At 69.8% G+C, this 57,671-nt stretch carries 44 protein-coding genes and 1 pseudogene (2 of these 45 running past the window's edge); 26 read left to right on the plus strand and 19 right to left on the minus strand.

The genetic code is table 11. The features are described from left to right. A protein-coding gene (locus ACFWDI_RS03275; protein WP_385301015.1) for an NAD(P)/FAD-dependent oxidoreductase crosses the window boundary here: on the plus strand, nt 1–986 show its 3' portion. The gene continues 340 nt to the left of window position 1, outside the view; 986 of the gene's 1,326 nt are visible here — the last part of the coding sequence; its start codon lies beyond the left edge, outside the window; it ends in the stop codon at nt 984–986. 1 nt (nt 987) lies between these two features. Further along, on the plus strand, nt 988–1,887 hold the full coding sequence (gene ligD, locus ACFWDI_RS03280; protein ID WP_385301016.1) for a non-homologous end-joining DNA ligase: 900 nt from the start codon (nt 988–990) through the stop codon (nt 1,885–1,887). Between the two features lie 105 nt (nt 1,888–1,992). Here ligD and ACFWDI_RS03285 read toward each other — a convergent pair whose 3' ends face one another. Then, complete coding sequence (locus tag ACFWDI_RS03285) at nt 1,993–2,163, minus strand: hydrophobic protein (protein ID WP_362685195.1); 171 nt, start codon at nt 2,161–2,163, stop codon at nt 1,993–1,995. 251 nt (nt 2,164–2,414) lie between these two features. On the opposite strand from ACFWDI_RS03285, the gene ACFWDI_RS03290 reads away from it, so the two are divergent. Together ACFWDI_RS03290 and ACFWDI_RS03295 are read left to right on the plus strand one after the other, a co-directional pair. Beyond that, nucleotides 2,415–3,206 carry a SigB/SigF/SigG family RNA polymerase sigma factor gene (locus ACFWDI_RS03290; RefSeq protein ID WP_385301228.1) on the plus strand — a complete coding sequence of 264 codons (792 nt, stop codon included), beginning with the start codon at nt 2,415–2,417 and terminating at the stop codon, nt 3,204–3,206. Between the two features lie 53 nt (nt 3,207–3,259). Continuing rightward, a complete protein-coding gene (locus tag ACFWDI_RS03295) occupies nt 3,260–3,754 on the plus strand; it encodes a DUF6328 family protein (RefSeq protein ID WP_385301018.1) in 495 nt (164 codons plus the stop codon). 88 nt (nt 3,755–3,842) lie between these two features. Here the strand turns inward: ACFWDI_RS03295 and ACFWDI_RS03300 are convergent. Next, nucleotides 3,843–4,091, minus strand: a pseudogene (locus tag ACFWDI_RS03300) (cation diffusion facilitator family transporter); the annotation flags it as partial. A gap of 140 nt (nt 4,092–4,231) precedes the next feature. Between ACFWDI_RS03300 and ACFWDI_RS03305 the strand changes: the two are divergent. Continuing rightward, on the plus strand, nt 4,232–4,852 hold the full coding sequence (locus tag ACFWDI_RS03305) for an LAETG motif-containing sortase-dependent surface protein (RefSeq protein ID WP_385301019.1): 621 nt from the start codon (nt 4,232–4,234) through the stop codon (nt 4,850–4,852). Nucleotides 4,853–4,934: 82 nt separating this feature from the next. Here ACFWDI_RS03305 and ACFWDI_RS03310 read toward each other — a convergent pair whose 3' ends face one another. From ACFWDI_RS03310 to ACFWDI_RS03340, 7 genes are all read right to left on the minus strand, one after another. Beyond that, nucleotides 4,935–5,831, minus strand: a complete 897-nt coding sequence (locus ACFWDI_RS03310) for a TauD/TfdA dioxygenase family protein (RefSeq protein WP_385301020.1) — start codon at nt 5,829–5,831, stop codon at nt 4,935–4,937. A 38-nt stretch (nt 5,832–5,869) separates the two neighbouring features. Next, on the minus strand, nt 5,870–7,204 hold the full coding sequence (locus ACFWDI_RS03315; protein WP_385301021.1) for an LLM class flavin-dependent oxidoreductase: 1,335 nt from the start codon (nt 7,202–7,204) through the stop codon (nt 5,870–5,872). Nucleotides 7,205–7,214: 10 nt separating this feature from the next. After that, complete coding sequence (locus ACFWDI_RS03320; RefSeq protein ID WP_385301022.1) at nt 7,215–8,105, minus strand: ABC transporter permease; 891 nt, start codon at nt 8,103–8,105, stop codon at nt 7,215–7,217. Next, nucleotides 8,102–8,911 carry an ABC transporter ATP-binding protein gene (locus ACFWDI_RS03325; RefSeq protein ID WP_385301023.1) on the minus strand — a complete coding sequence of 270 codons (810 nt, stop codon included), beginning with the start codon at nt 8,909–8,911 and terminating at the stop codon, nt 8,102–8,104. Before ACFWDI_RS03325 ends, ACFWDI_RS03320 begins: the two co-directional genes overlap by 4 nt. Before the next feature lie 4 nt (nt 8,912–8,915). Further along, nucleotides 8,916–9,932: an ABC transporter substrate-binding protein gene (locus ACFWDI_RS03330; protein WP_385301024.1), complete on the minus strand. Its 1,017-nt coding sequence runs from the start codon at nt 9,930–9,932 to the stop codon at nt 8,916–8,918. 11 nt (nt 9,933–9,943) lie between these two features. Continuing rightward, entirely contained in the window at nt 9,944–10,537 is a 594-nt protein-coding gene (ssuE, locus tag ACFWDI_RS03335) for an NADPH-dependent FMN reductase (protein WP_385301025.1), read from the minus strand. 214 nt (nt 10,538–10,751) lie between these two features. Beyond that, nucleotides 10,752–10,835 carry a putative leader peptide gene (locus ACFWDI_RS03340; RefSeq protein WP_351446407.1) on the minus strand — a complete coding sequence of 28 codons (84 nt, stop codon included), beginning with the start codon at nt 10,833–10,835 and terminating at the stop codon, nt 10,752–10,754. A gap of 363 nt (nt 10,836–11,198) precedes the next feature. Between ACFWDI_RS03340 and ACFWDI_RS03345 the strand changes: the two genes are divergently transcribed. From ACFWDI_RS03345 to ACFWDI_RS03355, 3 genes are all read left to right on the plus strand, one after another. Beyond that, a complete protein-coding gene (locus ACFWDI_RS03345) occupies nt 11,199–14,654 on the plus strand; it encodes a phosphodiester glycosidase family protein (protein ID WP_385301229.1) in 3,456 nt (1,151 codons plus the stop codon). 441 nt (nt 14,655–15,095) lie between these two features. Further along, nucleotides 15,096–17,222: a SpoIIE family protein phosphatase gene (locus ACFWDI_RS03350; protein ID WP_385301027.1), complete on the plus strand. Its 2,127-nt coding sequence runs from the start codon at nt 15,096–15,098 to the stop codon at nt 17,220–17,222. Nucleotides 17,223–17,330: 108 nt separating this feature from the next. After that, nucleotides 17,331–18,155 carry a hypothetical protein gene (locus tag ACFWDI_RS03355; RefSeq protein WP_385301029.1) on the plus strand — a complete coding sequence of 275 codons (825 nt, stop codon included), beginning with the start codon at nt 17,331–17,333 and terminating at the stop codon, nt 18,153–18,155. A gap of 2 nt (nt 18,156–18,157) precedes the next feature. On the opposite strand, the gene ACFWDI_RS03360 is transcribed toward ACFWDI_RS03355, so the two are convergent. Beyond that, on the minus strand, nt 18,158–19,255 hold the full coding sequence (locus ACFWDI_RS03360) for an enoyl-CoA hydratase/isomerase family protein (protein WP_385301030.1): 1,098 nt from the start codon (nt 19,253–19,255) through the stop codon (nt 18,158–18,160). A 206-nt stretch (nt 19,256–19,461) separates the two neighbouring features. On the opposite strand from ACFWDI_RS03360, the gene ACFWDI_RS03365 reads away from it, so the two are divergent. Further along, nucleotides 19,462–20,643 (plus strand): serine hydrolase domain-containing protein, encoded by a 1,182-nt coding sequence (locus tag ACFWDI_RS03365; RefSeq protein WP_385301031.1) that lies wholly within the window; start codon nt 19,462–19,464, stop codon nt 20,641–20,643. Nucleotides 20,644–20,740: 97 nt separating this feature from the next. After that, nucleotides 20,741–21,931 carry an acyl-CoA dehydrogenase family protein gene (locus ACFWDI_RS03370; protein WP_385301033.1) on the plus strand — a complete coding sequence of 397 codons (1,191 nt, stop codon included), beginning with the start codon at nt 20,741–20,743 and terminating at the stop codon, nt 21,929–21,931. Between the two features lie 327 nt (nt 21,932–22,258). Here ACFWDI_RS03370 and ACFWDI_RS03375 read toward each other — a convergent pair whose 3' ends face one another. After that, nucleotides 22,259–23,704, minus strand: a complete 1,446-nt coding sequence (locus ACFWDI_RS03375) for a glyceraldehyde-3-phosphate dehydrogenase (RefSeq protein WP_385301034.1) — start codon at nt 23,702–23,704, stop codon at nt 22,259–22,261. A gap of 175 nt (nt 23,705–23,879) precedes the next feature. Further along, nucleotides 23,880–25,709 (minus strand): glycoside hydrolase family 15 protein, encoded by a 1,830-nt coding sequence (locus tag ACFWDI_RS03380; protein ID WP_385301035.1) that lies wholly within the window; start codon nt 25,707–25,709, stop codon nt 23,880–23,882. Between the two features lie 348 nt (nt 25,710–26,057). Here ACFWDI_RS03380 and ACFWDI_RS03385 point away from each other — a divergent pair, with 348 nt between their 5' ends. From ACFWDI_RS03385 to ACFWDI_RS03395, 3 genes are read left to right on the plus strand one after another with little or no spacing between them, the layout of a single operon-like run. Further along, nucleotides 26,058–27,002 carry an oxygenase MpaB family protein gene (locus ACFWDI_RS03385; protein WP_385301037.1) on the plus strand — a complete coding sequence of 315 codons (945 nt, stop codon included), beginning with the start codon at nt 26,058–26,060 and terminating at the stop codon, nt 27,000–27,002. Continuing rightward, nucleotides 26,984–29,236, plus strand: coding sequence for a tetratricopeptide repeat protein (locus ACFWDI_RS03390; protein WP_385301038.1), 2,253 nt, complete (start codon nt 26,984–26,986; stop codon nt 29,234–29,236). The genes ACFWDI_RS03385 and ACFWDI_RS03390 overlap by 19 nt, the downstream gene beginning before the upstream one ends. A 33-nt stretch (nt 29,237–29,269) precedes the next feature. Continuing rightward, nucleotides 29,270–30,802, plus strand: a complete 1,533-nt coding sequence (locus ACFWDI_RS03395; RefSeq protein WP_385301039.1) for a phytoene desaturase family protein — start codon at nt 29,270–29,272, stop codon at nt 30,800–30,802. Between the two features lie 18 nt (nt 30,803–30,820). On the opposite strand, the gene ACFWDI_RS03400 is transcribed toward ACFWDI_RS03395, so the two are convergent. Continuing rightward, nucleotides 30,821–32,656 (minus strand): serine hydrolase, encoded by a 1,836-nt coding sequence (locus tag ACFWDI_RS03400; RefSeq protein WP_385301041.1) that lies wholly within the window; start codon nt 32,654–32,656, stop codon nt 30,821–30,823. 151 nt (nt 32,657–32,807) lie between these two features. Between ACFWDI_RS03400 and ACFWDI_RS03405 the strand changes: the two genes are divergently transcribed. Both ACFWDI_RS03405 and ACFWDI_RS03410 read left to right on the plus strand, forming a co-directional pair. After that, nucleotides 32,808–33,917, plus strand: a complete 1,110-nt coding sequence (locus ACFWDI_RS03405; protein WP_385301042.1) for an NAD(P)H-dependent flavin oxidoreductase — start codon at nt 32,808–32,810, stop codon at nt 33,915–33,917. Further along, nucleotides 33,914–35,500, plus strand: coding sequence for an acyl-CoA synthetase (locus ACFWDI_RS03410; RefSeq protein ID WP_385301043.1), 1,587 nt, complete (start codon nt 33,914–33,916; stop codon nt 35,498–35,500). The genes ACFWDI_RS03405 and ACFWDI_RS03410 overlap by 4 nt, the downstream gene beginning before the upstream one ends. Nucleotides 35,501–35,638: 138 nt before the next feature. Here ACFWDI_RS03410 and ACFWDI_RS03415 read toward each other — a convergent pair whose 3' ends face one another. Further along, on the minus strand, nt 35,639–38,077 hold the full coding sequence (locus tag ACFWDI_RS03415; protein WP_385301044.1) for a penicillin acylase family protein: 2,439 nt from the start codon (nt 38,075–38,077) through the stop codon (nt 35,639–35,641). Nucleotides 38,078–38,161: 84 nt separating this feature from the next. Between ACFWDI_RS03415 and ACFWDI_RS03420 the strand changes: the two genes are divergently transcribed. After that, the gene (locus ACFWDI_RS03420; protein ID WP_385301045.1) at nt 38,162–39,664 is read left to right on the plus strand and encodes an acyl-CoA synthetase; all 1,503 of its coding nucleotides are present in this window, start codon (nt 38,162–38,164) and stop codon (nt 39,662–39,664) included. On the opposite strand, the gene paaK is transcribed toward ACFWDI_RS03420, so the two are convergent. After that, entirely contained in the window at nt 39,651–40,937 is a 1,287-nt protein-coding gene (gene paaK / locus ACFWDI_RS03425; protein ID WP_385301046.1) for a phenylacetate--CoA ligase PaaK, read from the minus strand. The genes ACFWDI_RS03420 and paaK overlap by 14 nt on opposite strands. A gap of 325 nt (nt 40,938–41,262) precedes the next feature. On the opposite strand from paaK, the gene ACFWDI_RS03430 reads away from it, so the two are divergent. Next, nucleotides 41,263–41,796 (plus strand): VOC family protein, encoded by a 534-nt coding sequence (locus ACFWDI_RS03430; RefSeq protein WP_385301047.1) that lies wholly within the window; start codon nt 41,263–41,265, stop codon nt 41,794–41,796. A 718-nt stretch (nt 41,797–42,514) separates the two neighbouring features. Beyond that, nucleotides 42,515–43,114: a chorismate mutase gene (locus ACFWDI_RS03435; RefSeq protein ID WP_385301048.1), complete on the plus strand. Its 600-nt coding sequence runs from the start codon at nt 42,515–42,517 to the stop codon at nt 43,112–43,114. Nucleotides 43,115–43,166: 52 nt separating this feature from the next. Here ACFWDI_RS03435 and ACFWDI_RS03440 read toward each other — a convergent pair whose 3' ends face one another. Further along, nucleotides 43,167–44,789 (minus strand): acyl-CoA synthetase, encoded by a 1,623-nt coding sequence (locus ACFWDI_RS03440; protein WP_385301049.1) that lies wholly within the window; start codon nt 44,787–44,789, stop codon nt 43,167–43,169. A 178-nt stretch (nt 44,790–44,967) separates the two neighbouring features. Between ACFWDI_RS03440 and ACFWDI_RS03445 the strand changes: the two genes are divergently transcribed. The 5 genes from ACFWDI_RS03445 to ACFWDI_RS03465 all read left to right on the plus strand — a co-directional run bounded on the left by ACFWDI_RS03445 (nt 44,968) and on the right by ACFWDI_RS03465 (nt 49,358). After that, nucleotides 44,968–45,792: a crotonase/enoyl-CoA hydratase family protein gene (locus tag ACFWDI_RS03445; protein ID WP_385301050.1), complete on the plus strand. Its 825-nt coding sequence runs from the start codon at nt 44,968–44,970 to the stop codon at nt 45,790–45,792. Between the two features lie 16 nt (nt 45,793–45,808). Continuing rightward, on the plus strand, nt 45,809–46,762 hold the full coding sequence (locus ACFWDI_RS03450; RefSeq protein WP_385301052.1) for a Zn-ribbon domain-containing OB-fold protein: 954 nt from the start codon (nt 45,809–45,811) through the stop codon (nt 46,760–46,762). Next, complete coding sequence (locus tag ACFWDI_RS03455; RefSeq protein WP_385301053.1) at nt 46,762–47,814, plus strand: thiolase domain-containing protein; 1,053 nt, start codon at nt 46,762–46,764, stop codon at nt 47,812–47,814. The genes ACFWDI_RS03450 and ACFWDI_RS03455 overlap by 1 nt, the downstream gene beginning before the upstream one ends. Continuing rightward, a complete protein-coding gene (locus ACFWDI_RS03460) occupies nt 47,811–48,992 on the plus strand; it encodes a thiolase domain-containing protein (RefSeq protein ID WP_385301054.1) in 1,182 nt (393 codons plus the stop codon). Before ACFWDI_RS03455 ends, ACFWDI_RS03460 begins: the two co-directional genes overlap by 4 nt. A gap of 135 nt (nt 48,993–49,127) precedes the next feature. After that, nucleotides 49,128–49,358, plus strand: coding sequence for a DUF397 domain-containing protein (locus ACFWDI_RS03465; RefSeq protein WP_385301230.1), 231 nt, complete (start codon nt 49,128–49,130; stop codon nt 49,356–49,358). A gap of 3 nt (nt 49,359–49,361) precedes the next feature. Here ACFWDI_RS03465 and ACFWDI_RS03470 read toward each other — a convergent pair whose 3' ends face one another. Continuing rightward, nucleotides 49,362–49,934 carry a hypothetical protein gene (locus ACFWDI_RS03470; RefSeq protein ID WP_385301055.1) on the minus strand — a complete coding sequence of 191 codons (573 nt, stop codon included), beginning with the start codon at nt 49,932–49,934 and terminating at the stop codon, nt 49,362–49,364. 276 nt (nt 49,935–50,210) lie between these two features. On the opposite strand from ACFWDI_RS03470, the gene ACFWDI_RS03475 reads away from it, so the two are divergent. The 3 genes from ACFWDI_RS03475 to ACFWDI_RS03485 all read left to right on the plus strand — a co-directional run bounded on the left by ACFWDI_RS03475 (nt 50,211) and on the right by ACFWDI_RS03485 (nt 54,185). Next, nucleotides 50,211–50,555, plus strand: coding sequence for a hypothetical protein (locus ACFWDI_RS03475; protein WP_385301056.1), 345 nt, complete (start codon nt 50,211–50,213; stop codon nt 50,553–50,555). Between the two features lie 146 nt (nt 50,556–50,701). Continuing rightward, entirely contained in the window at nt 50,702–53,617 is a 2,916-nt protein-coding gene (locus ACFWDI_RS03480; RefSeq protein WP_385301057.1) for an ATP-binding protein, read from the plus strand. Between the two features lie 67 nt (nt 53,618–53,684). Next, on the plus strand, nt 53,685–54,185 hold the full coding sequence (locus tag ACFWDI_RS03485) for a hypothetical protein (protein ID WP_327321566.1): 501 nt from the start codon (nt 53,685–53,687) through the stop codon (nt 54,183–54,185). A gap of 141 nt (nt 54,186–54,326) precedes the next feature. Here ACFWDI_RS03485 and ACFWDI_RS03490 read toward each other — a convergent pair whose 3' ends face one another. Both ACFWDI_RS03490 and ACFWDI_RS03495 read right to left on the minus strand, forming a co-directional pair. After that, the gene (locus tag ACFWDI_RS03490; RefSeq protein WP_385301058.1) at nt 54,327–56,549 is read right to left on the minus strand and encodes a germacradienol/geosmin synthase; all 2,223 of its coding nucleotides are present in this window, start codon (nt 56,547–56,549) and stop codon (nt 54,327–54,329) included. A 171-nt stretch (nt 56,550–56,720) separates the two neighbouring features. Next, a protein-coding gene (locus ACFWDI_RS03495; RefSeq protein ID WP_385301060.1) for an N-acetylmuramoyl-L-alanine amidase crosses the window boundary here: on the minus strand, nt 56,721–57,671 show its 3' end. It continues 975 nt past the right edge of the window; the window shows 951 of its 1,926 coding nt (coding positions 976–1,926); the start codon falls outside the window, past its right edge — the gene reads right to left on this strand; its stop codon occupies nt 56,721–56,723.

Here is a 57,671-nt window from a genome sequence, read left to right on the forward strand (position 1 = left end):
AGCTGCTTCCCGTGCCCGGGATCGCCGACCACGCGCACGGCTTCCGCGGTCTGCCGGAGGCGCTGTACCTGCGCGACCACATCACCCGACAGATCGAGATGGCCGCCGGTGCCGCGACCGCCGAGGAGAGCGCCTCCCGCCGCACCTTCGTGGTCGTCGGCGCCGGCTACACCGGCACCGAAGTCGCCGCCCAGGGAAAACTGTTCACGGACGCACTGACACGTAGGCAGCGCGCCGGGAAACACCACGGCCGGGCGCGCTGGCTGCTGCTGGACGTCGCGGACCGGGTGCTGCCCGGGCTGGACCGCAGGTTGTCCTCGACGGCCGACCGGGTACTGCGCCGTCGCGGCGTCGACGTGCGCACCGGGACCTCCGTCAAGGAGGCCACCCAGGCAGGAGTCCTGCTGGACGACGGGGAGTTCATCGACACGAGGACGCTGGTCTGGTGCGTGGGCGTACGTCCCGACCCGCTGGTTTCCGAGGTCGGGCTGCCCCTCGAGCACGGCCGTCTCGTCGTCGACTCCCGGCTGAACGTACCCGGTTGTCCCGAGGTCTTCGCCTGCGGTGACGCGGCGGCAGTACCCGATCCGACCCGGCCCGGGGAGTACACGCCGATGACGGCCCAGCACGCGTCCCGGCAGGGAAAGCTGGCCGGACTCAATATCGCCGCCACTCTCGGCCACGGCGAGCAGCGCAGCTATGAACACCACGATCTGGGCTTCGCCGTGGACCTCGGCGGGATACAGGCCGCCGCGAATCCGCTGGGCGTCCCGCTGTCGGGACCGCTCGCGGGCGCCGTCACCCGCGGCTACCACCTGGCCGCCATGCCGGGGAACCGGGTACGCGTCACCGCCGACTGGCTGCTGGACGCAGTGCTGCCGCGCCAGAGCGTCCAGCTGGGCCTCGTCCGCTCCCCGCAGGTTCCTCTGGACAGTGCCTCGCCGGAAGTCCCCCGGCTCGGGGGACCCCCTCACAAGGAGCAGTGAGATGTCATACAAGGTGCGGGCAGGCCGGCGCACCGTTGAGATCCACCGGCCCGACAAGGTCCTCTTTCCCGACGACGGACTCACCAAGGCAGACCTCGTCGACTACTACCGCCGCATCGCGCCGTTCATGCTGCCGCATCTGCGCGGCAGGCCGTTGATGCTGGAACGGCATCCGGACGGCATCGGCGGCCCCGGCTTCCTGCAGAAACAGACCCCGGACAACTATCCGGACTGGGTGCGCAGGGCCGAGGTGGCCAAGGCGGACGGCACTGTGACCCACACGGTGTGCGACAACACCGCGACCCTGATCCATCTGGTCGATCAGGCGTGCATCACCTTCCACCGTTGGCTGTCGCGCGCGAACCGGCCGGAGCAGCCCGACCGGCTGGTCTTCGACCTCGATCCGGCGGAGGACGACTTCGAACCCGTACGGCGGGCGGCGGAGCAGCTCGGTGAGCTGCTCGACCAACTCCAGCTGCCGTCCGTCCTGCTGACCACCGGCTCCAAGGGCCTGCACGTCATCGTGCAGCTGGCGCGCGGGGCGGGCTTCGACGAGGCGCGTGAATTCGCCAGGGAGGTCGCGCAGACGCTCGCCGACCGCGACCCGGACCGACTGACCACCGAGGTACGCAAACAGGCGAGAGGCGGTCGCCTCTATCTGGACGTCCAGCGCAACGGATATGGGCAGACGGCCGTGGCGCCGTTCTCCGTGCGGCCAAAGCCGGGCGCGCCGGTGGCCACCCCCGTCAGCTGGGATCAGCTGAAGGACCCCGAACTCACCGCCCGCCGTTGGACGGTGACCGATGCGCTCGACCAGGCGCGTACCAAGCCATGGGCCGGCGTGATCGGTGGCGGTCGAGCGATCGGCCCGGCCCGCCGACGTCTCGCCGCCCTGCGCTGACGGTGCCGAGGCGATTCACCGAGGCGATTCACCGGGCATGTCGGGGGCACCGCCGAAAATGATGAACGGCGGCCCGAGGGCCGCCGTTCATCATTCGCTTCTCGCCTACCACCTGTACCAACGGGACCTTGTGCCCGTGGGTGTCGTGCTTCGCATCACAAATCCCAGAAGCCAAACGACCAGGACGATGATGGCAATCCACCAGAGCGCCTTCACGGCGAAACCAACACCGAAGAGAAGGAGTGCGAGCAGCAGAACGAGCAGGATGGGAAACATGGTCTGCACCTCCACCTGGCGGGTTCCCATTACCCGTCCGCCTACACGTCGGTTTCAGGCGGTCCGCGATTGGCGCTGATTTATCTGCCCGTGTTTCATCGCCAAGGCTCAGGGCAGGCGCGTTTCGTGCTTCGGACCGGAGGCACGTCCGTGGGAGTGGCACGGCGCGCCCTGGTGTGGCTGCGTGTGTATCCGTAATTCCCGCGGTGGCAATCATCCGTTCCGTACCGCTGAGGGAGTGGCAGCGCATCATGCGCACACACGCGAGCAGGAAGCATCCGCACGACGACGCCCCCGACACCGCAGCCGACTTCGACCGACTGGCGCACCTGCCCGAGGGGGCCCAACGCGAGGCCGTACGCCAGCAGCTGGTCAATGCCTGGCTGCCCATGGCGGAGCGGATCGCCGGCCGGTTCAGGAACCGCGGGGAGTCCCTCGAAGACCTGTGCCAGGTGGCGGCCCTGGGCCTGGTCAAGGCCGTCGACCGGTACGACCCCGAGCGCGGTACCGCGTTCGCCGGCTTCGCCGTCCCCACCATCACCGGTGAGGTCAAACGGCACTTCCGTGACCACATGTGGACCCTCCATGTGCCACGTCGGGTCCAGGACCTGCGCAATCGGGTCCGTGCGGCCCAGCGCGAGCTCCTCCAGACCGTCTCGGGCCGGGCGCCGACCCTTGCGGAGATCGCCACGCAGGCCGGGCTGACGCCGGAGGAGGCGAAGGCCGGGCTGGAGGCCGTCGACTCCTTCAGCGCCCTGTCCCTGGACGCCGAACTCCCGGGCGGCGAGGGCGGATACACACTGTGCGACGGCCTGGGCGGCCAGGATCCCGCCCTCGATGTCGTCATCGACCGGGAGGCAGTCAAGCCCCGGCTGCGGCGCTTACCGGCGCGGGAACGGAAAATCCTCTACATGCGGTTCTTCCGCGACATGACACAGCGCAGCATTGCCGAGGACCTCGGCATCTCCCAGATGCATGTGTCACGCCTGATCAGCAACTCCTGCGAGCGACTTCGCCGCGAGATCATGCAGGACGCCGCATAAGGAGTGCGGTATAAGAGGAAAGCGCCACACGGACATGAGGGAGGCGCCCGGTGATGGAGCAAGGCGGAAACGGTCGTGAGCGCGGTCGGGACGAGACACCGGAGGAACGGGCGGACCGGCTGTGGGTTGAACTGCTTCAGGAATTGCGAGTTGCCCAGACAGGTGTGCAAGTCCTGTTCGGATTCCTGCTCACGGTGGCGTTCCAGGCCCGTTTTGCCGGCCTGTCCGACACGGACCGGAATATCTATACGGTCACCATTCTGCTGGGGGCGGCGACGACCGGAGCTCTCATCGGTCCCGTGTCCATCCACCGGCTCCTCACCGGCCGGCGGCTCAAACCGGAGACAGTCCAATGGGCCTCCCGCCTCACGCTTGTCGGACTGTTTCTGCTGCTGTGCACGATGGCGTCGTCGCTGCTGCTGATCCTGCGACTGGTCGTGGACGACTCGCTCGCCCTGTTGTTGGTGGCCGCAATGGTCGTCTGGTTCGTCATCTGCTGGGTCGTCCTGCCGCTCTGGGCCCGCGCCACGAACCCGCCCAGGGAGTGACGGCGACGCATCAGTCCGCCGGCGCCTCCGTGATGTCCGGAAAGACATGATCGGCCTGCGGCCAGGCCGTTGAGATCAGCCGCGGAGTGCGCTCCTTGCCGTAACCGAACGGATGCCGGGCATCCGGCGGGCGACGGCTGCGGCGCGCCGCGAGAAGAAGGAACACCTCGTTCATGCTGTCGGCGACCGAGTGCGCGGCCTCGGACAGCAGCGCGGGAGACCCCACGGCGATTCCGGCGACGGCCTTCGCCACCGCGATCACCGGATTCGCGGCGAGCGCGACCAGGACAGTGACGCGGGCCTTTGCGTCGGAATTGTTGCGGCTCATTTCGGTCACCGTGTGCCCATGGCCATGAACGCCGGTAGGAGTGACGCGAGTCAGTCGTGGGGGAGGTGGGGTGGGTGCCGACCCCTGTGAGCGTGGCGGTACTCTGCGCCCACCGCCAGATGGGTGGCGTGGCAACCGTGGAGGAATTTGTGACAACAATAAACAGATCGTGGCGGCGCGCAGGCGCCTTCGCAGCGGTCGCGACGGCCGGCGTGTTCGGCGTCGGCCTGGCGGCCGGAACCGCTCAGGCGCACACCCCGGAGTGGAAGGTGACCTGCACCGACGTCAGCGTCCACCTCACCGCCTACAGCTCCAAGGACGACAACACCGTGACCGTCACGGTGGACGGCAAGGACCTGCTGCCCACCGAGACGTTCAGGGGGAGCTTCGACAAGAAGCTCGAGCTCCCCAAGCATGACAAGGAGCTCTCCGTTCGCCTCGTGGTGAAGGCGGGCGACAACGACAAGTTCTCGCGCGACCTGACCGAGACGGCGCCGGTGTGCGAGAACAACACCCCCAGTCCGACCCCGTCGGAGACCCCGAGTTCCACTCCCTCGCCGAGCGAGACGCCGAGCGACACGCCGAGCACGGCCACCAGCTCCGCTGAGGTGCCCCCGGCTTCGACCAAGCCGAGCTCCCCCTCGGGCGACCTGGCCGAGACGGGCTCCTCCAGCTCCACACCGCTGATCGGCGGCGCGGCCGCTCTGGTCATCGTCGCGGGCGGCGGCATCATGTGGGCCGCGCGGAAGCGTCGTAGCGCGCAGCACTGACGCCGGCACGGAAGACGCGAGGCGGGTGGGCCGTCGGGGACGGCCCACCCGCCTTGTCGCGTTCTGCGGCTTTGTCCCGTAATCAGGCCGCGGCAGGCGTGTAGTGAGCCGCCTCGTCTCCCTCGACGACCCGGCTGAGCCCGCCGTCGACACCGACCGGGACATCGCCCGCGACCGTCACCCGGTGCAGCAGCCGAGGCAGGTCGCCGTAGTCGTCGGGCGCGTAGTGCTGGGTGCTGCGGTTGTCGAAGAGGACCAGATCCCCCGGGGCCCAGGTCCACCGGACGACATTCTCCGGGCGGGTCACGTACGACTGCAGGATCCGCAGGATGTCGCGTGACTCGGACGGCGAAAGGCCCACCAGACTCTGTGCGAAGCCGCCGATGAACAGGCCGCGCTCGCCCGACTCCGGGTGGACGCGGACCACCGGGTGCTCGGTGCGATACCTCGTGGAGACGAACTGCCTGCGGTGCTCGGCCGCCTTCTCCGACTTCGGCTCGGCGTAGTCGTACGCGTTGGTGTGGACGGCCCACAGCCGGTCCGCCAGCTCGCGCAGCGCGTCCGGCAGATCCTGGTAGGCGGTGACGGAGTTCGCGATCAGGGTGTTGCCACCGTACGGCGGGACCACCAGGCTGCGCAGCGTGGACGCCTTCGGCGGCGTGCGCAGGAACGTGACGTCCGTGTGCCACTGGTTCGCGCGGATGCCCTCGTCACCGTCCACCGGGAGGATGTGCGGCTGGCCCTCCACGGAAGGCACTGTGGGGTGCGCGGTCGTGAGCTCGCCGAAGAGCGAGGCGAAGCGTATCTGCGCGGCGTCGTCGAGCTGTTGGCCGCGGAAGAAGAGCGCCTTGTGCTCCACGAGCGCCGCGCTGATCTCGGTGACGATGGCGGGGTCGAGGTCGGTGGAGATGTCGACGCCGAGGATCTCGGCGCCGATGCGGCCGCCGATCCGGCGGATGTCGAAACCGGTGCTGGTCATGCGGGTACTGCCTTTCTCCGGGCGGTGAGTGAACGGGGTCAGTGGGTGAGTGCGGGCCGGCCTGCGGGCCGCTCCAGGCCGTAGTGGTCGCGCAGGGTGCGACCGCTGTACTCCGTACGGAACAGGCCGCGCGCCTGCAGCAGCGGCACCACCTGGTCGACGAAGTCCTCCAGTCCGCCGGGCAGATACGGCGGCATGATGTTGAATCCGTCCGCCGCGCCCTCGGTGAACCACTGCTCGAGCTGGTCCGCGATCTGCTCGGGCGTACCGGCGAAGACCCGGTGGCCGCGGCCGCCGCCGAGCCGGGCGATCAGCTGCCGGATGGTGAGCTGCTCGCGCCGGGCGAGATCCGCCACCAGCGTGAAGCGGGACTTGTTGCCGTTGATGTCCTGCTCCTCGGGGAGCTCGGGCAGCGGACCGTCGAGGGGCAGACCGCTCAGATCCGTGCCGAGCATCCCGGAGAGCTGCTGCAGCCCGTACTCCGGGACCTGCAGGCCCGTCAGTTCGTCCTCCAGCGCCAGGGCCTCGGCCTCGGTCGCGCCGATGATGGGGCAGATCCCCGGGAGGATCTTCAACTGGTCGGGCGTACGGCCGTACTTCGCGAGCCGCGACTTGAGGTCCTTGTAGAAGGTCTGGGCGTCGGCGAGGGTCTGCTGGGCGGTGAACACCGCCTCCGCGTACCGGGCGGCGAACTCTTTGCCGTCCTCCGAGGAGCCGGCCTGCACCAGCAGTGGATGGCCCTGCGGCGAACGCTGTACGTTGAGCGGCCCGTCGACGCGGAAATGCTTGCCGCGGTGCTCGATCGGCCGTACCGCGCCGTCCTCCGTGTAGACCCCGCGCTCGCGGTCGATGACCGTCGCGTCGTCGCGCCAGCTGTCCCACAGCTTCTTGGTCACGTCGAGGAACTCGGCGGCGCGCTCGTAGCGCAGAGCGTGCTCCAGATGCTCCTCGCGACCGAAGTTCCTGGCCTCGGCCTCATTCCCGGAGGTGACGATGTTCCAGCCGGCGCGCCCGCCGCTGAGGTGGTCGAGCGAGGCGAACTTCCGTGCCACGTGGAAGGGCTCGTTGAACGTGGTGGAGACGGTGGCGACAAGACCGATGTGCTCGGTGGCAACGGCCAGTGCGGACAGCAGTGTGAGCGGCTCGAAACCGCCGACCGCGTTGTAGCGGGCATTGCCCCACAGGGCGACGCCGTCCGCGAGGAACAGCGAGTCGAGTCTGCCGCGCTCGGCGGTACGGGCCAGCTCCTGGAAGTACGAGAGATCAGTGATCCGGTCGGGCTGGGTGCGCGGATGGCGCCAGGCGGCGTCGTGGTGGCCGGCGTTCATGAGGAACGCGTTGAGATGGAACTGGCGTGGGGTGTCGGCGGACATGGGTGGATCCTCAGTTTCCGGTCGGGGTGCGCCAGGACGTGAAGCGACGTTCAAGAGCCACGAGGAGCTGGTTGAAGGCCACGCCGATGGCGGAGATGGTGATGATCCCGGCGTACATCTCGGGGATCGCGAAGTTGAACTGTGAGGCGTTGACGAGATAGCCGAGCCCGGCCTTGGCGCCCACCATCTCGGCGGCGACGAGGACCAGGATGGCGACCGCGCCGGCCAGCCGGATGCCGGTGAAGACGGTCGGCACGGAGGCGGGCAGGATCACCTTCTGGAAGATCCTCGGAGCGGGCAGGTCCATCGACCTGGCCAGCCTGAGCAGGGTCGGATCGACGCTGCTCACGGCACTGATGGTGTTCAGCAGGATCGGCCAGGTGCAGGCGTACAGCACGATGGAGATCTTCGAGGTCTCACCGATGCCCAGCAGCAGGACGAAGACCGGCAGCAGGGCGAGCGCGGCGGTGTTGCGGAAGACCTCGAGGAGCGGCCCGAGGAGATTCGCGAGCGGCCGGTACCAGCCGATCAGCAGGCCGAGCGGTACGGCGACGACGACCGCGAGACCGAAGCCGGTGAACGAGCGCTGGAGGCTGGCCTGAGTGTGTTCGGCGAGCTGGCCGTCCAGGAGCAGCTGCCACCAGGCGACGGCGACCTCCGAGAACGGCGGCAGGAACGTCCGGTCGACGAGTCCGAGCCGGGGCGCCGCCTCCCACACCGCGAGCAGCACGGCGATGGCGACGCTCCGGGTGACCACAGTCAGCAGGATCCGGCCGGTGCGGCGGACCGGGGCGGGCAGTGCGCGGGTACGGACTGGTGGGGCGAGTGCGGGGTCGATGCGCTGCGCCGCGCCGTTCACCTCGACGGCTGTCGCGAGCGCCTTCTCGGTGGCGATGCTCATAGCGTTACGGCCTCCCTCTCCTCTTGCTGGGCCCGGCTGACCTCGTCGCGCAGCAGGTTCCAGATCTGATGGCGGTGGTGCGCGAACTCGGGGCTGGAGCGCGGATCGGTGTCGGCGCCGCGGTCGCCGAGGCCGATCGGGACCACCTCCTTGATCCGGCCGGGACGGGAGGTGAGGACGGCGACCCGCTGTCCGAGATGGACCGCCTCGTCGATGCCGTGCGTGATGAAGACGATCGTCTTGCCGGTGCGCTGCCAGATACGCAGCAGCTCGTCCTGGAGGGACTCGCGGGTCTGCGCGTCGAGCGCGGCGAACGGCTCGTCCATGAGCAGCACATCGGGGTCGTAGGCAAGGCTCCTGGCGATCGCCACGCGCTGACGCATGCCACCGGAGAGCTCGTGCGGATGCCGGTCCTCGAAGCCGCTGAGACCGACGAGCGCCAGATACTCCCTGGCACGCTCGGCCCGCTCGCGGCGGGGCACCCGGGTGGCTTCCAGGCCGAACTCCACATTGCCCTGCGCGGTGCGCCAGGGCAGCAGGGCGTACTGCTGGAAGACGATGCCCCGGTCCAGACCCGGTCCGGTGACGGGCTCGCCGTCCAGCAGGATCTGACCGCTGGTGGGTTCGGAGAGTCCGCCGAGGAGGTCGAGCAGGGTGGATTTACCGCAGCCGCTCGGGCCGACGACGACCACGAACTCACCGGCGGCGATATCGAGATCGATCCCGTCCAGCGCGGTGACGTGCTGCTGTTTTCCGCGTACGGGGAAGGTCTTGCCCACCCCTCGAAAGCTGATCTTGGCGGTCACGGGATCAACTCGCCTTCTTCGCACGGTTGTTGAACTCGTTGGTGTAGAGGTCGGAGACGCTGACCCGGCCGGACTTGAGGTCGCCGCGCTCGGTGAGCCAGTCGGCCCAGACCGACAGCTCCTTCTCCTCGATCCGGCCGCCCGGCGCCGAGACGCCGTAGGAACGCCAGTACTTGAGCGCGGCGGTGCTTTCGTTGCGCTTGCGCTTGGCGACGATCTCGGTCATGCGTGCGACGACCTCGTCGCGCTGCGTGGTGCGGGCCCAGTCCAGGGCCTTGCCCACTCCGGTGACAAAGGTCCGCGCGGTCTCCGGGTTCTGCTTGATGAAGCGCTCGGTCAGGACATACGTACCGGCGCTGAAAGCCCCGCGCAGGTCGTAGTCGCTGAAGAGCTTGCGTACGCCTCCGTTCTCCAGCGCCTTGTCGCGCAGAATGCCGCCGAGTACGGCCACATCGATCTGGCGCTGGCGCAGGGACTGTTCGGTGTTGACGGGGGGGATGACGATCCGCTCGACCTGCTCGGCCTCGGCCCGGCTCAGCCCGTTCTTCTTGAGGTAGATGTCGAGCATCGCCTCGTGGTGGGCGCCGAGGGTGTTCATGCCGACCTTCTTGCCGATGAGGTCGCGGGCTGTACGTATGGCGCTCTTCTCGGTCACGTAGAAGCCGCTGTACGCGTACTTGTCGGAGCCGTAGTAGCTGACGACGGCCTTGATGGGGGCCTTGCGGGCGGCGAGCTTGACCACGGCTCCGTTGAAGGCGCCGCCGAAGTCGGTCTGGCCGGACGCGGCGGACTGGATGTCCTGCGGACCGCTGATGGTGTTACCCACCCACTCGAGCTTCAGGTCCTCCAAGTAGCCGAGGGAAGCGGCGAGTTCGGGCGGGCTGACCTGGCCGACCGAACCCTGGTAGCGGAGCGTGGTGGTGTTCCGCGTGCCGCTGCCGACCGCCGTGCCGCAGCCGGCCGCCGCCAGCGCGGAGATGCCGGTGAGGACGAGGAAGTTACGTCTGGTTGTGGTGTGCACGTCGGATTCCTTCAGTGGCTGCGGGAGGCGGAGGTCGCCGCACCGGGGGCTGGGGACTGGGCGGGGGAGAGGATTCGGGAGGGGAGCGACTGGATGAACTCGTCGACGACGTCGAAGAGCCGGAGTTCGGCCTCGGGGCTCAACTGCGCCCCGCCTTCGGGCAGCCGCTCGACATGGCTGTCGAGGAGGAAGGTGCCGCCGACGACATGCCGGGCCCCGAGCGCCGAAAGAACCGGGCGCAGGGCGTAGTCGATGGTGAGTACGTGTGCCAGGCTGCCGCCCGTGGCCAGCGGCAGAACCGTCTTTCCGGCCAGGCCGGACTGCGGCAGCAGATCGAGGAAGGCCTTGAGCAGTCCGGTGTAGGAGGCCTTGTAGACGGGTGTGGCCACTATCAGACCGTCCGCTGCGGCGACCTGCTCGGCCGCCGCACGCAGGGCGGGCGAGTCGGACCGGCCGGCCAGCAGTTCGGCCGCGGGCAGCTCACGCACCTTCAGATGGCCCGCGTCAAAGCCGGTGACGGACAGTCGCTGGACCGCGTGCTCGACCAGCAATTCGGTGCGCGAGTTCACGGACGGGCTTCCGGAAACAGCCAGGATGGAGGTCATCAGTCATTCCGTTTCGGGGGTACGCGAAGATGCCTGAAACATCGCGCTGAAAAGGCGCGGGACAGGTTCAGGAAAAGGGTTGAAGAGAATCGGAAGGCTCTTTTAAGGGCCTTGCCGTGAGAATTGCTGCCTCGGCGGGGCGGAGGTGCTCAGCCTGGCCGGAACCCTCTGGAGAGAAGGCTCGACGCCGGAAGAGAAGTCAGCTGTGCGTGTTTCAGCGGCCGGCGGCACAGAGTGCGCTGGCGTGCCGTCGAAGATCGACGTGCAGGCGCGATACGAGAATGTCAGCTTGACTCACACCGGAGAGAATGACAGCGACTTCCGGTCACGTCAATGTCCACCGGAAATCGTCTCGCATGGTGAATTGTTACAGCTTTCTTTCATGAATGTGGCACGCACGCGGAGCTACCGGCGCGGGCCGGTGAGACGGAGAACGGCCGGCGCCCGGGCACCCGAGCCCAGTGGAATGATCGCTTGATCTCCCGGGTGCCAAGGGTCGTGCCATTGCCTGTGCTCCCCGACTGTTCTTCCCATCGTTCCCACTGCCCCCTGGTGTGTCTGTCCGAGCGCCGCGATGCTGTCCGCCGACAGCATTACGCGCTCAACCAGCTGGATTCCTGGAGTAGTTGTGGGCCTTGGCAGAGCAAGACGGTCCGTCGTGCTGTTCGCGACGGTGTCCGCACTGACGGCTGGGGCGACATCCCCGGCCGTCGCCGATTCCACCCCCGACCCCCGTCCCCGAGACTCCGCCGAAGTGCTGCGGCCCGTCGCGCCGCCGCCCGCGAGCGGTCCGGCCGAACGGCCGAGATCCGTCGCGGACGGCGACGGCATCGAGACCGCGCGCAGCTCCCGGCCGATCGCTCCGGGCATCAGCCTCACCTCGTACGACCGGCTCGAATCGGACAAGTGGCTGCGCGTCGACGCGCTCTCCGTCGACCTCGACGGCAGCGGCTTACAGGCCGACTACCTCTCCTCCGGGAAGGTCGCCGACCGCCGCGCCGTCTCCGAACTCGCCGCACAGCATGACCCCGGCAAGGGCCGGCGCACGGTCGCCGCGATCAACGCGGACTTCTTCGACATCAACCAGACCGGCGCACCGCAGGGCCCCGGCATCAAGGACGGCAAGGTCACCCACTCGCCGGCCACCGGCGCCAACCGGGCCGTCGGCATCGGGCCGGAGAACGCCGGACGTGTCCTGCAGTTGTACTTCGACGGCACTCTCACGCTGCCATCCGGTGCGCACCCCCTGACCGCGTACAACGCCGCGAACGTCCCGGCCGGCGGGATCGGCGCGTACACCGCCGCCTGGGGAACCGCCGACCGCGCGCTGACCGTCGACGCCGCGACGCCCGTCGCCGAAGCGGTCGTACGGGACGGCAAGGTCGTCGCCGTCAGCGGTCGGCCCGGCACCGGGCCGATCGCCGCGGACACCACTGTCCTGATCGGCCGGGAGGCCGGAGCCGGGCTGCTGGCGGCGCTGCGCCCGGGCGACGCCGTGTCCCTGGTGTACCGGCCGCGTACCGACAGCGGGCCTGTCCCGCGTACCGCCGTCGGCGGCCGCGAACTCCTCGTCGTCGACGGCGTACCGCTGAACCACGAGGGCGAAGGCAACAACACCGCCGCTCCCCGTACCGCCGTCGGATTCTCCAAGGACGGCCGCGCGATGCAGGTCATCACGGTCGACGGCCGCCAGGCCGACAGCGGCGGAGTCACCCTCACCGAACTCGGCCTGATGATGAAGAAGGCCGGCGCGCACAGCGCGCTCAACCTCGACGGCGGCGGCTCCTCGACACTCGTCGCCCGCGAACCCGGCAGCGACGCCCTCCAGGTGGAGAACAGCCCCTCCGACGGCAGCGAGCGCACCGTCCCCAACGGCCTCGCGCTCACCGCGCCCGACGGCAGCGGTCGGTTGCGCGGCTTCTGGGTCGAGACCCGCACGCCCGCCGGGAGCGCCCCCACTGCCGACCCGGTCAAGGGCGGCCACCCGGAGCGGGTGTTCCCCGGCCTGACCCGCCGGCTCACCGCCGCCGGTTACGACGAGACATACGGGCCGGCCGCCGGAGCACCGCACTGGCGGGCCGTCCAGCCTTCGGTGGGCCGGGTCGACGATCACGGGACGTTCCGGGCGCGGCACAGCGGCACGACCGAGGTACGCGCGGAACGTGCGGGTGCCCATGGCAGCACCGAGCTGACCGTGCTCGACGACCTGGCCGGAATCGAGCCGACCACCAAGCGGGTCGGCCTCGCGGACGCGAGCGCCACCGGCACCTTCGGCATCCTCGGGCTCGACGCCCAGGGCAACAGCGCGCCGGTGGAACCGGCCGATGTGCAACTCGGCTACGACCACACGCTCTTCGACATCCGCGACGACGGCCGGGGCTCGTTCACCGTCACGTCCCGCACGGGCAGCGGGGCCGGACGGATCACGGCGACGGCCGCGGGCGTCACCACCGTGTTCGCCGTCAGCGTCGGCCTCGCCGAGCAGCCGGTCTCCGGCTTCGACGACGCCGCGTCCTGGACCTTCAGCCAGGCCCGCGCGAGTGGCTCGGTCGCGGCGACACCCGAAGGACAGAGTGGGACGGGCCTGGAGCTCACCTACGACTTCACGCAGTCGACCGCGACCAGGGCCGCGTACGCCAACCCGCCGCGGCAGATCGCCGTTCCGGGCCAGCCGCAGTCCTTCACGCTCTGGATCAAGGGCGACGGGAAGGGCGCGTGGCCGACACTGCACCTCAAGGACGCGGCCGGCTCCGACCAGTTGCTGCGCGGACCGTATGTCACCTGGACGGGCTGGCGGCAGGTGACCTTCGCCGTGCCGCCGGGGGCCGCGATGCCGCTGTCGGTGCACCGCTTCTATCTGGCCGAGACCGCGGCCGCCAAGCAGTACACCGGGAAGATCGTGATCGACGGCCTGACCGCGCAGGTACCACCGACGGTCGTGCTGCCTCAACAGCCGCGTACGGCCGACCCGTTGATCGATCCGGCGGCCGAGACCGAGGGCAGGGACTGGCAGTTCGCGGTCATGTCCGACGCGCAGTTCGTCGCCCGCGACCCCGACAGCGCGATCGTGGCGCAGGCGCGCCGGACCCTGCGCGAGATCAAGGCCGCGCGGCCCGACTTCCTCATCGTCAACGGCGACCTCGTCGACGAGGGCTCTCCGGCGGATCTGGCCTTCGCGCGCCGCGTCCTGACCGAGGAACTGGGGGACGAGCTGCCCTGGTACTACGTGCCGGGCAACCATGAGGTGATGGGCGGCAAGATCGACAACTTCATCGCCGAATTCGGGCCCGCGCACCGCACGTTCGACCATCGCGGTACCCGGTTCCTGACCCTGGACACCTCGAGCCTGAGCCTGCGGGGCGGCGGCTTCGACCAGATCAAGGCGGTGCGCGCGCAGCTCGACGCGGCGGCGAGGGACGCGAGCATCTCGTCGGTGATGCTCGTCGAGCACGTCCCGCCGCGTGACCCGACCGTGCAGCAGGGCAGCCGGCTCGGCGACCGCAAGGAGGCGGCGCTGATCGAGCAGTGGCTCACGGAGTTCCGCCGTACGACCGGAAAGGGGGCGGGGCTCGTAGGCAGCCATGTCGGCGTCTTCCACGCCGAGCACGTGGACGGCGTGCCGTATCTGATCAACGGCAACTCGGGCAAGGCCCCGGCGGGCCCGGCGGACGAGGGCGGCTTCACGGGCTGGTCGCTGGTCGGCGTCGACAAGGTGTCGCGCGGGGAGCAGCTGGCGGGGCGGCTTCGCCCGTGGGAGGGCCGCCCGGACTGGGTCTCGGTCCAGACCCGGGCGCATGTCGACGGCCTGACCCTGGACGCGCCCGCTGTGCTGAAGCCCGGCCACGCCGCGGACGCCCGGGCGACGGTCACGCAGGGTGCGCGGCGGGTCCCGGTGGTGTTCCCGCTGAGCGCGGACTGGACGGGCTCGCCGAACCTGTACATCGGCGCGCCTGAGGACGCTCGCCACCGCCATGCGGCGGCGTTCGACCCGGTTACGGGCCGGCTCACCGCGCTGCGGCCGGGGACGGTCACCCTGGCGGCGACGGTGGGCGGCGTCACGGAACGTACAGAGATCCGCATCGCGGCGGAGGGGGTGGCATCGCGCCGGGCGGCGTAGGCCCGTCGTGGCCGGGGGAGCGGCCTGCGCCCGGTGGCCCCGTGTCCCGTGCCCGGCGCCCCGCGAGTCGGCCCGGGCGAGGCGGCCGTTCTCCGGGCCGTGCGTGCGGTGTGCCGCCCCGACCGGTGCGCCGCCCCGACCGGTGCGCCGGCCCGGGCGGCATACGCCGCGGTGAGCTGCCGCGCGAGCGGCTCCGCGACAGGGTGCAGCGGCCGCGCTGCGCAAGGGCCTCAGGGCATCGTCGCTCCGCAGCCGCGCGTGCGGCCTTCGGACAGGTCCGGCTCGCGCGCGCCCGCCGACCGGCCCGCCGACAGGCGTGCCGCCCCCGGTGGGCACAGCGCACCGCACGGCGAGCGGACCTCACTGCCGCTCGCCGTGCGGGAAGCCCCCGCAACCGGCAGCCTTGGTCGTGAGCATTGCGGCGGGAGGAGGTGGTTTCCCTTGCCGGACCCGCTTGCCACCGGGCCCACCCCGCCGGACAGCGCAAGCGAGGGTTCCCACCCCCTCCTGTCCCTGGCCCTGGCCGGGATGATGGACGACGTCCACGCCCACTCCGGCGCCGTGTACTTGCTGTCGCCCGATGAGCAGGTGCTCGAGATGGCCGTCATGGCCGGACTGCCCCGAGCCTTCGCCGCGCCCTGGGAGCGGATCTCGGTCAGCTCACCCATCCCTGTCGCCGACGCCCTGCGCGAACGGCGGCTGATCTGGGTCCCCGGCGAGGAGGAAATGGCGAGCCGCTATCAACGGATCGCGGTGGTCCTGCCGTATCCGTTCGCCCTCGCCGCCCTGCCCATCGCGACCGACGACACCGCGTACGGAGCGGTGTTCCTCACCTGGCCGGGCTCCCATGCGTCGGACATCTCCGACGACGAACGCGGCCGTCTCACCGCTGCCTGCGACCGCCTCGCCCTGCGGCTGCGCCGGGCCGCGGAGGCAGGCCGCCCCCTGGTCCCCGAGCCCGACTTCCTGGGACCGACCGCCATGGCGGGTACGACCGGCGCGGTCGAGGCCGTGCACCTGCTGGCGCGGATTCCGGACGGCATGTGCTCGCTGGACGTGGACGGTCGCGTCACCTACGCCAACCCCGCCGCCGGCGAGCTGGTCGGTGTGCCGGTGGGCGAGCTGCTGGGAGGCCAGCTGTGGTCCGCGCTGCCCTGGCTGAACGATCCGGTGTACGAGGACCGCTACCGGGCGGCCCTGATCAGCCAGCACGCCACTTCGTTCGTCGCGCTGCGCCCGCCCCAGGACTGGCTGATGTTCCGGCTCCACCCCAGCCGGAACGGGATCAGCGTGCGCATCACCCCGGCCCGCGGAACGGTCCGGGAAATGCCCTCCGACGTGCCGTCCGAGCACCCCGCACGGCTGGTCGCCATTTCCCACATCCTCAACCTGGCCAGTGCGCTGACGGAGGCCGTGGGCGTGGCCGACGTGATCGAGCTGGTGGCCGACGAGATCATGCCGGCTGTCGGGAGCCGGTCGCTGGTCATGCTCGCGTCCGAGTCGGGCCGGCTGCGCGTCCTGGGACACCGCGGCTACGAGGACGCGTCGATCGTGGACCAGTTCGACGGCATGCCCCTGGTCGCCCAGACCCCCGGTGCCCAGGCGCTCTCGAGCGGAGTGCCGTCCTTCTTCGAGACGCGTGCGCAGCTGGAGCGCATCTATCCCGCCCGCTTCGTGACTCCGGACGGCATGGCTGCCTGGGCCTATCTGCCGCTGATCGCCTCCGGACGCCCCGTCGGCACCTGCGTCCTCGGCTACTCGCAGCCGCACCACTTCTCCAGCGACGAGCGTGCCGTGCTCACCAGCCTCAGCGGTCTCATCGCCCAGGCCCTGGAGCGGGCCCGGCTCTACGACGCCAAGAACCGGCTGGCCCACGGACTCCAGTCAGCACTGCTCCCGAACTCGCTGCCGAAGCTGTCCGGTCTGGAGGCCGCCGCGCGGTATCTGCCCGGCACCCAGGGCATGGACATCGGCGGCGACTTCTACGACCTGATGCGCACCCATGACGCTGCGGCCGCCGTCATCGGCGATGTGCAGGGCCACAATGTCACCGCCGCAGGACTGATGGGCCAGGTCCGCACTGCGGTCCGCGCCTACACGGCGGTGGGCCAGCCGCCCGGCCGGGTCATGGAATCCACCAACCGTCTGCTGATCGACCTCGAAGGAGACCTGCTGGCCAGCTGCGTATATCTGCACCTGGACCTGTTGCGCCACCGTGCCCTGCTGGCTCGTGCCGGACACCCCCAGCCGCTGCTCCGCGATCCGGAGGGCCGGGTCCACATCCTGGACCTGGCCGGCGGCCCGCTGCTCGGTGTCGATCCGTCGGCCGGCTACCCGACCACTTTGGTGTCGATGCTCCCGGGATCCCTGCTGGTCCTGTACACGGACGGACTGATCGAGGTCCCAGGGGTCGACATGGACGAGGTGCTGGCGGATCTGGCGGAGGAACTGGGACACGCCACCGACCAGCCGCTGGAAGCCGTGGCAGACCGTCTCATCGCCAAGGCGACGGGCAACCGTGAGCGCGGCGACGACACGGCGCTGTTGCTGCTCCGTCCCGAGCGCTGAGCAGGACCGCTGCCGGCCGCGCTCGAGCCGTCTGATACGAAGGCCGGGCGATTGATACGGAAGCCGGGCGATCACGCCCGACCATGCACGCCGAGCACCGGGAGCACCATGACCGCCGCACGCCCGAGCATCCTCTATGTCACGGATCTCGGCTATGAGGCGAAGGGCCGCCGCTACTGCGACGAGGACATCCGCCTCTCCGGGCGGCTGCGCGAGGACTTCGACGTCGCTCTGTGCCATCCGCTGGACGCGGCGCGTCTGATGGGCTCCTTCGACGGCGTCCTCGTACGCAACAGCGGCCCCGTGCTGCACTACCAGCGGGAGTACGACGCCTTCCGTGCCCTCGCCCGCAAGACCGGCGCCCGCCTCTACAATCCGCCGACGGGCCGCGCGGACATGGCGGGCAAGCAGTATCTGGTGGAGCTGAGCGCGGCCGGGTTTCCGGTGATACCGACCGTGGACCGCGGTGAGGACCTCGGACGGCTGCCGCAGTCCGTGGAGTACGTCGTCAAACCGAAGATCGGGGCGGACTCGATCGGGATGGAGTTTCTCCACCCCGACCGCCTCACCGAGGTCATGCACGGCGACGTCCTGGTGCAGCCCAGGATCCCGTTCCGCTACGAGGTGTCTTTCTACTTCGTCGACCGGGACTTCCAGTACGCCCTGTACGCCCCGCGCCCGGAGCGCCGGTGGGAGCTGGAGCGGTACGAACCGGGCCCGGCGGACCTGGAGTTCGCCCAGCGATTCATCGACTGGAACACCCTGGACCACGGCATCCAGCGCGTCGACGCCTGCCGGGCGCCGGACGGTGAGCTGCTGCTCGTCGAGCTGGAGGATCTCAACCCGTATCTTTCGCTGGACCTTGTGGAGGAGGCCGTCCGCGAGGCCTTCGTCGCCCGGATGAAGGCCTCGCTGCGCGATCTGCTCGGCTGAGCTCAGGCGCCGAGGCCGCGCCCGGGTCCGATGCCCCGCCCGAGTCCGAGGGCGCGCCCGAGTCCGAGTCCGAGTCCGCGCTCGCCGAGCGGTGCGAAGAACCGGGCCACGTCCGCGTCCGTCACCTGCACAAGATCCGCGGGCGACCAGCGCGGGCTGCGGTCCTTGTCGATGACCTGCGCCCGGACGCCTTCCACCAGATCGGGCGAGGAGAAGGCCGCGCACGAGACGCGGTACTCCTGGTCCAGGACCGGCTCCAGCGCGCCGAGTTCACGGGCTCGACGCAGCGCGGCGAGAGTCACCTTGAGCGAGGTGGGCGATCTGCTGAGGATCGTTTCGGCTGTCTCCTTCGCCGCCGGATCGCCCCGGCCGAGCAGCCGGTCGAGGATCTCCTCCACGGAGTCGGCGGCGTAGCAGTCGTCGATCCACTCGCGGTGCCTGGCCAGTTCGCCCTCGGGGGCGGGCCCGGCACACCGCCTCACGGCCTCGGTCACGTTCGACTCGGCGAGTGACGCGGTGAGTTCGGCCAGCCGCTGCGACGGTACGAAGTGATCGGCGAGCCCGCACAGCAGCGCATCGGCCGCGCCCACCGCCGAGCCGGTGAGCGCCAGATGTGTGCCGAGCTCGCCGGGCGCCTGCGCCAGCAGATGCGTACCGCCCACATCCGGTACGAAGCCGATGCCCGTCTCCGGCATGGCGACCTTCGACCGCTCGGTGACGATTCGTACGTCGCCGTGCGCGGACACGCCGACACCGCCACCCATCACGATGCCGTCCATGACGGCGACATACGGCTTGGAGTAGCGGGCTATACGGGCATTGAGGCGGTACTCGTCCCGCCAGAAGTCCAGCGACGCGCTGCCGCCCGCCAGCGCGTCCGCGCGGACGGCGCGGATGTCGCCCCCCGCGCAGAGCCCACGCTCACCGGCTCCGGTGATGACCACGACCTCGACGGCAGGGTCCTGTTCCCATGCGGCCAGCGCCGTATCGACGGTGCGGACCATGGCGTGGTTGAGGGCGTTGAGGGCGCGGGGACGGTTGAGGGTGATGTACCCCGCGTGGCCCTCGGTGCGCAGCAGTACGGAGTCGTCGAGGACCATCGGGTTCCTTCCGGGGTGGATCTTCTCCCTCCATCCTCGCTCACCCCGGCGACGGCCCGGGCTTGAGGGGCATGGGCGGACGAGGGGGCCGCGTCGCCCGGCGTGCCTTCCGCTCGCGCTCTTCCCGCCAGTCCGACCAGTCGGTACGTTCTGGGGAGCCGGGTACCGGCAGGCCGCAGGACCGGCCCGAGGCGACGGAGGATCCCATGTCAGAGCGCGAAGCCCAGATCGACGGCCACTGCGACGAACGGTTCCGGGCCGTCCGGGCTGCCTTCGAGAAGAACTTCCGCGAACGCGGTGAACTGGGCGCGGCCGTGAGTGTTCTGATCGACGGGGAGCCCGTGGTCGACCTGTGGGGCGGCTGGGCCGACTCCGCGCGCAGCGTTCCATGGGTGCGCGACACCCTCGTCAATGTGTGGTCGACGACCAAGGGTCCTACGGCGCTGTGCGCCCATCTGCTGGCCGACCGGGGGCAGCTCGATCTGGACGCTCCGGTCGCCACCTACTGGCCGGAATTCGCCGCAGCAGGCAAGGAGGCCGTTCTCGTCCGCCATCTGCTCTCGCACCGCGCGGGCCTGGCAGGACTGCGCGAACCGCACACGGTCGCCGAGCTCTACGACTGGGAGCTGACCACGTCGCGGCTGGCGGCAGCCGAGCCCTGGTGGGAGCCGGGCACGCAGTCCGGGTACCACGCCATGACCTACGGATTCCTGGTCGGCGAGGTCATCAGGCGCATCACCGGACAGCTGCCGGGAGAGTTCCTGCTCCAGGAGGTCACCGGACCGCTCGGCATCGACTTCACCATCGGACTGCCGGAGAAGGAGGCCGGGCGCGCCGCCGAGCTGGTGTATCCGCCGGCCGCGTCGAGCAGCGAACAGGCCGCCGTCTTCGCCCAGTTGCAGCCCGCCGCGCTGGCGGCCCTGGTCAACCCCATCGTCGGAGCCACCGACGCCAACACCCCCGAGTGGCGCGCCGCCGAGATCCCCGCGGCCAACGGCCACGGAACGGCCCGCGCGGTCGCGGCCCTGTACGGAATCTTCGCCGGGCGCGGAGAGTCCGGGAGCCGGCGCCTGCTGTCGCCCGAGGCGGCCGAGCGCGTCCGCGAAGGCCAGGGCCGCTGCCGGGACCTGGTGCTGGGTGCGGGCTTCGAGCACGAGACGGAGGTGGGGCTGGGCCTCTGGCTGAGCGGTGAGAACGGTTCGTACGGCCCCAACCCCCGGGCGTTCGGTCACGACGGCTTCGGCGGCTCCTGCGGACTCGCCGACCCGGAGGCGGGCATCAGCCTGGGATACGTGATGAACCGCATGGGTCCCAACATCGCCGACGACCCGCGCAAGATGGCGTTGATCGACGCCCTGTACAAGTCGGTGGAGCTGCCTGGCCAGTAGCTCCCCCTCTCCGTGGTCCGGCCCTTCCGGATTCTTGCAACACGTTCTACTGTGTGCGCCGCGCCCGGGGACGGACCGCGAGACTCCTGGAGGGGCTGTGCACCTCGAATACACGCCTGAGCAGCAGCAGTTGCGCGCCGAACTGCGCACCTACTTCACCGACCTGGTGCCGGACAACGTCCACGCCCGCTACGCCGACCCCGGCGCGCAGAAGCGCTTCTACCGCGAGACGATCCGCCGCCTCGGCACGGACGGCTGGCTCGGTGTCGGCTGGCCCAAGGAGTACGGCGGCCGCGGCCTCAACCCCATGGAGCAGTTCGTCTTCTTCGACGAGGCCGCCCAGGCAGGCGTACCGCTGCCGCTGATGGCGCTGAACACCGTCGGCCCGACGATCATGCAGTTCGGCACGGACGAGCAGAAGGCGTACTTCCTGCCGAAGATCCTTTCCGGCGAGATCGACTTCGCGATCGGGTACAGCGAGCCCGACGCGGGCACCGACCTCGCGGCTCTCAAGACCCGCGCGGTGCGCGAGGGCGACGAGGACACCGGCCACTACACGGTCAACGGCCAGAAGATCTGGACCACCAACGGCGACACCGCCGACTGGGTCTGGCTCGCCGTGCGCACCGACCCCGACGCACCGCCGCACAAGGGCATCACCATGCTGCTGGTCCCGACCTCCGACTCCGGCTACTCCTGCACCATCATCAACACCCTCGCCTCGCACGACACCACCGCCAGCTACTACGAGAACATCCGGGTACCCGCCTCCCGCCGCGTCGGCCAGGAGAACAAGGGCTGGCGGCTGATCACCAACCAGCTCAACCACGAACGCGTCACCCTCGCCGCCCACGGCACCATGGCCATCCGCGCGCTCCACGACGTCCAGCGCTGGGCCGCCGAGACCAAGCTCGCCGACGGCCGCCGCGTCATCGACCTCGGCTGGGTGCGCAAGCGGCTCGCGCAGACCCACACCAAGCTCGACGCGATGAAGCTGCTCAACTGGCAGATGGTGGGCGCCGTCGAGCAAGGCAGCCTCACCCCGCAGGACGCGTCCGCCGTCAAGGTGTACGGCTCCGAGGCGCGCCGTGACGCGTACGCCTGGCTGATGGAGGTCGTCGGCGCGGCAGGCGCCCTCAAGGAGGGCTCGGCCGGGGCGGTCCTGCACGGCGAGCTCGAGCGCGGCTACCGCTCAGCCGTGATCTTCACCTTCGGCGGCGGCAACAACGAGATCCAGCGCGAGATCATCTCCTGGATCGGGCTGGGGATGCCGCGGGTACGACGCTGATGCCATATGACGAGGATGTGGCGAGTGAGTGGAGAGTAGGTCATGCCACCGACAACCTGGCCAGGGCCCCCGCCCCCCGGGGATCCGCGAGATCTGTTGCCGGGCTGTCACCCTCGCACGTCATGACGGTCGCACTGCCCGCATGAGGCTGACCGCCGTTGTGGCCCCGCATCCCGCTCAGTCAGCTCGACGGTCTGGCGGACACGCGCCGGATCTTCTCCGTCCGCGGTTCCGCCCAGCGCCGACTGTTTGACGACCATCATGGGGATTCAGTCACAGCGGCCTGCCATTCACCGACAGGACACCGGATCGGACAGACCACCGGGATCAGACCACCGGGACCGGGAAGGTCGGGTACTCCACCCCGGATACGTGCTGGACGACGCGGATGACCTGGCAGGAGTAGCCGAACTCGTTGTCGTACCAGAGGTAGAGGATCGCGTCGTCGCCCTCGACCTTGGTGGCGCCGGCGTCGATGATCGAGGCGTGGCGCGAGCCGATGAAGTCGCTCGAGACCGCGTCAGGGGCGCTGATGAAGTCGATCTGGCGCTTGAGCGGCGAGGTCAGCGACACGTTGCGGAGGTGGTCGAGGACCTCCTCGCGGGTGGTCTCGCGCGCGAGCCGCAGGTTGAGGATCGCGATCGAGACGTTCGGCACCGGGACGCGGATCGAGCTGCCGGTGATCCTTGCCTTGAGGTCGGGCAGCGCCTTGGCGACGGCGGAGGCGGCACCCGTCTCGGTGATGACCATGTTGAGCGGCGCCGAGCGGCCGCGGCGGTCGGCCGCGTGGTAGTTGTCCAGCAGGTTCTGGTCGTTGGTGAACGAGTGGACGGTCTCCACGTGGCCGCGCAGGACGCCGTACTCGTCCGCCATCGCCTTCAGCGGCGGGACGATGGCGTTGGTGGTGCAGGACGCGCAGGACAGGATCTGCTCGTCCGGCTTGATCATGTCGTGGTTGACGCCGTGCACGATGTTGGGGACGTCGCCCTTCCCCGGCGCGGTCAGGACGACCTTCTCGACGCCGGGGCGGAGGTGCTTCGACAGGCCCTCGCGATCGCGCCACTTGCCGGTGTTGTCGATGAGGATGGCGTCCTTGATGCCGTACGCCGTGTAGTCGACCTCCGACGGGTCGTTGGCGTAGATCACCTTGATCTCGTTGCCGTTGGCGATGATCGTGCTGTTCGCCTCGTCGACGGTGATCGTGCCCTGGAACTGACCGTGGATGGAGTCGCGGCGCAGCAGCGAGGCGCGCTTGACGATGTCCTGGTCGCCGCCCTGACGCACGACGATGGCACGCAGTCGCAGGCCGTTGCCGGAGCCGGCCTTCTCGATGAGCAGGCGGGCGACGAGACGACCGATGCGGCCGAACCCGTAGAGGACGACGTCGCGCGGCTCGCGGCGCTCGATCTTGTTGGTACCCGTGGCGCCGGCGACGGCCCCAGCGGTGAACTCCTCCACCGAGAGGCCGCGGTCGTCGGTCTTGTACGTCGCGGCGAGCATGCCGATGTCGATCTGGGAAGGGCCGAGATCGAGCGTGGTGAGGGCCTGCAGGAAGGGCAGCGTCTCGGTGACCGAGAGTTCTCCACCGGCGATCTGCCGGGCGAATCGGTGGGTCTTGAGGATGCTGACCACCGACTTGTTCACCAAGGAGCGGCTGTGAAGCAGGACCGTGACGTCCCGCTCCCTGTGCAGCTTCCCGATGATGGGGATCATCGACTCCGCGATCTCCTCGCGGTTCTTCCAGTTGGTGAACGAGTCGTCATTGACAGTCACAGGTTTATCTTTCGAGCTAGGCGGTGCTCATATGCTAACCCCCCGCCACGTTGATCTTTCAATCGGTACCACCTGAGCGGGATGCCGCGATCGGGCCCCAGGGCCGCACCGGGACCCGCTCGACAAGGGCGCGGAGAAGCGGCGCGGACCGGCCGGTGCCAGTGATGACGGCCTGTCAGCCAAGGGCGCGGTCGAGGTTGAATGCGGCGCTGATCAGTGAGAGGTGGGTGAACGCCTGGGGGAAGTTGCCGAGTTGTTCGCCGGTCAGTCCGATTTCCTCGGCGTACAGGCCGACGTGGTTGGCGTAGGTGAGCATCTTCTCGAAGGCCAGCCGGGCCTCCTCCAGCCGTCCGGCGCGGGCGAGCGCCTCGACGTACCAGAAGGAGCAGATCGAGAAGGTGCCCTCGGCCCCCCGGAGACCGTCCGGGCTGGCTTCCGGGTCGTAGCGGTAGACCAGCGAGTCGGACACCAGGTCCGCGGTGAGCGCGTCCAGGGTCGCGAGCCATTTGGGGTCGGTGGGTGCGATGAATTTGGCCATCGGCATCATCAGCACAGAGGCATCGAGTACGTGGTCGTCGAGGTGCTGAACGAACGCCCCTCGTTCGGGGGACCAGCCGCGTTGCATGATCTGCCGGTAGATCGCATCACGGCTCTGCCGCCACCGGCGGTGGTCCGCGGGCAGGCCGCGGCGGTTCGCCATCCGGATGGCTCGTTCTATTGCCACCCAGGACATCAGCCGCGAATACAGATAGTTCCTGCGTCCCCCGCGCGTTTCCCACACGCCGTCGTCGGGTTGGTCCCAGTGTTCGCAGAGCCAGTCCACCAGAACACTGAGCTCCTCCCACCGATCGCTGCTGATGGGTTGTCCCCACTTGTCGTACAGATACACGGAGTCGATGAGTGCTCCGTAGATGTCCAGCTGGAGCTGGCCGGTGGCGGCATTTCCCACCCGCACCGGGGCGGACCCCAGGTAGCCCTCGAGGTGGGGCAGCTCACGCTCGGGCAGCTCGCCGCGCCCGTCGATTCCGTACATGATCTGCAGCGGCCCCGCGGGACCGCTGCCACGCATGATGCCCCGCTCGGACAGGAAGCCCATGAACGCCTCGGCCTCTCCGGTGAAGCCCAGCCTGAGCATGGCGTAGACACAGAAGGCGGCGTCACGGACCCATACGAACCGGTAGTCCCAATTGCGCTCGCCGCCGATCAGCTCGGGCAGACTGGTCGTCGGGGCAGCCACGATCGCACCCGTCGGCGCGTAGGTGAGCAGCTTCAGCACGAGCGCGGAGCGGTGCACCATCTCCCGCCAGCGTCCGTGGTAGCGCGAGCCGGCCAGCCAGTTGCGCCAGAACCTGACCGTTGTCTCGAACTGGTCCTCCGCCTCGGCCTGGGGACAGGCGCGCGGGATGACGTCGTCACTGATCTGGTCGAGGGCGAACACCGCGGACTCGCCTTCGAGGAGCTTGAAGTGCGACCACACGTCCAGCCCGTCGCACTCCAGTGGCGTGGTGGCGGTCAGCGCCAACGACAGGTTCTCGGACCGGAACAGTGCGTCGTTGCCCTGCAGTCGCGCGGAATGCGGTTCGGCCCCGTAGCCGAAGCGGGGAGCCACCCGCGCTGTGAACGGGAGCGTTCCCCGAACGCAGATCACCCGCCGGATCAGCCGGTGCCGGGCCGTCGCGCCGGAGTCGTCGGTGACCGGCATGAAGTCCTGGATCTCAGCCACCCCGTCGGAGGCGAAGAACCGCGTGATAAGTACGTTTGTGTCGGGAAAGTAGAACTGCCGGGTTCTCGTCGGCACCTCGGCGGCCAGCTCGAACGATCCGCCCCGGTTCGCGTCCAGAATGGAGGCGAACACGCTCGGTGAGTCAAAGCGCGGGCAGCAATACCAATCGATGGTGCCGTTGGTGCCCACGAGCGCCGCACTGTGAAGATCGCCGATAAGGCCGTGCTCGGCGATCGGCAGGTAGGGCGAGAGGCCCACTTGTCCGAATCCGGCATCCGCCATATCGGCCTCCCTACGACCGCAGGGGCGCATAGTGCCTACACGTGATGGTAGATCTCCACGGCTGCGGATGCCATCGCAGCCCGGTAGCGCTCCACCATCGCATCACCGAGTCTGACCTGGCATGACGCCGGTCAGGACCGGGCCTGCAGCAGGGATCGCCCCAAACCGTGGCTCGCAGGATCGCGGCGACGCTCAAGGACCTCAACGCGACCCGTTTCGATCTGACGTACGGGATGAACGGGATGATGGACTCCTGACGCCCCGGCGTCAGGTCCTCGCGGTTGCACAGCAGGCGTCGTCTGCACGCCGGCACTCCGGGCAGATGACATGTATCTCAAGGAGTCGCACATGAGCGAAGCCGACGACCTGAGCGAAGCCGACCCGGGGCTCTTCGGACCCCATTCCGTCACCTGGCAGATGCACGGCGACCCGATGATGTGGGTCGCCGGGGTGCGTGCCTTGTACCTCCAGGCGCTGCACCCCCGTGCCGTACGCGGAGTCATGCAGAATTCCGACTTCCGCAAGGACGCCTGGGGCAGGCTGATGCGTACGGCCGACTTCGTCGGCACCATCACCTACGGCACCGCCGCGGCCGCCGAGCGGGCGGGCGCCCGGGTCCGCCGCATCCACACCCTCCTCAAGGCGACCGATCCCGCGACGGGCGAGCGCTACGGCGTCGACGAGCCGGAGCTGCTGCTGTGGGTGCACTGCGCCGAGGTCGGCTCCTACCTCGATGTCGCACGCCGCTCCGGTCTCCCGATCAGCGACGCCCAGGCCGACCGTTACCTTGCCGAACAACGTGAAGGCGCACGCCTGGTCGGCCTCGACCCGGCCGACGTACCCGCCTCCACCGCCCAGCTCGCGAAGTACTTCGACGTGATCCGCCCCGAGCTCGCCGCCGGACCCGAGGCGCACGACGTGGACGACTTTCTCCAGCGGCCACCCATCAACGCCCTGCTCGTACCGGCGCGCGAACTGCTGTGGCGGCGTGTGGCCGCACTCGCGTACAACGCACTGCCCCCTTACGCCCATCAGCTCTACGGCAGACCCGCCCCCGCCGCTGAGCGCGTCACGCATCAGCTCAGCGCCACCGGCAACCTGTTGCGCTGCATTCCCTCCCGTCTCCGCTGGCAACTGCCGCCAGGTCACATCTTGAAAGCGATGGCGCGACTCGGCCCAGGCGCGCGCCCGGCCCCGTACAAACTCCGCAGACAGGAGGCCATACTGGACGGGCCGGGGAGGGCGCAGCGAAGCGACGGGGGCGATAGCACGCGATGGCGGAATCCAGGCTGATCCAAGGCCGGTACCGGCTGCTCGATGTCATCGGGCGCGGTGGCATGGGCGAGGTGTGGCGGGCCCGCGACGAATCGCTCGGGCGGCGTGTCGCGGTCAAATGCCTCAAGCCGATGGGACCCCAGCACGACCAGTCCTTCACCCGGGTCCTGCGGGAGCGCTTCCGCCGCGAGGCGCGGGTGGCCGCCGCGCTCCAGCACCGCGGGGTGACCGTGGTCCATGACTTCGGCGAGTACGAGGGGGTGCTGTACCTGGTCATGGAGCTGCTGGAGGGGAGCAACCTCAGCCAGCTGCTCGAGGAGAACAAACAGCATCCGCTGCCGGTGCCCGACGTCGTCGACATCGCCGAGCAGGTCGCCGACGCCCTCGCCTACACCCATGAACAGGGCATCGTCCACCGCGACCTGAAGCCCGCCAACATCATGCGGCTCACCGACGGCACGGTGAAGATCTGCGACTTCGGCATCGCCCGCCTCGGCGCGGACATCGGCTTCACCTCCCGGCTCACCGGCACCGGCATCGCCATGGGAACCCCGCACTACATGTCGCCCGAGCAGATCAGCGGTGACCATGTCGACCACCGCAGTGACCTCTACTCGCTGGGCTGTGTGCTGTACGAGATCGCCACCGGTGTGCCGCCTTTCGACCACGACGACGCCTGGGCGGTGCTCGTCGGGCACCGCGACACGCCACCGGAACCGCTCCGCACCCACCGGGCCGAGATCCCGGAGTTCTTCCAGCGAATCGTCCTCGACCTGCTCGCCAAGACACCCGAAGAGCGGCCCACCGACGCCAAGGACGTCCGCCGCCGGTTCGGCGCCTCCCGGCACCAGGGCCGGCCGCACCAGGGCCACGCGCACACCGAAGAGCCCTTGCAGCGCCCCGAGCAGCCGCCATCCCGCGAGCCGCGGCTCCCGTCCTGGACCCGCGGTATGACCACCGGCCACAAGGCGAACGGCACCGCGACCGTGCGGCCCGACCTTCCCGACCACACCGCCGGCCTGACCGGTGAGTGGACCACGTACACCGATCCGCGCAGCGGCCCCGCGCTGCCGGCCCAGGCCCGGCCCGAGCGGCCCACCCCGCCGCCAGAGCTGCTCGCCGTCCTCGCCAGCCGGCACAACGCGGGCCTCAGCCTCGGCCGGCTGAGCCGCTGGGAGGAGGCCGGCGAGGTGCACCGATCGGTCGCCGTCGAGCGCGAGCACCTGCTGGGCCCCGACCACCCGGACACCCTCGCCAGCCGGTACGAGGTCGGTTTCACGCTGAGCAGGACCGGTCGTGCCGCGGACGCGCTGCGGGAGTTCGGCCGGGTCGCGGACGGACGCGAGCGGACCATGGGCGCCGACCATCCCGAGACCCTCGCCGCCCGACAGGAGATGGCGTACGTCCTCGGCCAGCTCGGGCGGCACTTCGAGGCCCATCAGGTCTACGCGGCGGTCCTCGACTCCCGCGAGCGCACCATCGGCCACGAGCATCCCGACACGCTGCGCTGCAGGCACAACCTCGCCTTCAACCTCAGCAGGCTGGGACGGCTGGAGGACTCGTACCGGATGGCGTACGACGTCGCCGCCGCCCGCGGCCGCGTGCTCGGCGCGGGCCACCCCGACACCCTGGTAACGAGATATGAAGTCGCCTATGCGCTCGGCCAGTTGGGCCGCTGGACGGAGGCCCTGCAGACGTACCGCGAGGTGGCCGTCGCGCGCGCCCAGGCGCTGGGAGCCGATCACCCCGACACTCTCGCCGCCCGCTACGAGGTCGGCATCAGCCTCGGACGGCTCGGCCGCAGCGCGGAGGCCCTGCAGCTCTACCGCGACCTCGTCGACGACCGCACCCGCGTGCACGGTCCCGCCGATCCCGAGACCCTGCGCGCCCGCCACGGTCTGGGTGTGAACCTCGGCCGGCTCGCCCGCTGGGAAGAGGCCCTCACCGAGTCGCGCGACGTGTGCGCGCTGCGGGAACGGATCCTGGGCACCGACCATCCCGACACCCTCATCAGCCGCCGCGAAGTCGCCGTGGGGCTCGGCTGGCTGGGACGCTGGGCGGACGCCCTCGCTGTCTACGGGCAGGTGGCCGAGGCCCGGGAGCGGGTGCTGGGAATGGACCATCCCGACGCGCTGGCCAGCCGCAACGACGAAGCCCACTGCCTGGAGCAGCTCGGCCGCCACGCCGAGGCGGTCGACCTGTACCGGCGGGTGGCGGCCCTGCGACAGCAGCGCGGCGCGCAGGGGGTCTGACGGCTGCGGGCGATCAGCCGTTAGGGTCCGGCCATGCCCGCACACACCTCGTACGACGCAGTGATCGTCGGAGGCGGCCACAACGGCCTGGTCGCCGCCGTCTACCTCGCCCGTGCCGGACGCTCCGTCCTCATCCTGGAGCGCCGCGGAAACACCGGGGGAGCGGCTGTCTCCACCCGGCCCTTCGCCGGGGTCGACGCCCGGCTCTCCCGCTACTCCTACCTGGTCTCGCTGCTGCCGGACAAGATCGTGCGCGAGCTGGGTCTGAACTTCGCCGTACGCAAACGCACCGTCTCCTCCTACACGCCGAAGGGCGGCGGCGGCCTGCTCGTGGGCGGGGACCGTACGCGGGAGTCGTTCGCCGCACTCACCGGCGGCGACAGCGAGTACGCGGCCTGGCAGGAGTTCTACGGGATGACCGGCAAGGTCGCCGAACGGGTCTTCCCGACCCTCACCGAGCCGCTGCCCACGCGTGAGGCACTGCGCGCGCGCATCGACGACGAGACTGCCTGGCGGACTCTCTTCGAGGAGCCCATCGGCGTCGCGATCGAGAAGCGGTTCGCCGACGATCTCGTCCGGGGTGTGGTGCTGACCGACGCCCTGATCGGCACCTTCGCCGACGCCCATGACCCCTCGCTGCTCCAGAACCGCTGCTTCCTGTACCACGTGATCGGCGGCGGGACGGGGGACTGGGACGTGCCGGTGGGCGGCATGGGCGCGCTGACCGACGCGCTGGCGGGCGCGGCCACGGCGGCCGGCGCGGAGATCGCCACCCTGCACGAGGTGTCCCGTATCGAGACCGACGGCGAACGGGCCGAGATCACCTTCCGCTCCGGGGACGCCGAGGGCACCGTCGCGGCCCGGCAGGTCCTGGTGAACGCCTCGCCGCAGGAGCTTGCCTCGCTGCTCGGCGACGAGCCGCCCACCGCCGCCGAGGGCGCCCAGCTCAAGGTCAATATGCTGCTGCGCCGGCTACCGCGGCTGCGGGACCGCTCAGTCGACCCGCGCGAGGCGTTCTCCGGGACCTTCCATGTCTCCGAGGGCTACGGCCAGTTGGCGACCGCGTACCGGGAGGCCGCGGACGGCCGGCTGCCGGGCGCGCCGCCGTCCGAGATCTACTGCCACTCACTGACCGACCCGTCGATCCTCGGCCCTGAGCTCGCGGCCGAGGGCTACCAGACCCTGACCCTCTTCGGGCTGCACACCCCTGCCCGGCTCTTCGCGGCGGACAACGACGGGACGCGTGACCAGCTGCTGACGGCCACCCTCGCCGAACTCGACGCCCATCTGGAGGAGCCGATCGCCGACTGCCTCGCGCTCGACGAGAACGGCGAGCCCTGTATCGAGGCGAAGACCCCGCTCGACCTCGAACGGGAACTGCGGCTGCCCGGCGGTCATATCTTCCACCGCGACCTCGCCTTCCCGTACGCCACCGAGTCCACCGGGCGCTGGGGGGTCGAGACGGCGCACGCCAATGTGCTGCTGTGCGGGGCGGGCGCCGTCCGCGGCGGCGGGGTCAGCGGTGTGCCGGGACACAACGCCGCGATGGCGGCACTGGGCCGGTGAGACCGTTCTGATGGATCGTCAGTCCCGGGACGCCGTCCAGCCGTTCGCCTCGATCAGGGCGGCGTCCGCGGGTCTGCCCTCGTCGAATACCGGGCGTCCGCGGTCCTCGACGCGGATCGAGTCCACATAGACGCCGCGGCCGACATAGAGCTGGTCGGTCGCATACCGCCAGCGCAGCCGCACCGTGGAACCGCGCCGGGCCGACAGGTCCGCGGTCAGCCAGTGCCAGACACGACCGGACCAGCCGGATACCGAGCCCGTCGGGTGCGGCTGCGGCTCGGCCCCCTTGTGTACGGTCGTGAACGGCACCGGCCGCCAGGTCGCTCCGTGGTCCGCCGACGCCTCCAGGAACAGCCCGTCCGAGCCCGGCTCGGTGTCCCACCACAGCGAACACCGAAGCCGCGCCTGCTCCGACGCGAGGGCGAGCGGGGGCAGGGTCAGAGTGGCGGCGGTGGAGCCCGCCATGCCGGAGAACCAGGCGGTGCGGCCGTGCTCCGGGCCGACGGCGACCGCACGGGCCATGTTGTTGGCGGCGGCGACCCGCGGGGCGCTGCCGGAGCGCCAACCACGCACCGGGTGCACGGAGTTGCCCAGCACGATCAGGAACGAGTCGGTGCTCGGGTCGAGGACCAGACTGGTGCCCGTGAAGCCGGTGTGGCCCGCGGTGCGTGGCGTGGCCATCGCTCCCATGTACCAGTGCTGGTAGAGCTCGAAGCCGAGGCCGTGCTCGTCGCCGGGGAAGGCGGTGTTGAAGTCGGTGAACATCAGCTCCACCGACGACGCGTGCAGAATGCGGGAGCGTCCGTAGACACCGCCGTTGAGGAGGGTGCGGGCGAGGATCGCGAGGTCCCAGGCGCAGGAGAAGACTCCGGCATGGCCCGCGACGCCGCCGAAGCTGTATGCGTTCTCGTCGTGCACCTCGCCCCAGACCAGACCGCGGTCGAGCCCCGACCAGGGCAGCCGGGCGTCCTCGGTGGCGGCGATCCTCGGCTTCCATGAGGCGGGCGGGTTGTATCGCGTGCGCTGCATCCCGAGTGGAGCGGTGATCTCGTTTCGGAGCAGTACATCAAGAGTGTGACCGGTGATCTCCTCGAGGATCAGCTGCAGCGAGATCAGATTGAGGTCGGAGTAGAGGTACTTGGTGCCGGGCTGACTGGCCGGCGCCTCGTTCCACAGCAGCCGGAGTCTCCCTTCCCGGGTCGGCTCCTTGTACAGCGCAATCCAGGCGCGGAATCCGGAGGTGTGAGTCAGCAGCTGGCGCACGGTGATGTCCTGCTTGCCCGCGCCCGCGAAATCCGGGAGGTAGGAGGCGACTTTGGCCTCAAGGCCGAGGATGCCCCGCTCGATCTGCTGCACGGTGAGGATCGAGGTGAACAGCTTCGAGACGGACGCCAGATCGAAGACGGTGTCCTCGGCCATCGAGATCTGCCGGTCCGCCGGGAACTCCACGGCCGTGTCGGTCTTCTCGTCGTAAGCCGAGTAGCGCACCGCCTTGCCGATCGGCTCGTGCAGCGCCACCGTGCCGCCGCGCCCCGCGAGCAGTACGGCACCCGCGTACCAGGGGTACTTGGGGGAGGGGCCGAGGAACTTCTTCGCGTCGGTGACGAGTTGGTCCAGTCGGCCGGGGAGCAGCCCGGCCCGCTCGGCGGAACCGCGCCGCAGCGTCGGCCGCGCCGAACCGTGACCGGAGCGCGAGCCGCCACCCGGGCCGGAGCCCGAGCCGCCACCCGGGCCCGCTGCCCCCGCCGCCTCGGCGAAAGGAATCGGCGCCAGCGCGAGCGCCCCGCCCAGCGCCAGAGCCCCGCTGCCCAGCCTCCGCCGGCTGATCCCTCTGCCCGCTGCGTCCTCTGTCATACGTAACCCTCTCCTGAAAGTATCTTTCGGGATCTCGGCCAGCAGTGAAACTTTCTTGCGAGGTCCTGGTGCTGTCAACCACCTCAAAGAATCTGACACAGCATCAGAAAATCTCTTCCTTCGTCTGCCGGGCTGCGGCATCCTGCCGCCCATGGAGACGGAGCTGAGCAAGAGACTGGGGATCGAGCACGCCATCTTCGGCTTCACGCCGTTCCCCGCGGTGGCCGCCGCCATCACCCGGGCGGGCGGTTTCGGCGTGCTCGGCGCGGTCCGCTACACCGCGCCCGGTGATCTCAAACGCGACCTCGACTGGCTGCACGCGCACACCGACGGCAAGCCCTACGGCCTCGATGTCGTCATGCCCGCCAAAAAGGTCGAGGGTGTGAGCGAGGCCGACGTCGAGGCGATGATCCCCGAAGGGCACCGGCAGTTCGTCAGAGACACCCTCGCCAAGCACGGCGTCCCCGAACTCCCCGAGGGCGAGGCCTCAGGCTGGCGCATCACCGGCTGGATGGAGCAGGTCGCCCGCAATCAGCTCGACGTCGCCTTCGATTATCCGATCAAGCTGCTCGCCAACGCGCTCGGCTCACCGCCCGTCGATGTCGTACAGCGCGCCCACGACCACGGCGTCCTGGTCGCGGCCCTCGCCGGGAGCGCCAGGCACGCCAGGCACCACGCCGATGCGGGTATCGACATCGTCGTCGCGCAGGGATATGAAGCGGGCGGACACACCGGCGAAATCGCCTCCATGGTGCTCGTCCCCGAGGTCGTCGAGGCCGTGAACCCCCTTCCCGTACTGGCCGCCGGAGGTATCGGCGGCGGCGAACAGATCGCCGCCGGACTCGCACTCGGCGCGCAGGGCGCCTGGCTCGGCTCGCTCTGGCTCACCACCACGGAGGCGGACCTCCACTCCCGCGCACTGACCGCCAAACTCCTCGCGGCGGGCTCCGGCGACACCGTCCGTTCCCGCGCCCTGACCGGCAAACCCGCCCGCCAGCTGCGCACCGAGTGGACCGATGCCTGGGACGACCCGAGCGGTCCCGGCACCCTCCCCATGCCGTTGCAGGGGCTGCTCGTCGCCGACGCCGTCTCCCGTATCCAGAAGTACGAAGTGGCCCCGCTGCTCGGCACACCCGTGGGCCAGATCGTCGGCCGGATGAACTCCGAGCGCACCGTCCAGCAGGTCTTCGACGAGCTGACCAGCGGCTTCGAGCGCGCCGTCGACCGCATCAACCGCATCGCCGGAAGGAGCCAGTCATGACCGAACGGGCAGGGGGGTCCCCCCGGACGGGGTCCGGGGGAGGGTTCTGGGCCCTGGCGGCCGCGGACCCGGAGCGTACGATCCTGATCGCACCGGACGGCGAGGCATGGACCGCCGGCCGGTTGCACGCCGCCGTCAACCGGCTCGTCCACGGACTGCGCGCGGCCGGACTGGAGAAGGGCGACGCCTTCGCCGTCGTCCTGCCCAACGGGGTGGAGCTCTTCACCGCGTATCTCGCCGCATCCGAGGCCGGTCTGTATCTGGTGCCCGTCAATCACCATCTCGTCGGATCCGAGATCGCCTGGATCGTCTCCGACTCCGGCGCCAAGGTGCTCATCGCGCACGAGCGGTTCGCGGCCGCCGCGTCGGCCGCCGCCGACGAGGCGGAGATGCCCGCGAGCCACCGCTACGCCGTGGGCGGCACCCGTGGCATCGGCGGCTTCCGCCCGTACGCCGAACTCCTCGACGGACAGCCCGAGTCCGTGCCCGAGGACCGTACGCTCGGCTGGGTCATGAACTACACCTCCGGCACCACCGGCAGGCCGCGCGGTATCCGTCGGCCACTGTCGGGAAAGCTCCCCGAGGAGACGTATCTCGGCGGCTTCCTCGGGATCTTCGGCATCAAGCCGTTCGACGACAATGTGCACCTCGTCTGTTCGCCGCTCAACCACACCGCCGTACTCCAGTTCGCGGGCGCCGCCCTGCACATCGGCCATCAGCTCGTACTGATGGACAAGTGGACGCCCGAGGAGATGCTGCGCCTCATCGACGCCCACCGGTGCACCCACACCCACATGGTCCCGACGCAGTTCCACCGGCTGCTCGCGCTGCCGGACGCGGTGAAGGAGCGCTATGACGTGAGTTCCATGCGGCACGCCATCCATGGCGCTGCCCCCTGCCCCGACCACGTCAAGCGGGCGATGATCGACTGGTGGGGCAACTGCGTCGAGGAGTACTACGCGGCCAGCGAGGGCGGCGGCGCGTTCGCGACCGCCGAGGACTGGCTGAAGAAGCCCGGCACCGTCGGCAGGGCCTGGCCCATCAGCGAACTCGCCGTCTTCGACGACGACGGCAACAGGCTCCCGCCCGGCGAACTGGGCACCGTCTACATGAAGATGAGCACCGGGAGCTTCAGCTACCACAAGGACGAGGCCAAGACGCGGAAGAACCGCATCGGCGACTTCTTCACCGTCGGGGACCTCGGGATCCTCGACGAGGACGGCTATCTCTTTCTCCGCGACCGCAAGATCGACATGATCATCTCGGGCGGTGTCAACATCTATCCGGCCGAGATCGAGGCCGCGCTGCTCGCCCATCCCGCCGTCGCCGACGCGGCCGCCTTCGGTGTCCCGCACGCCGACTGGGGCGAGGAGGTCAAGGCGGTCGTCGAGGCCGCCGACGGCCGGCAGCCCGGCGATGCACTGGCGGCCGACATCCTCGCCCACTGCGAGCGGCAACTGGCGGTCTACAAGCGTCCCAAGACGGTGGACTTCATCGAGGCCATGCCGCGCGACCCGAACGGCAAGCTCTACAAACGACGCCTGCGCGCCCCGTACTGGGAGGGCCACGAACGGGCCCTATGAGGCGGAGGAAGGGCAGCAATCACCTCAAGACCGTGCTGGGCCGGCCGGGTCGCGGTGCTCCCGGCGGGACACATCCGGCGCCTTCCGCCTTCGTGTTCCTCGCCGTGAGCCCGCGGCCCGGCCCGTCGAATCAGTCGGTCACCTGCGCTCGCGCGCCCACACCACCCGCAGCTCCGGCGAGCCCAGGATGTCCCGCTCGCAGAACCTCGATGTCACCCAGCGCTCGCCCGAGAACAGCTCGGTCTGATCGCTGTAGTAGGGGGAGGCGGGGTTCGACGACTGGGAGTAGGTCAGCAGGGTGCGGGCCACCGGGCAGCGCCCGCCGTCCCAGCCGACCGTCTGGATATGGCTCGAACCGGTCACCACGTCGGTGTAGCCACCGCCCGCCGGATTCCACACCGGTTCGACCTTGTTCCAGACGCCGAGACCTTCCGTACCGCCCGGCACCGGGATCCGCTTCCCGTTCCGTACGACGAACTGGTGCTCACCCAGCGGCGCGTCCAGCGGAATACCGGCCGTACGCAGCTCGGCGACCGCCGCTGTCAGGGCCTGTGCGAAGCCGGGCGATGCGGTGTTGAGCGTGTTCGGCGTACGCACCGGATCCGCCGCCGAGAACGGCACCTTCCACAATTGCGCCGTCGGCACCCTCGCCGTGAGCCCCCGCCAGAACCGGTCGAAGAGCAGCGCGCCCCGGCTGCCGGTGTTCATGGTCCGGTCCCACGCCGCCAGCACATCGCAGGCCTGCGCGAGATCGGCGTCCTTGCCGGGCAGCGCCGCGCACGCCTTCGCCGTGTCGGCCGCGGCCAGATCTCCGGCGGGCACACGGTTCGCGAACTGCTGCTTCTGCAGGTCGGAGACGGTCAGTCGACCCTTGTCCGCCATCGCCGCCACATCCTCGACGCCGCCGCGGGTGCGCAGCGAACGGGGCGTGCCGATGGAGCCGAAGACCCGCTCGTAGCCGGTCAGCGGGTGGTCGGCATTGGCCAGCCAGGCGCTGTCGTTGGAGTTTTCCGCATACGGCGCGTCCTTCAGCGTCGGCATCTTCGACGGACCGAAGATGCCCGGCTGCACAGCGTCCTTGTCGGTGCCGAGTGCGCAGTCGCCGCGCGAGCCGTCCAATACGGCAACCCCCGACGCCGGATAGGTCACTTTGCCGAGCGGTGTGGAGCAGCGCTGCGTCAGCTCATCGGTGATCCGCGGCAGCACCTGCGACTGCGAGAAGAGCGTGTGTCCCTTCGAGTCGGCGGCGATCGTGTTCACCCACGGCAGACCCTGGGTGCGCTTCAACGCCTTCACCATGTCGTCCGTGGAGCGCGCCTTGCCGAAGGCCAGGGCGGTGTCGGAGCCGCGCAGATTGGTGGCGTTGGGGTCGTTGAGCGCGTACGCGGTCGTGGCGGACCAGGGCAGCGGCAGCGTCGGACCGAGCGAGGTGACGATCGGTCCGTAGCGCGTCCACCACTGCGTACGGGTCACGGGTGCGCTGTTTTTGACCGGGACGCTCACGGTCCGCTTCGTCATCCGCTCGGGCTTCCCGTCCACCAGATACGCGGTCGGATCGGCCGGATCCAGCGTCAGCTGATGCAGATTCAGCGTGACTCCGGTCGCGACAGTATGGCTCCAGGCCACCTTGTCGTTGAAGCCGATGTTGACCACGGCGGTGCCGAGCAGCGAGCTGCCGGAGACATTCAGCTCACCGGGGATGGTCTGCTGCGACTGCCAGAAGCGGCGGCCGCCCTGCCACGGGTAGTGCGGATTGCCGATCAGCAGTCCTCGACCGTTGGCGGTCGTACTGCCGCTGAACGCGACGGCGTTGGAGCCCATGTCGGCGTTCCCGGCGGCGAACAGCTCCCGCGCGGCCTTGGCCGTCCCGGCCGCGTCGGGTGCGCCGACCGGGGTCGTACCGGGCGGCTGCGCCGCGGTGATGCCGTCGATGCCGCGCCCCTGCCCGCCGAGTACCGATACGGCGAAGCCGCGCCGGGCCACGTCGAGCGTGGTCACCGGGCCGACCCAGTCGGCGTTCCTGCAGGCCGGATCGGTGATGCGATTCTGCTTCAGCCAGGCGTTGTAGCCGGCCGCCCAGCCCCGCATCAGTTCCTTGACCTGTCTGCCGGCACCGGCCGGAGCCGGAGTGGCGAGCAGCTTCTCGACGGTGCCCGCGTCCCGTACACCGCGGAAGTAGAGATCGCTGGAGAGGTTCTTCGTCGCCGAGGAGAGCGAGCCGTCCGGGGCCGCGTCCGGGCCGAAGTGGCGCGAGCGCTCGCCTCGTACGGTGAGGAAGCCGTCGGCGAGTACGCACACCTGGTCGGCAGCCTGCGCCCAGCCGCTGCCGAAGCCAAGACTCGCGTAGTCCCTGGCGACAATGTGCGGAATACCGTGCTCGGTGTAGCGGATGACGGCGGACAGACCGCTGCCGGAAGGATGCCGGTCGGGCCGGTCACGGGAATCGGCGGCCGCGGCCGGCGGCAGCGCGGCGGCTGCGGTCATCAGGGCTGTGCAGGTGAGTACGAGCCGTCTCAGGCGGGTGCGGAAGAGCAACGTGCCTCCCAACGTGACTGCGGTGAAAGCTGGTTGGTCCATGCAGTCAGCCGGGGCGGGCGGTGTCAACATCCCGTTCGGTATCCAGCACTTGACCGGCCGGTCGCTGCCGCCCAGGATCGCGCCATGACAGCTGTACGCAGCAACACAGTCGACGCCGGTGTGCGAAGCAGCGCACGGCGCACCCCCGACCGCACCGCCGTGCGCTACGCGGACCGGACCTGGAGCTATGCCGAACTCGACGCCGCCGTGACCACGGCGGCGGCCGTCCTGACCGGCCATGGCCTGCGACCGGGGGAGCGGGTCGCCTCCTACGGCCACAACTCCGACGCGTATCTCATCGGCTTCCTCGGCTGCGCCCGTGCGGGACTCGTTCATGTCCCGGTCAACCAGAACCTCACCGGCGACGACCTCGCGTACATCATCGAGCAGTCGGGCAGCGCTCTCGTCCTCGCCGACCCCGACCTCGCGCCGCGGCTGCCGGCCGGACTGCCCGTCAGGCCGCTGCGCGACGCGGACGACTCGCTGCTGACCGAGCTGCGTACGCCCCGCAGTTTCACACCCGAGCGCGAGCCGGGGACCGAGGACCTGGTCCAGCTGCTCTACACCTCCGGCACCACCGCCCTGCCCAAGGGCGCGATGATGACCCACCGGGCGCTCGTCCACGAGTACGTCAGCGCCGTTGCCGCCCTCGATCTGCGGGAGACCGACCGGCCCGTCCACGCGCTGCCGCTCTACCACTCCGCCCAGATGCATGTCTTTCTGCTGCCGTACCTCGCGGTCGGCGCGGAGAACACCATCCTTGACGCGCCCGACCCGGCGCGGATCTTCGACCTCGTCGAAGCAGGCCGTGCCGACAGTCTCTTCGCACCGCCCACCGTATGGATCGGCCTGTCGAACCACCCGGAGTTCGCCACTCGCGACCTCGGCGCCCTGCGCAAGGCGTACTACGGCGCGTCGATCATGCCGGTGCCCGTGCTCGAGAGGCTCCGCGAGCGGCTGCCCGGTCTCGGCTTCTACAACTGCTTCGGGCAGAGCGAGATCGGCCCGCTCGCCACCGTTCTCGGCCCGGACGAGCACGAGGGCCGGATGGACTCCTGCGGACGGACCGTCCTTTTCGTCGAGGCGAAGGTCGTCGACGAGGCCGGCAAGGAGGTCGTCGACGGCACGGCCGGTGAGATCGTCTACCGCTCCCCCCAGCTCTGTGAGGGCTACTGGGACAAGCCGGAGGAGACCGAAGAGGCCTTCCGTGACGGCTGGTTCCACTCCGGCGACCTCGCGGTCCGGGACGCCGAGGGGTACTTCACGGTCGTCGACCGGGTGAAGGACGTCATCAATTCCGGGGGAGTACTGGTCGCTTCGCGACAGGTCGAGGACGTCCTCTACACCCATCCCGCCGTCGCGGAGACCGCGGTCATCGGCCTGCCCGACGAACGCTGGATCGAGGCCGTCACCGCCGTTGTCGTCGCGCGCGGTGAGGTGACGGATGCCGAACTCATCGACCACGCACGCGAGAAGCTCGCCCACTTCAAGGCCCCGAAGAAGGTCCTGTTCGTCGACGAGCTGCCGCGCAACGCCAGCGGAAAGATCCTCAAGCGCGAGCTGAGGGACCGCTTCACTTCGTCCTGAGATCCACGATCCGCTTGATCTTGCCCACCGAACGCTCCAGCGTCCCGGGGTCGACCACCTCGACGTCGACCGACACCCCGATGCCGTCCTTCACGGCCGCCGCGACCGCCCGCGCGGCGGTAGCGCGCTGCTCGGACGTCGCCTCCGGCCGCGCCTCGGCCCGTACGGTCAGCGCGTCGAGACGGCCCTCACGGGTCAGCCGCAGCTGGAAATGCGGGGCGACATGTGGCGTACGCAGCACGATCTCCTCGATCTGGGTCGGGAAGAGGTTCACTCCGCGCAGGATCACCATGTCGTCGCTGCGCCCGGTCACCTTCTCCATCCGCCGGAAGACCCGGGCCGTACCCGGCAGCAGCCGCGTCAGGTCCCGCGTCCGGTACCGGATCACCGGCATGGCCTCCTTGGTGAGCGAGGTGAAGACCAGCTCACCGGAGTCTCCGTCCGGCAGCACCTCACCGGTGAAGGGATCGACGACCTCCGGGTAGAAATGGTCCTCCCAGATGTGCAGCCCGTCCTTGGTCTCCACACACTCCTGCGCCACGCCCGGCCCCATCACCTCCGACAGGCCGTATATGTCGACGGCGTCGATCGCGAACCGCTCCTCGATCTCGCGCCGCATCTCCTCCGTCCACGGCTCCGCGCCGAAGATCCCGACCTTGAGAGAGGTGGAACGCGGATCGACGCCCTGCCGCTCGAACTCGTCGAGGATCGTGAGCATGTACGAAGGGGTGACCATGATGATCTCGGGCCGGAAGTCCTGGATCAGCTGCACCTGGCGCGAGGTCATGCCGCCGGAGGCCGGGATGACCGTGCAGCCGAGGCGCTCGGCGCCGTAGTGCGCGCCGAGGCCGCCGGTGAACAGCCCGTATCCGTATGCCACATGGACCTTGTGGCCGGGCCGGCCACCTGCGGCGCGGATCGAACGGGCCACCACGTCCGCCCAGGTGTCCAGGTCCCGCTCGGTGTACCCGACGACCGTCGGACGGCCCGTCGTCCCGCTGGAGGCATGGATCCGTCGCACCTCGGACTGCTCCACCGCGAACATCCCGAATGGATAGTTGTCCCGCAGATCGGTCTTGGCGGTGAAGGGGAAGCGGGACAGATCGGCGAGCGTGCGGCAGTCCTCGGGACGAAGCCCCGCCTTGTCGAAGGCCGACCGGTAGAAGCCGACGTTTTCGTACGCATGGCGCAAGGTCGCCCGCAGCCGCTCGAGCTGAAGCGCCTCGAGCTCCTCGCGACTGAGCCGCTCCGCCGCATCCAGCAGGTCCGTCATTCGGATACTCCCGTCCCAAACCGGACGACCGATCATTCGGTCGCGCTGTTCCGGGATCAGTAATCCAGCCCGTCCCGTCTCCTGGCAAGGGGTTGATTCCCAGAAATCTCGGGCCCCGCACGATGCGCTCCGGGTGCAGGTCCATCGCTGGGGCGTCGATCCAGGTCGTCGTTCAGCCGGGTGGCGGCCACTTCCCGCGGCTCGACGAGCCGGACTGGTGCGTACGGACGGTTGTCGGCTTCCTGTCGCGGTGAGCCGCTGGTGAGGGGGAAGATGCCGGGGTAGTAGTTGAAACCCGCAAACAACCGCTGAGAAGGAGACCATGATGCCTCAGCCCGAGGGCGCCGAGCTCGACGCCGTACTCGCCCGCAGGGAGAAGCTGCGGCAGCGCTATCTGCGCCCGATCACCGACCGGCCCCCGACCACCGCCCGCGGCATCCACCACGTGGCCTTCATCTGTCGCGACGTCGAGAAGACCATCCGCTTCTACCAGGAGTTCCTGGGCTTCCCGCTGGTCGAGATCGTGGAGAACCGCGACTACCGCGGCTCCACCCATTTCTTCTTCGACATCGGCCACGGCAATCTGCTGGGCTTCTTCGACTTCCCCGGCCACGCACACCCGCCCCTCAAGGAGACCATCGGCGGGGTGCAGCATCTCGCCCTGTCGGTGAGCGCGGCGCAGTACGACGCGGCCCGCGAGGCGATGGACGGGGCGGGCATCGAGTATCTCGGCCCCGACCGCGGGGTCGAGGACAGCCTGTACATCCGCGACCCCAACGGCGTGCCGCTGGAGCTGTACCGGGAGCAGCTCGGCATCTTCAACGGCGAGCGCATCCTCGGGGCCGACGACGAGAGCTGACGCCGAGGGCCGGCTCGGATCAGGGCCCGTACAGAGCGGTCCGGAGGCGGGCGATGCGATGTCCGCCCGTGGCGGGCTGCGGTTGCTTGTCAGGGCACGATGTTGTGGTTCAGGCGGAACACAGTGCTCGACGCACTCGGGCTCGCCGCTGAGGTGCTGCCGCGCCCGGCTCAGCCAGCCCGCGGCCGTGGCTGTACGCCCCGCCAGCTGATACTCGTAGAAGAGCATCCACGCGGTGAATCCGGCCTGCCGTGCGGTGCCCGCCGCCACGTAGCCGGAGTAGGCCTTGATCCTGGCTGCGATCGATTCCTCGACGCGGCTGGTCCACCAGGCGGCGTCGGCGAGTACGGCGAGATCGTCGGGGGCCATGCGGCCGGGGTCGAGGTCGCGCAGGGCGCCATACACGTCGGCCCACGCCTCGCGGGCGGCGGCTTCCCTCGCCTGCTTGATCGCTTGATCGGTACCGGTGATCTGCTCAGCCACGATGCGGCTCCCTTCCCGCTCTCCGCGAGCCGGACCGCCCCCTCACCAGGATAGGAGCGAGCGGCTCCGGTGGGCGCGGCAGATATGCCGCATCGATTGAGGGCCCGGCTTCGGCGCGCCGGGGCACCTTTGCGCGCGCCTGCTCCGGCAGCCGGCCCTGCCGCGTACGATCAACGCCGATTCATCGATCCGGGAAGGGGAGCGCGTGCAACTGAGTGTGTCCATAAGGTGTTTGATGGCCGCGGGTGCCGCCATGACCGTGCTGCTCACGGGGGCGGGCACGGCCTCCGCCGCCCCGGCCGCGCCTCGGGCGTCGGCCTCGGTCCCTGCGGCCGCTGTACGTTCCGGCTCGTACGCAGGCCTGCACACGATCGCTGATCTCTCCGCCCAGCGGCTCACCACCGCCGATCTGGTCGCCGCGGCCAAATACGGCACAGGCAGTCCCATCGACGACCCGGCCAGGGAGAAGCAGGTCCTCGACAGCGTGGCGCAGCAGGCCCGCGATCTCGGTGCGGACCCCGAGGCGACAGTACGGATCTTCCGCGACCAGATCGTGGCCAACAAGCTTGTCCAGCGAGCCCTGTTCCGCAGCTGGGACGCGGATTCTTCGCAGGCCCCGACGGAACGGCCCGACCTCGCGGAGGTACGCAAGGAGATCAACCGCATCAATGCCGCTCTCGTCCGGAGCATCGCCGATTCCGCATCGGCCCGGCCGGCTCCGTACTGCGACGGCCTGCTGATCGCCTCGGCAGCACACGTACGGCACGAGCGGCAGCTCGACGCGCTCCATTCGATCGCGCTGGCCCGCTCACTGCGGTCCGTCTGCGGCGACTGACCCTGGGTTCGCGCGTCCGGCAGCCCCGGGCGCGCGACGGCAGGCCGGAAGGTTATTGCGCGGCCGACTCCACCGCGACCGTCCGGGCCCAGCGGTAGTCCGCCTTGCCGCTCGGCGAGCGCTGTATCTCCTGCGCGATCACCAGCTGCCGCGGGATCTTGTAACCGGCGAGCCGGGTGCGGCAGTGCGACTGGATGTCGTCCAGCGTCGGCGTGAGCGCGCCGTCGCGGACCTGCACCACGGCCGCCACATGGTTGCCCCACCTGGTGTCAGGCACCCCGGCGACCAGCGCGTCGTACACGTCCGGATGCGACTTGAGCGCCTGCTCGACCTCCTCCGGATACACCTTCTCGCCACCGGTGTTGATGCACTGCGAGCCGCGTCCGAGAACGGTGACGACGCCCTCCTCGTCGACCGTCGCCATGTCGCCGAGCAGCACCCACCGCTCGTCGCCGCGCTGGAAGAAGGTCTCGGCGGTCTTCTCCGGGTCGTTGTAGTAGCCGAGCGGGACGTGTCCGCGCTGGGCGACGCGGCCCGGCTCGCCCGGCTTCACCGGTTCGTACGTGGCCGGGTCGACGACCGCAGTACGGGCGTTGACCCGCAGTCTGAAGCCCTTCTCCGGTCCTGAGTCGTCGGTCGCGGTGCCGTTGAAGCCGGACTCCGACGAGCCGAAGTTGTTCAGCAGCATCACATGCGGCACCAGTGCGGCGAACTGCGCGCGCACGGTATCCGACATGATCGCGCCGGAGCTCGAGACGCTGAACACCGAGGAGCAGTCGGTGCCCTTGAGCGGCCCCGACAGCGCGTCGATCAACGGCCGCAGCATCGCGTCGCCGACCAGCGACACGCTGGTGACCTTCTCCCTCTCGATCGTGCGGAGCACTTCTTCCGGCACGAACTTGCGGTGGATGACGATCCGTTGGCCGAAGTTGAAGGCGATGAACGCAGTGAGGGTGGAGGTGCCGTGCATCAGCGGCGGAGTGGGGAAGAAGGTGATGCCGTCACCGCCCGCGGCCACCCGCTCGGCGAGCTCCTCGGGTGCGGCAACCGGCTCGCCCGTCGGTGCGCCGCCGCCGAGCCCGGCGAAGAACAGGTCCTCCTGGCGCCACATCACGCCCTTGGGCATACCGGTGGTGCCGCCGGTGTAGATGATGAACTGGTCGTCCGCGGAGCGTGCCCCGAAGCCGCGCTCGGGTGAGGCGGCAGCCTCGGCCTCCGTGAAGGCGACGGCGGACAGCCTGGGCGAGCCGTCCGGCGGCGTACCCACGCGCACCACATGCCTCAGCTTCCGCGTCTGCGGCAACGTGGCCGCGACCCGCTCGGTGAACTCCGCGTCGAAGACGAGCGCGGCGAGATCGGCGTCGCGGTAGAGGTAGACCAGCTCCTCCTCCACATACCGGTAGTTGACATTGACCGGCACGATCCGTGCCTTGAGGCAGCCGAGTACGGTCTGCAGATACTCGATGCCGTTGTAGAGATGCAGGCCGAGATGCTCGCCGGGCTCGATGCCCGCATCGATCAAATGGTGTGCGACGCGATTGGCCGCCGCGTCGAGTTCCGCGTAGCTGAGCCTGCGCTCGGCGCCCGTACCGGGATGGTCGATGTACACGAGCGCCTCGCGGTCCGGCACCACATCGACGACCGATTCGAACAGGTCGGCAAGGTTGTACTCCACCGTTCCTCCTGACGCCCGGCGACACCCGGCGAACTTCGGCTCGGCGGTCATTAGAGCGCCGGTCGGCACAACTGGGAAGGGGTGCCGCAGAAGAAATCTGACTGTCTGTCAGAAAACTATTGAACTGGACCCCGGCCTACTGCAACCTGTTCTAGGTCTTGAGACGGGAGGTCTGCACATGGGACAACACGGTGGTACCGAACACGGTGGTACCGAACACCTCACCGTGCAGCGCGAAGGCGCCACGCTGGTGCTCACCTTGAACAGGCCCGAGGCGAAGAACGCGCTCTCGATGCCGATGCTGGTCGGGCTGCACGACGGCTGGCTGGAGGCGGACGAGGACGACGCGATCCGCTCCATCGTGCTGACGGGCGCGGGCGGCTCCTTCTGCGCCGGCATGGATCTGAAGGCCCTCGCGGGCAAGGGGATGGAAGGAGAGCACTACCGGGACCGGATGAACGCCGACCCGGATCTGCACTGGAAGGCGATGCTGCGCCACCACCGTCCCCGTAAACCGGTGATCGCCGCCGTCGAGGGGTACTGCGTCGCCGGCGGCACCGAGATCCTCCAGGGCACCGACATCCGGGTCGCGGGTGAGAGCGCCACCTTCGGCCTCTTCGAGGTCAAGCGGGGCCTCTTCCCGATCGGCGGCTCGACCGTACGGCTTCAGCGCCAGATCCCACGGACACACGCCCTGGAAATGCTGCTCACCGGCCGCCCGTACAGCGCGCAAGAGGCGCAGCGGATCGGGCTCATCGGCCATGTCGTCCCCGACGGCACCGCGCTGGAGAAGGCCCTCGCCATCGCCGAGCAGATCAACGCCTGCGGACCGCTCGCCGTCGAGGCCGTGAAGGCATCGGTCTACGAGACCGCCGAGCTGACCGAGACCGAGGGCCTGGCCGCCGAGCTGAAACGCGGCTGGCCGATTTTCGACACCGCCGACGCCAAGGAAGGCTCCCGCGCCTTCGCCGAGAAGCGCCCGCCGGTCTTCCGGCGCGCCTGACCGAGGGAGATGCCAGATGCCCGAGCTCCTCAGTGCACCGCTGGTCGTCGAGTTCCCGTTCACCCGCTCCCTCGGCCCCGTACAGAGCGCCTTCCTCACCGGACTGCGCGAGCGCACCGTACTCGGCGTGCGGACAAGTGACGGCAAGGTCCTCGTACCACCCGTCGAGTACGACCCCGCCACCGCCGAGGAGATCCGCGATCTGGTCGAGGTCGGCGCCACCGGAACCATCACCACCTGGGCCTGGAACCCCAGCCCGCGCCGCGACCAACCGCTGACGACGCCCTTCGCCTGGGTGCTGGTGAAGCTCGACGGCGCCGACACCTCGCTCCTCCACGTCCTCGACGCGCCGGACCCCGACGACATACGCAGCGGAATGCGCGTCCGTATCCGCTGGGCCGAGGAGCGCACAGGAGCCATCACCGACATCGCCTGCTTCGAGCCGGCCGACAGCAAGCCGGCCACTCACGTCACCGGGCACAGCGGCGTGTTCGACGACGCGGTCACCGCCATCGTGACTCCCGCCCGGCTCGACTACACCTACTCGCCGGGCCGCGCCCAGTCCGGATACATCAACGCCCTCGCGGGACGCAGGACCGTCGGCGAGCGCTGCCCGTCCTGCCGGAAGGTGTACGTCCCGCCCCGTGGCGCCTGCCCCACCTGCGGCGTCGCCACCACCGAGCAGGTCGAGGTCGGGCCGCGCGGCACCGTCACCACCTACTGCATCGTCAACATCAAGGCTGCGCATACGGCCAATCTCGACATCGAAGTGCCGTACGTCTACGCGCACATCGCCCTCGACGGCGCCGACCTCGCCCTGCACGGACGCATCGGCGGCATCCCGTACGACCAGGTGCGCATGGGCCTGCGCGTCGAACCGGTGTGGACGTCAAGCAGCCGCCACCCCGACCACTACCGGCCCACCGGCGAGCCGGACGCCGACTACGACCAGTACAAGGAGCTGCTCTGATGCGATACGCCAGGGACGTGGCCATCGTCGCCTTCGCGCAGACGGACACGCTGCGGCGCACCGACGAGCTCTCCGAGGTCGAGATGGTGATGCCGGTGCTGCACGACGTGCTGCGGCAGACCGGACTGCAGACCAGCGACATCGGCTTCACCTGCTCCGGCTCCACCGACTATCTCGCCGGCCGGGCCTTCTCCTTCACCATGGCCCTCGACGGCGTCGGCGCCTGGCCGCCGATCCCGGAGTCCCATGTGGAGATGGACGGCGCCTGGGCGCTCTACGAGGCCTGGGTGAAGATCCTCACCGGCGAGGCGGACACTGCCCTCGTCTACGCCTACGGCAAGTCCTCGCCGGGCGAGGTGCGCGATGTACTGACCCGCCAGCTCGACCCGTACTACGTCGCGCCGCTCTGGCCCGACTCGATCGCGCTCGCCGCACTCCAGGCACAGGCGCTGATCGACGCCGGCGCGGCGGACGAGCCCGCGCTCGCCGCCGTCGCGGCCCGCAGCCGCACCGACGCCTCGGACAACCCGCACGCTCAACTGAAGGGTCCGGTTCCGTCGGGCGAGTACCTCGTCCGGCCGTTGCGGACCGGGGACTGCCCGCCCATCGGCGACGGCGCGGCCGCGGTGATCCTCGCGGCCGGGGACCGGGCCCGCGAGCTGTGCGAGCGCCCCGCCTGGATCCGCGGCATGGACCACCGCATCGAGCCGCACAGCCTCGGCGTACGCGACCTCACCGAATCGCCGTCCACCCGCATCGCCGCCGAACACGCCGGAGTCTTCGAACGGCCGGTGGACACCGCCGAGCTGCACGCCCCCTTCAGCTCCCAGGAAGTCGTCCTGCGCCGCACCCTCAAGCTCAACGACAGCGTGAGGGTCAACCCGTCCGGCGGAGCGCTCGCCGCCAACCCGGTCATGGCCGCGGGCCTCATCCGCCTCGGCGAGGCCGCCGCCCGTATTCACCGCGGCGAGTCCGACCGGGCGCTCGCCCACGCCACCTCCGGCCCCTGCCTCCAGCAGAACCTGGTCGCCGTACTCGAGGGAGAGTCATGAGCAAGGCTGCGACATCCAAAGAGTGCGTGGCCGTCGTCGGTATCGGTCAGACCAAGCACGTCGCCGCCCGCCGGGACGTCTCCATCGCCGGTCTCGTACGCGAAGCGGCCCGGCAGGCCCTGGATGACGCCGAGCTGACCTGGGCGGACATCGACGCCGTCGTCATCGGCAAGGCTCCCGACTTCTTCGAGGGCCTGATGATGCCGGAGCTCTATCTCGCCGATGCGCTCGGCGCGGTCGGCAAGCCCATGCTGCGCGTCCACACCGCGGGCTCGGTCGGCGGCTCCACCGCGCTCGTCGCCTCCAACCTGGTGGCCTCCCGCGTGCACAGCACCGTGCTCACCCTCGCCTTCGAGAAGCAGTCCGAGTCCAACGCGATGTGGGGCCTGTCCCTGCCGATCCCCTTCCAGCAGCCGTTGCTGGCGGGCGCGGGCGGCTTCTTCGCCCCGCACGTACGGGCGTACATGCGCCGCACCGGTGCCCCCGACACGGTCGGCTCCCTCGTCGCGTACAAGGACCGCCGCAACGCCCTGAAGAATCCGTACGCCCATCTCCATGAGCACGACATCACGCTGGAGAAGGTCCAGGCGTCCCCGATGCTCTGGGACCCGATCCGCTACTCCGAGACCTGCCCGTCCTCCGACGGCGCGTGCGCGATGATCCTCACCGATCGCGCGGGCGCGGCCCGTTCACCGCGGCCGCCCGCGTGGATGCACGGCGGCGCGATGCGCAGCGAACCCACGATGTTCGCGGGCAAGGACTTCGTGTCGCCGCAGGCCGGCAAGGACTGCGCGGCCGATGTCTACCGGCAGGCAGGGATCGCCGACCCGCGCCGGGAGATCGACGCCGTCGAGATGTACGTCCCCTTCTCCTGGTACGAGCCGATGTGGCTGGAGAACCTGGGCTTCGCCGCTGAGGGCGAGGGCTGGAAACTCACCGAGTCCGGCGTCACCGAACTCGACGGCGATCTGCCCGTCAACCCGTCGGGCGGGGTGCTGTCCACCAACCCCATCGGTGCCTCCGGCATGATCCGTTTCGCCGAGGCAGCCCTCCAGGTGCGCGGCCGGGCCGGCGAGCACCAGGTCGAAGGAGCCCGTAAAGCACTGGGACACGCCTACGGCGGCGGAGCACAGTTCTTCTCCATGTGGCTGGTCGGCGCCGAACCGCCCACGACATGATCCGTCCCCCCCTGCGGCGGCGCGTCACGTCGGACAGGCCGCGGTCCTTCTTCCGTGGCCTGTCCGTGACCGGAGACGGTCGCTAGTCTGAGGCCCGGACGACGAACCGGGAGGAGCACGGACGTGGCCGAGAGCATGACCACCACGCAGATGTTTTCGGGCTGGAACAAGCCCGAACTCGACCTCAGCAATGCCGACTGGCAGTCGAGCAGCCAGGGAACGGGGGACGTCCAGATCGCCTTCGTCGAGGGATTCATCGCCATGCGCAACGGTGGCCGGCCGGAGAGCCCGTCGCTGATCTTCAGCCCGGCCGAGTGGCGCGCCTTCGTCATCAACGCCCGCGAGGGGGAGTTCGACCTCACGTGACGGTCATGTGACCGTCTGAGCCGCCTTCTCCGTCCTCTTTGCGCGGGCATCGACGACGGCGTACGGCAGACCGGGCAGCAACAGCACAAGCGTGCCCCACAGAGGCAGGTCGAACAGCGGCTCGTCGCCGGCCAGCCGGTCGGTGATCACCATGACCGGCAGGCCGACCACGAAGGCGAGCAGCCAGCCCTTGCGTATGCCGAGGGTGCCGCGGCGCAGCTCCCAGGCGACGGTGACCGCCGCGACGGCGGCGTAGAAGGCGATACGGCTCGGGAGCACGGGCAGCACCGTGCTCCACCGGAGCAGGTGCCCGAGCAGCAGCACCACGCCGAGAACGAAGGAAACCGTCGCGGCCATCCGCAGCAGCCGGTACGGCAGCGGGCGGTGGGCCCGGGCCCGGGACGCGGCGAACGCCGTGATGTCCTGGCCGACGACGTCCTTCGGGGTGCGCCCGGCCGCCTCGGCGTCCGCGAGTTCCTTGGAGAGATTTTTGAGCAACTCCCGTACGGAGGCCTCGTCGAGGCCCCGGTACTCCCAGTTGCTGCGGCACACCGCCAGCACATCGTCGTTCGTCATTCCGCGATTCCCCCCATGGTCCGGTGTCGAGCATCCCGACGATACTTGTGCGGTCCGTACTGCTTCAGTGCGGCGCTGCTGTTTCGCCATGACCGCGCGGGCCGTACGGCCAGTACTGCCCAGGCCCGCCGACGGGTTCGGCGCCGCAGCTCGCGACATGCGCACCGGGATTTGAACATGATGAGGGAGTTTCCCGTATCTCTCTGCGCGCACCGGAACCCGGGGTGCGCAGCTTTCCCACGAGGATTCCGTTCCGAGACTGTGAGGGATCAGCCCATGAATGAGCCCGTCAATCCTCCTCTCCAAGCTCTTCCGGACGGCGAGGCCGAACTCCGCCTGGTGGTCCGTCTGCAGTGGGAGGACGTTGCGGCGCTGGGGCAGGAGGCCGGCCGGCTGGCTGCTCAGATGCAGCGTCCGGTCGGTCTCGACGAGGCCGCCAGCCATCGGCTGCGTACGCGGTCGGCATCCCACGCACGCCCCGCACCGGAGCGGACTCAGCCCGGTGCACCCTCCACGGTGTCGTCCCTCACGGCTCGCACACCCGGTGAGCACGCCCGGCAGGCCATAGAGAAGATCAACGGATCCGTCGCCCCCGGGCTCGGCCCCACTCAGACGGCCTGACGAGCCTGCGGAGCACTCCGCACAACCGCGTTTCGCAAGGCCGGTCCGCGCACGGCCTCGCGGGCGTACTCTGAGGTGCCTCGAGGACGTACGTCCGGCAGCCCCCTTGCCGCGCCGGACGCACGCCCCGGCCGTGGGGGTGCACCATGACGCGACGCGCCGGCAGAAACAGGCGTCGGCTCTTCGAGCGCGAAGCCGAACTGGCCGCTGTTGACGAAGCATTGAGCGAGCTGGTCGGCCTCCATCCGGAGGACGCGGATCCTCCCGAGCGCCCGCGCGGCGCACTGCTCGCCTTTGCGGGCCACGCGGGGCTCGGTAAGACGACCCTCCTGACCGAGGTCCGCCGCCGCGCTGCCGCAAAGGGCTGCACCGTGCTCTCCGCGCGCGGCGGCGACCAGGAACAGCGCGTCGCCTTCCATGTCGCCCGCCAGCTCATCCAGCCGCAGCTCGCCGGCTCCTCCGACACCGCACTCCGTCTGCGGCTGGGGAGTTGGTACGCCATCGTCGGCCCCGCACTCGGCCTGTGCACCGCGGAGGCGGGCGCCCCGCCCGACCCGCAGGGTCTGCGCGACGGCCTCGACTGGGTCCTCACCCATCTCGCCGTCCAGCGCGCCCCGCTCGTCCTCGTCCTCGACGACGCACACTGGGCCGACCCGGAGTCGCTGAGCTGGCTCGCCGCCTTCGCGCCGCGCGCCGAAGAACTGCCGATGCTTCTCGTCGTCGCCTACCGACCCGAGGAACTCCCCGACCACGCCCAGCAGTTCCGCGGACTCCCCGGCCGGGCCGGACACCGTCCCATCGACCTCGAACCCCTCACGGCACCGGCCGTCGGCCGGCTCGTACGCGACCGGCTCGGCGCCCACGCCGACGACGCGTTCTGCCGTGAATGCTGGGCCGTGACCGCGGGCAACCCCTTCGAAGCGGTCGAACTCACGGCCAAAGTCCACGACCGGGGACTCGAACCCAACGAGGCCGGTGCCCACCTCCTGCGCGACCTCGCCGCCGCCGTCAAAGGCAGCGGACTCGTCACCCGCCTGGACCGCCTCGGCACCTCCACCGTGCGTCTCGCCTGGGCCGGCGCCGTACTCGGCACCGAAATCCCGCCCGCCCTCGCCGCCGCCGTCGCAGGCCTCGGCAGCGAAACGGCCGCCGACGCCGCCGACCGGCTGCGCGACGCCCGCATCCTCACCGGCTCCGACACCCTCGAATTCGTCCACCCTCTGATCGCCACCGCCGTCTACCGCGCCATCCCCGATGCCGTGCGAGTCGCCCTGCACGGCCAGGCCGCCTGGTCCGTCGTCGACGCCGGACTCGGCTCCACCGCAGCAGCCCGGCACCTCATGGAGACCCACCCCGAAGGCGACCCCTGGGTCGTCCACCAACTGCGCCAGGCCGCCCGCGAGACCCTGCGCGCCGGAGCTCCCGACGCCGCCCGCCGCCATCTCGCGCGCGCCCTGCGCGAACCCCCGCCCTTCGAGGACCGAGCCGCCGTCCTGTACGAACTCGGCTGCGCCTCCCTGCTCACCGAACCCGCCACCACCGTCAACCATCTGCGCGCGGCCCTCGAAGAGCCCATCGCCGACCCCGACCTGCGCCAGGGCATCGTCTACCGCCTCTCCCAGGTCCTCGCCCACAGCGACCGCCTCGGTGAGGCCTCCGACACGCTGGCCCGCGAAGCCCGCCTCACCACCGACCCGCGCGCCCGGCTGCGTATGCAGGCGGAGAAGTTCATGTGGGACGCCTTCCGCGCCGACGAGCCCGACTCGCCCGCCCGCTCCAGGCGGCTGGCCCGCCTCGCCGACCGGCTCACCGGCCGAGACCTCACCGAGCGCTACATCATCGGCCTCCGCGGCTGGGACGCCATGCTGCGCGCCGAACCCGCCTCCGTCGCCCTCCGCCACGCCGAACGCGCCCTCGACGGCGGACTGGGCTGGGCCGCCGAGGACCGCGGCTTCGAAGTTCCCGTCCTGGTCGCCCTCACCTTTCTCTACGCCGACCGCCCGGGCCGTGCCGAGGAGTTGTTCGCGGTCGGCACCGCGGAGTTCGAACGCCAGGGCTGGCGCGGCGCGCACCTCTCGTTCGCATACACCCTCCTCGCCTACATCCGCTTCCGGCGCGGACGTCTGGCGGAGGCGGAGGACTTCGTACGGGCCGGGCTGCGGCTCGCCGAACGGGTTGGTCCCCGTACACCCGTCGAGTGGTACGCGCTCGGCACGCTCGTCGAGGTCCTGCTCGCCCGGGGACGTACCGACGAGGCCGTACGGGTCGCACAGGACCACGGCTTCGGCGAACCCTTCCCCGCGGCTGTGACCTTCCCCGACTCCCAGACCGTGTACGGCGAACTGCTGCTCGCCTGCGGCCGCCCGAAGGAGGCGGCCGTGGAACTCGCCGCGGCCGGCCGACGGCTCGACCCGCGTGGAATGCGCAACCCCGCCTGGTGCCCCTGGCAGCTCCACCTCGCCCTCGCGGAGGCGCACGACGCTCCGGAACGTGCCCGAGAGACCGCCCTCGAATCGGTGGACCGCGCCCGCAGGTTCGCCACGGCCTCGGCGATCGGCCAGGCGTTGCGCGTCGCCGCCGAAGTCTCCGGCGGCACCGAACGCACCGCCTTCCTCGAAGAGGCCGTGTTCCGGCTGGAGCGCTCACCCGCCGCGTACGAACTGGCCCGCGCCCTCGTCGACCTCGGTACGCACCTGCGCCGTACCGGTCGTCCGCAGGAAGCCGCCGAGCACCTCTACCGGGGTCTCGACGCGGCCGGGCAGTGCGGCGCGGACGGGCTCGCGGACACGGCCCGTGACGAACTCGCCGCCGCCGGGTTGCGGCCGCGGCAGCTGCGTGCCATCGAGACCGACGCCCTCACCGCCCGCGAACGGACCGCGGCCGTGCTGACGGTCAAGGGACGCGACACCGCCGCTGTGGCGGCCACCCTCCACGTCGACGAGCAGGCCGTGACCAGGTTGCTCTCCGCCGTCTACCGCAAGGTGGGCACCGATGCGGCGGGCCTGGCGGAGGCCCTCGGCGACGGTCTCGCCGACACCCTGGACGGCTCTCGTGCACGGTGACAGACGGCGTCCAAGAGGCACCGGGCCCCGGCTCGGCCGGGCCCGCCCGGACACGTACCATGGCGGTATGTCCTTCCTCCGCCGCCGCAGCGCCGCCACCCCCGCGGGCCCGGACTTCGATGTCCTGGCCATGGACCCGGGGGACTGGCCCGGCAATCTCGGCGCCGGGCTCCTTCCCGCTCCCGACGGCACCTGCCAGGGCGTCTTCCTGCGGTACGACCTGTTCGGCGGCCGCGGCCCCGCGATGATCATCGGCAATCTGCCGGAGGGCTCGCCGGCCCGCGACATCGAAGAGGGCGAGATCCCCTTCGAGGTGGCGCAGCTGCTGCTCGCGCTGGAGAACGACGAGCCCGTCGATGTGGTGGACGTCGAGGACATGCCGGTGATGCAGGGCGACAACCTGCTGATCGTGCGGCGCCTCAAGCTCTCCGAAAGCCGTATCTCCTGCGTCCAGTTCGACCGCAGCGACAATGTCCTGGTCACCATCGCCAGCTGGGACCGGCCGATCACGGACGATCTGTACGCACTGCTCAAGCCGCTGCCCGCGGAGCTGTTCCAGCAGGGCTGAGAACCCCAGGCAGCCGCCCCCGGTCCGGCGGCACGGCCCGCCGCGATCGTGCGCACGGTGGGCCGCAACGGCCGGTGCTGCGTTCTGACGGTGCCGTGTTCTGGCCATGCTGTGTTCCGACCGTGCTCTGTGCTGTACGCGCTACGTCCTGACGGCAGGCATCCGGGCGAACAGCGTCAGGGCACGGGCCGCCGAAGTGCCCAGTCCGGAGGGGCCGTTCAGTCGCCACGGAGCGGCATGTCCGGCCCGCAGATCCTCCTCGCGATAGCGCCTGCAGCCGCGGTGCCAGGTCAGGATCCCGGACATCCAGTTCTCCAGCTCGTGGACATAGCCGTCCAGGATCCCCCGGGTCTCGTCGTCCAGGCCGAGGTCGTCGTAGAGCTGCGGCAGCTCATGCGCGGCGACGTGCTGGAACTGCCGCATCCGCGAGTTCATCAGATCGCCGACGATCGACACTCCCGTCGGGTAGTCGACGCCGAAGAAGTTCTGCACGACCAGGACCGCGTTGTGCACCTCGCCCTCGTACTCGATCTCCTTCTGGTAAGAGAAGAGATCGTTGAGGAGCGTGGCCTGGTCCATGGCGGCGTTCTCCAGCGAGCGGACGGGACCGCTGAGATAGATCTCCTCGGGCACCCGTTCGCCGTGCCGGATCCGGCACAGCCTCGTCGTCATCTCGGCGCCGAAGGTGTGACGTCGCATCTCGATGTAGTCCACCGGATCAGGGATGCGGTGCTGTGCCTGATTGGCCAGCTCCCACAGCCAGGATGCCGTCATGATCTCCACAGACTCACGGAAGGTGCGGCGGTCCTTCGCGGACATCGGGCCCGCCGTGCGCTGCCACAGATCGTGAAGACCGCGTTCCATCGCGCTGGAGGGGGCCGGTGCCGGTGAGCCGTCCACCGGCATGAACAACGAGAGCCGCTCGTTGGCGGCCCGCGCCCCGGCCAGATCGCGGGAGCGTCCGTACGCCGCGGGGAAGAGATCGTCCCCGTACGTGCCCCAGGTCAGCCAGGCCGACGACAGATCGAGCTCTTCGGGCGTCGCTTCCGGGTGGAGCCCCGCCGCGCAGAGCGGGAAGTCGAAGCCCGCCGCCTTCCGCTCGTCCCAGACGTGCGAACCGGGCAGTCCCGGCTGAGCTTCCAGCATGCCCATCCGGCGGGCCCACTCGACCGTCCGGACCCGGGAGCCCTCCAGATGAGGACTGAGCGTCGTCTTGAACGGCATAAAGAATTCCGGCAGTTGGGACGGCCCCACCCGCTGGTGCGGCAGATGGGTGAGGCTGCGCCACCGGGCGGCCTCCGCGCGCGGAGTGAGCCGGATGGACGCCGCGGCCATCCCGGAGGCGCCCCCCGGGAGCCCTGGGCCGGTGTGTGCGTCCTCGTTCATATAGCGGCTGGAGCGCATGTGCCACTCATGGCCGCCGGACTGCCAGTCCTGCAGACCCTTCACATAGGCCAGCACAGCGGCGGTCCCCGCCGGATCGAGGCCCATCTCGGCGCAGAGCGGCCCCAGTTCGGTGAAGAAGGTGTTCTCGAACTGCAGCAGCCGTGAGGTCAGCAGATCATTGACCGCCTCGGCCGCCTCCTGGGTCGTACAGCCCAGAAAGGTCTCCAGTACCAGTACGCCATTGCTGTTCTCGCCCTCGGCCTCGACCTCGCGCTGGTACGAGAAGAGGTCGTTGCGCAGATGCACACCGTCCGAGAAGGCGTCCCGCAGGACCCGCAGCGGCCGGGAGTCCGCGACGGACTCCGGGACCTCGGCCCGCGCCACGCACTCCACAAGACATGCCGACCAGGGAGCGCCACCCACCTTGCGGCGCATCTCGATGTACTCGACGGGGTTGGCGATGCGCCCCTCGTTGATGTTGGACAGTTCCCAGAGGGACTCGTTCAGCAGATTCTCGGTGGCCTCGGCGAACCGGCCCCGCCAGCCGTCGGACATGCTGGGCACGGTCCGCGCCCACAGATCGGCGAGACCCGCCTCGACCGGGTTGGTGGGCTCGGGCGTACCCGCCGAAAGATCCATCGGCATGAAGGCCGGCAGCCGGTCCAGATATGCCTTCCCACCGTCGCGGTCCTGACTGCGCTTGAAGATCTCCAGGAAGTGGTCGTCGAAGAAGAAGACCCACACATACCAGTCGGTCACCAGGGAGAGCGCGTCGGCGTCGCAGTCGGGATGGGTGTACGAGCACAGCAGGGCGTAGTCGTGCGCGTCGAGGTCGCTCTCCTCCCAGATGCCGGAACCCTCCAGCATCTTCATCCGATGCGCCCACTCCTTGGTGTGCCGTCGTGCCGCCTCGAGATGCGGATTGAGCCGCGCCGGATACGGAACGTAGAAGTCCGGCAGTACGAAGGGCTGTGCCATGTGCGCCAGGGCCTTTCGGTGAGCATCCGCGTGCGAGAGCGCGGACCGGAGGTGGACGGCCCAGCCCTACCCGTCGCCCGTACGGCCCACGCTCCACGGCAATTAGTCACACAAGCCCGCAAAAGAGAGGACGGTGCGCCACCGGACCCCACGAACGGTGGCGCACCGCGGCTACTTCAGTACGCGCACGTCGGTCGCCTTCACAAAGGCGACCCGGTGCCCGAACTGGATCTCGTAGTACGCCTCCGTGCCGCGCACCACCCGGTGCCCGGCGGTGTCGAACGTCGTCGCGTACAGGTACTCGCCCAAAGTCCGGTCACCGACCACGTACCGCTGGCCGGCGAGAAGCTTGTACGGCAGTGGGGAGATCGGCTGCACCGGCACATCGGTGGGGTACGCCGCCGGCTCCGGATAGGCCCGCCCGTACACCGGAATCTCCGCCACGCCCTCCTTCGGCGTGAGCACCCGGCCCCGTGCGCCGACCGCCGTCGGCTGCTTGCGCGGGTTGTGGAACCAGGCCTGCTGGCCCAGGTACCAGATCGCCGTCCAGTCGCCCTGGCGCCCGGCGACCGCGTACTGCTGGCCGGTCGAGGCACGGGCGCCGGTGTCATTGACGTCGATCGTGGAGTCCTGTCCGCCCGGACGCAGACCGATGTCCTTGACGAGCGGGGCGTCCTCGGCGGGCGCGATGTGCAGCCGGACCGCGCCCGACCCATGCGGCACACACGCCTGTCCGGCAGTCGCGCAGCCCGTGTACACCGGCTGGTTGCTCAGGTAGTCGGGGCGGATGGTCACCACACCACTCGCCGGTCCGGCGGTCCGCCTGAGGGGGTTGCCGAGCAGCTGGAAGTAGTGGGACCAGTCCCAGTACGGGCCCGGGTCGGTGTGCATCCCGCGGATGGTCGCGGCGGTCGTGCCCGGCACATTGTCGTGACCGAGGATGTGCCGGCGGTCCAACGGGATGTCGTACCGCTTCGACAGATACTTCACCAGCCGGGCGGACGAGCGGTACATCGCCTCCGTGTACCAGGCGTCCGGCGAAACCAGGAAGCCCTCGTGCTCCAGGCCCACCGACTTGGCGTTCACATACCAGTTGCCGGCGTGCCAGGCCACGTCCTTGAG

Origin of the sequence: Streptomyces sp. NPDC060064, from assembly GCF_042736455.1 — a bacterium.
Classification (GTDB): Bacteria; Actinomycetota; Actinomycetes; order Streptomycetales; family Streptomycetaceae; genus Streptomyces.

Bases quoted from the DNA above. Each gene is read 5' to 3' on its own strand.
- ACFWDI_RS03285 (WP_362685195.1), bottom strand. From the start codon at position 2,163: ATGTTTCCCATCCTGCTCGTTCTGCTGCTCGCACTCCTTCTCTTCGGT.
- ACFWDI_RS03455 (WP_385301053.1), top strand. From the start codon at position 46,762: ATGCGATACGCCAGGGACGTGGCCATCGTCGCCTTCGCGCAGACGGAC.
- ACFWDI_RS03470 (WP_385301055.1), bottom strand. From the start codon at position 49,934: ATGACGAACGACGATGTGCTGGCGGTGTGCCGCAGCAACTGGGAGTAC.
- ACFWDI_RS03435 (WP_385301048.1), top strand. From the start codon at position 42,515: ATGGCCGCGGGTGCCGCCATGACCGTGCTGCTCACGGGGGCGGGCACG.
- ACFWDI_RS03310 (WP_385301020.1), bottom strand. From the start codon at position 5,831: ATGACCAGCACCGGTTTCGACATCCGCCGGATCGGCGGCCGCATCGGC.
- ACFWDI_RS03290 (WP_385301228.1), top strand. From the start codon at position 2,415: ATGCGCACACACGCGAGCAGGAAGCATCCGCACGACGACGCCCCCGAC.
- ACFWDI_RS03415 (WP_385301044.1), bottom strand. From the start codon at position 38,077: ATGGACCAACCAGCTTTCACCGCAGTCACGTTGGGAGGCACGTTGCTC.
- ACFWDI_RS03445 (WP_385301050.1), top strand. From the start codon at position 44,968: ATGGGACAACACGGTGGTACCGAACACGGTGGTACCGAACACCTCACC.
- ACFWDI_RS03320 (WP_385301022.1), bottom strand. From the start codon at position 8,105: ATGAGCATCGCCACCGAGAAGGCGCTCGCGACAGCCGTCGAGGTGAAC.
- ACFWDI_RS03485 (WP_327321566.1), top strand. From the start codon at position 53,685: ATGTCCTTCCTCCGCCGCCGCAGCGCCGCCACCCCCGCGGGCCCGGAC.
- ACFWDI_RS03315 (WP_385301021.1), bottom strand. From the start codon at position 7,204: ATGTCCGCCGACACCCCACGCCAGTTCCATCTCAACGCGTTCCTCATG.
- ACFWDI_RS03390 (WP_385301038.1), top strand. From the start codon at position 26,984: ATGGCGGAATCCAGGCTGATCCAAGGCCGGTACCGGCTGCTCGATGTC.
- ACFWDI_RS03400 (WP_385301041.1), bottom strand. From the start codon at position 32,656: ATGACAGAGGACGCAGCGGGCAGAGGGATCAGCCGGCGGAGGCTGGGC.
- ACFWDI_RS03480 (WP_385301057.1), top strand. From the start codon at position 50,702: ATGACGCGACGCGCCGGCAGAAACAGGCGTCGGCTCTTCGAGCGCGAA.
- ACFWDI_RS03460 (WP_385301054.1), top strand. From the start codon at position 47,811: ATGAGCAAGGCTGCGACATCCAAAGAGTGCGTGGCCGTCGTCGGTATC.
- ACFWDI_RS03360 (WP_385301030.1), bottom strand. From the start codon at position 19,255: ATGGTCCTCGACGACTCCGTACTGCTGCGCACCGAGGGCCACGCGGGG.
- ACFWDI_RS03295 (WP_385301018.1), top strand. From the start codon at position 3,260: ATGGAGCAAGGCGGAAACGGTCGTGAGCGCGGTCGGGACGAGACACCG.
- ACFWDI_RS03450 (WP_385301052.1), top strand. From the start codon at position 45,809: ATGCCCGAGCTCCTCAGTGCACCGCTGGTCGTCGAGTTCCCGTTCACC.
- ACFWDI_RS03365 (WP_385301031.1), top strand. From the start codon at position 19,462: ATGTCAGAGCGCGAAGCCCAGATCGACGGCCACTGCGACGAACGGTTC.
- paaK (WP_385301046.1), bottom strand. From the start codon at position 40,937: ATGACGGACCTGCTGGATGCGGCGGAGCGGCTCAGTCGCGAGGAGCTC.
- ACFWDI_RS03410 (WP_385301043.1), top strand. From the start codon at position 33,914: ATGACCGAACGGGCAGGGGGGTCCCCCCGGACGGGGTCCGGGGGAGGG.
- ACFWDI_RS03355 (WP_385301029.1), top strand. From the start codon at position 17,331: ATGACCGCCGCACGCCCGAGCATCCTCTATGTCACGGATCTCGGCTAT.
- ACFWDI_RS03475 (WP_385301056.1), top strand. From the start codon at position 50,211: ATGAATGAGCCCGTCAATCCTCCTCTCCAAGCTCTTCCGGACGGCGAG.
- ACFWDI_RS03405 (WP_385301042.1), top strand. From the start codon at position 32,808: ATGGAGACGGAGCTGAGCAAGAGACTGGGGATCGAGCACGCCATCTTC.
- ACFWDI_RS03385 (WP_385301037.1), top strand. From the start codon at position 26,058: ATGAGCGAAGCCGACGACCTGAGCGAAGCCGACCCGGGGCTCTTCGGA.
- ACFWDI_RS03430 (WP_385301047.1), top strand. From the start codon at position 41,263: ATGCCTCAGCCCGAGGGCGCCGAGCTCGACGCCGTACTCGCCCGCAGG.
- ssuE (WP_385301025.1), bottom strand. From the start codon at position 10,537: ATGACCTCCATCCTGGCTGTTTCCGGAAGCCCGTCCGTGAACTCGCGC.
- ACFWDI_RS03490 (WP_385301058.1), bottom strand. From the start codon at position 56,549: ATGGCACAGCCCTTCGTACTGCCGGACTTCTACGTTCCGTATCCGGCG.
- ACFWDI_RS03380 (WP_385301035.1), bottom strand. From the start codon at position 25,709: ATGGCGGATGCCGGATTCGGACAAGTGGGCCTCTCGCCCTACCTGCCG.
- ACFWDI_RS03465 (WP_385301230.1), top strand. From the start codon at position 49,128: ATGACCACCACGCAGATGTTTTCGGGCTGGAACAAGCCCGAACTCGAC.
- ligD (WP_385301016.1), top strand. From the start codon at position 988: ATGTCATACAAGGTGCGGGCAGGCCGGCGCACCGTTGAGATCCACCGG.
- ACFWDI_RS03395 (WP_385301039.1), top strand. From the start codon at position 29,270: ATGCCCGCACACACCTCGTACGACGCAGTGATCGTCGGAGGCGGCCAC.
- ACFWDI_RS03420 (WP_385301045.1), top strand. From the start codon at position 38,162: ATGACAGCTGTACGCAGCAACACAGTCGACGCCGGTGTGCGAAGCAGC.